The 57,671-nt window shown below is 48.8% G+C and carries 52 protein-coding genes and 1 tRNA gene (2 of these 53 only partly in view); 28 read left to right on the top strand and 25 right to left on the bottom strand.

From position 1 onward, the window contains the following. From galE to modE, 3 genes are all read right to left on the bottom strand, one after another. Positions 1–237 carry the start of a UDP-glucose 4-epimerase GalE gene (gene galE / locus GC128_RS12165; RefSeq protein WP_151994515.1) on the bottom strand. The gene continues 780 nt to the left of window position 1, outside the view, so the window shows 237 of its 1,017 coding nt (coding positions 1–237); the start codon lies at positions 235–237; its stop codon lies off the left edge, out of view. A 235-nt stretch (positions 238–472) separates the two neighbouring features. After that, positions 473–1,942: a molybdate ABC transporter ATP-binding protein ModF gene (gene modF, locus GC128_RS12160; protein ID WP_151994514.1), complete on the bottom strand. Its 1,470-nt coding sequence runs from the start codon at positions 1,940–1,942 to the stop codon at positions 473–475. 76 nt (positions 1,943–2,018) lie between these two features. Next, a complete protein-coding gene (gene modE, locus GC128_RS12155) occupies positions 2,019–2,810 on the bottom strand; it encodes a molybdenum-dependent transcriptional regulator (RefSeq protein WP_151994513.1) in 792 nt (263 codons plus the stop codon). A 128-nt stretch (positions 2,811–2,938) separates the two neighbouring features. Here modE and GC128_RS12150 point away from each other — a divergent pair, with 128 nt between their 5' ends. Continuing rightward, positions 2,939–3,088: an AcrZ family multidrug efflux pump-associated protein gene (locus GC128_RS12150; RefSeq protein WP_064512573.1), complete on the top strand. Its 150-nt coding sequence runs from the start codon at positions 2,939–2,941 to the stop codon at positions 3,086–3,088. 32 nt (positions 3,089–3,120) lie between these two features. Here GC128_RS12150 and GC128_RS12145 read toward each other — a convergent pair whose 3' ends face one another. Then, on the bottom strand, positions 3,121–4,401 hold the full coding sequence (locus tag GC128_RS12145; RefSeq protein ID WP_151994512.1) for a DUF445 domain-containing protein: 1,281 nt from the start codon (positions 4,399–4,401) through the stop codon (positions 3,121–3,123). A 247-nt stretch (positions 4,402–4,648) separates the two neighbouring features. On the opposite strand from GC128_RS12145, the gene umuD reads away from it, so the two are divergent. Both umuD and GC128_RS12135 read left to right on the top strand, forming a co-directional pair. Further along, positions 4,649–5,005, top strand: a complete 357-nt coding sequence (gene umuD, locus GC128_RS12140) for a translesion error-prone DNA polymerase V autoproteolytic subunit (RefSeq protein WP_151994511.1) — start codon at positions 4,649–4,651, stop codon at positions 5,003–5,005. Then, complete coding sequence (locus GC128_RS12135) at positions 5,005–6,270, top strand: Y-family DNA polymerase (RefSeq protein WP_151994534.1); 1,266 nt, start codon at positions 5,005–5,007, stop codon at positions 6,268–6,270. The genes umuD and GC128_RS12135 overlap by 1 nt, the downstream gene beginning before the upstream one ends. A gap of 91 nt (positions 6,271–6,361) precedes the next feature. On the opposite strand, the gene GC128_RS12130 is transcribed toward GC128_RS12135, so the two are convergent. The 3 genes from GC128_RS12130 to GC128_RS12120 form a co-directional block, all read right to left on the bottom strand. Further along, positions 6,362–6,438: transfer RNA gene (locus GC128_RS12130), tRNA-Pro, on the bottom strand. Positions 6,439–6,515: 77 nt separating this feature from the next. Next, positions 6,516–8,282: an LPS biosynthesis-modulating metalloenzyme YejM gene (gene yejM / locus GC128_RS12125; protein WP_151994510.1), complete on the bottom strand. Its 1,767-nt coding sequence runs from the start codon at positions 8,280–8,282 to the stop codon at positions 6,516–6,518. Positions 8,283–8,301: 19 nt separating this feature from the next. Further along, positions 8,302–8,529 (bottom strand): YejL family protein, encoded by a 228-nt coding sequence (locus tag GC128_RS12120; RefSeq protein WP_034458713.1) that lies wholly within the window; start codon positions 8,527–8,529, stop codon positions 8,302–8,304. Positions 8,530–8,729: 200 nt separating this feature from the next. Between GC128_RS12120 and yejK the strand changes: the two genes are divergently transcribed. Beyond that, a complete protein-coding gene (yejK, locus tag GC128_RS12115; protein ID WP_151994509.1) occupies positions 8,730–9,737 on the top strand; it encodes a nucleoid-associated protein YejK in 1,008 nt (335 codons plus the stop codon). 49 nt (positions 9,738–9,786) lie between these two features. Here yejK and rplY read toward each other — a convergent pair whose 3' ends face one another. Then, complete coding sequence (gene rplY, locus GC128_RS12110) at positions 9,787–10,071, bottom strand: 50S ribosomal protein L25 (RefSeq protein ID WP_034497069.1); 285 nt, start codon at positions 10,069–10,071, stop codon at positions 9,787–9,789. Between the two features lie 125 nt (positions 10,072–10,196). Continuing rightward, positions 10,197–11,957, bottom strand: a complete 1,761-nt coding sequence (locus GC128_RS12105) for a DEAD/DEAH box helicase (protein ID WP_151994508.1) — start codon at positions 11,955–11,957, stop codon at positions 10,197–10,199. A 185-nt stretch (positions 11,958–12,142) separates the two neighbouring features. Here GC128_RS12105 and rsuA point away from each other — a divergent pair, with 185 nt between their 5' ends. The 3 genes from rsuA to GC128_RS12090 all read left to right on the top strand — a co-directional run bounded on the left by rsuA (position 12,143) and on the right by GC128_RS12090 (position 14,755). Continuing rightward, positions 12,143–12,850 carry a 16S rRNA pseudouridine(516) synthase RsuA gene (gene rsuA, locus GC128_RS12100; protein WP_151994507.1) on the top strand — a complete coding sequence of 236 codons (708 nt, stop codon included), beginning with the start codon at positions 12,143–12,145 and terminating at the stop codon, positions 12,848–12,850. A 15-nt stretch (positions 12,851–12,865) separates the two neighbouring features. Continuing rightward, on the top strand, positions 12,866–14,062 hold the full coding sequence (locus tag GC128_RS12095; RefSeq protein ID WP_064512559.1) for a Bcr/CflA family multidrug efflux MFS transporter: 1,197 nt from the start codon (positions 12,866–12,868) through the stop codon (positions 14,060–14,062). 345 nt (positions 14,063–14,407) lie between these two features. Further along, complete coding sequence (locus tag GC128_RS12090) at positions 14,408–14,755, top strand: YejG family protein (RefSeq protein WP_064512557.1); 348 nt, start codon at positions 14,408–14,410, stop codon at positions 14,753–14,755. Between the two features lie 16 nt (positions 14,756–14,771). Here GC128_RS12090 and yejF read toward each other — a convergent pair whose 3' ends face one another. From yejF to GC128_RS12045, 9 genes are all read right to left on the bottom strand, one after another. Then, positions 14,772–16,361 carry a microcin C ABC transporter ATP-binding protein YejF gene (yejF, locus tag GC128_RS12085; protein ID WP_151994506.1) on the bottom strand — a complete coding sequence of 530 codons (1,590 nt, stop codon included), beginning with the start codon at positions 16,359–16,361 and terminating at the stop codon, positions 14,772–14,774. 1 nt (position 16,362) lies between these two features. Then, positions 16,363–17,388 (bottom strand): microcin C ABC transporter permease, encoded by a 1,026-nt coding sequence (locus tag GC128_RS12080; RefSeq protein ID WP_151994505.1) that lies wholly within the window; start codon positions 17,386–17,388, stop codon positions 16,363–16,365. After that, entirely contained in the window at positions 17,385–18,482 is a 1,098-nt protein-coding gene (locus GC128_RS12075; protein ID WP_151994504.1) for a microcin C ABC transporter permease YejB, read from the bottom strand. The genes GC128_RS12080 and GC128_RS12075 overlap by 4 nt, the downstream gene beginning before the upstream one ends. 8 nt (positions 18,483–18,490) lie before the next feature. Then, positions 18,491–20,299 (bottom strand): extracellular solute-binding protein, encoded by a 1,809-nt coding sequence (locus GC128_RS12070; RefSeq protein ID WP_151994503.1) that lies wholly within the window; start codon positions 20,297–20,299, stop codon positions 18,491–18,493. Between the two features lie 156 nt (positions 20,300–20,455). After that, the gene (locus tag GC128_RS12065; protein ID WP_151994502.1) at positions 20,456–22,033 is read right to left on the bottom strand and encodes a cyclic di-GMP phosphodiesterase; all 1,578 of its coding nucleotides are present in this window, start codon (positions 22,031–22,033) and stop codon (positions 20,456–20,458) included. A gap of 236 nt (positions 22,034–22,269) precedes the next feature. Beyond that, positions 22,270–22,836 (bottom strand): bifunctional murein DD-endopeptidase/murein LD-carboxypeptidase, encoded by a 567-nt coding sequence (mepS, locus tag GC128_RS12060; protein ID WP_151994501.1) that lies wholly within the window; start codon positions 22,834–22,836, stop codon positions 22,270–22,272. 421 nt (positions 22,837–23,257) lie between these two features. Then, the gene (locus GC128_RS12055; protein WP_151994500.1) at positions 23,258–23,965 is read right to left on the bottom strand and encodes a phosphatase PAP2 family protein; all 708 of its coding nucleotides are present in this window, start codon (positions 23,963–23,965) and stop codon (positions 23,258–23,260) included. 41 nt (positions 23,966–24,006) lie between these two features. Then, positions 24,007–24,987 (bottom strand): CobW family GTP-binding protein, encoded by a 981-nt coding sequence (locus GC128_RS12050; RefSeq protein ID WP_151994499.1) that lies wholly within the window; start codon positions 24,985–24,987, stop codon positions 24,007–24,009. A 133-nt stretch (positions 24,988–25,120) separates the two neighbouring features. Next, positions 25,121–26,584, bottom strand: coding sequence for a mannitol dehydrogenase family protein (locus tag GC128_RS12045; RefSeq protein ID WP_151994498.1), 1,464 nt, complete (start codon positions 26,582–26,584; stop codon positions 25,121–25,123). 211 nt (positions 26,585–26,795) lie between these two features. On the opposite strand from GC128_RS12045, the gene uxuA reads away from it, so the two are divergent. After that, a complete protein-coding gene (gene uxuA / locus GC128_RS12040; RefSeq protein WP_151994497.1) occupies positions 26,796–27,989 on the top strand; it encodes a mannonate dehydratase in 1,194 nt (397 codons plus the stop codon). A gap of 76 nt (positions 27,990–28,065) precedes the next feature. On the opposite strand, the gene GC128_RS12035 is transcribed toward uxuA, so the two are convergent. Then, the gene (locus GC128_RS12035; RefSeq protein ID WP_151994496.1) at positions 28,066–28,488 is read right to left on the bottom strand and encodes a DUF2000 domain-containing protein; all 423 of its coding nucleotides are present in this window, start codon (positions 28,486–28,488) and stop codon (positions 28,066–28,068) included. Between the two features lie 164 nt (positions 28,489–28,652). Here GC128_RS12035 and GC128_RS12030 point away from each other — a divergent pair, with 164 nt between their 5' ends. After that, positions 28,653–29,117: an Lrp/AsnC family transcriptional regulator gene (locus tag GC128_RS12030; protein ID WP_151994495.1), complete on the top strand. Its 465-nt coding sequence runs from the start codon at positions 28,653–28,655 to the stop codon at positions 29,115–29,117. A gap of 75 nt (positions 29,118–29,192) precedes the next feature. Here GC128_RS12030 and yeiP read toward each other — a convergent pair whose 3' ends face one another. Next, positions 29,193–29,765: an elongation factor P-like protein YeiP gene (gene yeiP, locus GC128_RS12025; protein ID WP_064512540.1), complete on the bottom strand. Its 573-nt coding sequence runs from the start codon at positions 29,763–29,765 to the stop codon at positions 29,193–29,195. 167 nt (positions 29,766–29,932) lie between these two features. Between yeiP and GC128_RS12020 the strand changes: the two genes are divergently transcribed. Then, entirely contained in the window at positions 29,933–30,187 is a 255-nt protein-coding gene (locus GC128_RS12020; RefSeq protein WP_074391982.1) for a YkgJ family cysteine cluster protein, read from the top strand. Here GC128_RS12020 and setB read toward each other — a convergent pair. Then, on the bottom strand, positions 30,184–31,365 hold the full coding sequence (setB, locus tag GC128_RS12015) for a sugar efflux transporter SetB (protein WP_151994494.1): 1,182 nt from the start codon (positions 31,363–31,365) through the stop codon (positions 30,184–30,186). The genes GC128_RS12020 and setB overlap by 4 nt on opposite strands. A 371-nt stretch (positions 31,366–31,736) precedes the next feature. On the opposite strand from setB, the gene fruB reads away from it, so the two are divergent. From fruB to GC128_RS11985, 6 genes are all read left to right on the top strand, one after another. Continuing rightward, complete coding sequence (fruB, locus tag GC128_RS12010) at positions 31,737–32,870, top strand: fused PTS fructose transporter subunit IIA/HPr protein (protein ID WP_151994493.1); 1,134 nt, start codon at positions 31,737–31,739, stop codon at positions 32,868–32,870. Then, positions 32,867–33,805: a 1-phosphofructokinase gene (gene fruK / locus GC128_RS12005; RefSeq protein ID WP_064554903.1), complete on the top strand. Its 939-nt coding sequence runs from the start codon at positions 32,867–32,869 to the stop codon at positions 33,803–33,805. Before fruB ends, fruK begins: the two co-directional genes overlap by 4 nt. A 16-nt stretch (positions 33,806–33,821) precedes the next feature. Beyond that, positions 33,822–35,513, top strand: a complete 1,692-nt coding sequence (gene fruA / locus GC128_RS12000; protein ID WP_151994492.1) for a PTS fructose transporter subunit IIBC — start codon at positions 33,822–33,824, stop codon at positions 35,511–35,513. Between the two features lie 287 nt (positions 35,514–35,800). Next, on the top strand, positions 35,801–36,742 hold the full coding sequence (locus GC128_RS11995; RefSeq protein ID WP_151994491.1) for a pseudouridine kinase: 942 nt from the start codon (positions 35,801–35,803) through the stop codon (positions 36,740–36,742). After that, a complete protein-coding gene (locus GC128_RS11990) occupies positions 36,730–37,665 on the top strand; it encodes a pseudouridine-5'-phosphate glycosidase (protein ID WP_151994490.1) in 936 nt (311 codons plus the stop codon). Before GC128_RS11995 ends, GC128_RS11990 begins: the two co-directional genes overlap by 13 nt. Before the next feature lie 94 nt (positions 37,666–37,759). Next, positions 37,760–39,010: a NupC/NupG family nucleoside CNT transporter gene (locus GC128_RS11985; RefSeq protein ID WP_151994489.1), complete on the top strand. Its 1,251-nt coding sequence runs from the start codon at positions 37,760–37,762 to the stop codon at positions 39,008–39,010. A 35-nt stretch (positions 39,011–39,045) separates the two neighbouring features. Here GC128_RS11985 and GC128_RS11980 read toward each other — a convergent pair whose 3' ends face one another. The 3 genes from GC128_RS11980 to GC128_RS11970 form a co-directional block, all read right to left on the bottom strand. Beyond that, entirely contained in the window at positions 39,046–40,140 is a 1,095-nt protein-coding gene (locus GC128_RS11980) for a sugar kinase (protein ID WP_064512524.1), read from the bottom strand. A gap of 2 nt (positions 40,141–40,142) precedes the next feature. Further along, positions 40,143–41,000 (bottom strand): deoxyribonuclease IV, encoded by an 858-nt coding sequence (nfo, locus tag GC128_RS11975; RefSeq protein ID WP_151994533.1) that lies wholly within the window; start codon positions 40,998–41,000, stop codon positions 40,143–40,145. Positions 41,001–41,077: 77 nt separating this feature from the next. Beyond that, positions 41,078–42,127 carry a YeiH family protein gene (locus GC128_RS11970; protein ID WP_151994488.1) on the bottom strand — a complete coding sequence of 350 codons (1,050 nt, stop codon included), beginning with the start codon at positions 42,125–42,127 and terminating at the stop codon, positions 41,078–41,080. A gap of 229 nt (positions 42,128–42,356) precedes the next feature. Here GC128_RS11970 and yieE point away from each other — a divergent pair, with 229 nt between their 5' ends. From yieE to cirA, 5 genes are all read left to right on the top strand, one after another. After that, positions 42,357–43,223, top strand: coding sequence for a DNA-binding transcriptional regulator YeiE (yieE, locus tag GC128_RS11965; RefSeq protein ID WP_134185229.1), 867 nt, complete (start codon positions 42,357–42,359; stop codon positions 43,221–43,223). Between the two features lie 70 nt (positions 43,224–43,293). After that, a complete protein-coding gene (locus tag GC128_RS11960; protein WP_151994487.1) occupies positions 43,294–43,845 on the top strand; it encodes a hypothetical protein in 552 nt (183 codons plus the stop codon). A 239-nt stretch (positions 43,846–44,084) separates the two neighbouring features. Continuing rightward, the gene (locus tag GC128_RS11955) at positions 44,085–45,194 is read left to right on the top strand and encodes an SDR family oxidoreductase (RefSeq protein ID WP_151994486.1); all 1,110 of its coding nucleotides are present in this window, start codon (positions 44,085–44,087) and stop codon (positions 45,192–45,194) included. Positions 45,195–45,401: 207 nt separating this feature from the next. After that, positions 45,402–46,871 carry an amino acid permease gene (locus GC128_RS11950; protein ID WP_151994485.1) on the top strand — a complete coding sequence of 490 codons (1,470 nt, stop codon included), beginning with the start codon at positions 45,402–45,404 and terminating at the stop codon, positions 46,869–46,871. Between the two features lie 257 nt (positions 46,872–47,128). Next, positions 47,129–49,099, top strand: a complete 1,971-nt coding sequence (gene cirA, locus GC128_RS11945; RefSeq protein ID WP_151994484.1) for a catecholate siderophore receptor CirA — start codon at positions 47,129–47,131, stop codon at positions 49,097–49,099. Between the two features lie 106 nt (positions 49,100–49,205). Here cirA and fghA read toward each other — a convergent pair whose 3' ends face one another. After that, positions 49,206–50,036 carry an S-formylglutathione hydrolase gene (gene fghA, locus GC128_RS11940; protein ID WP_151994483.1) on the bottom strand — a complete coding sequence of 277 codons (831 nt, stop codon included), beginning with the start codon at positions 50,034–50,036 and terminating at the stop codon, positions 49,206–49,208. Between the two features lie 107 nt (positions 50,037–50,143). On the opposite strand from fghA, the gene GC128_RS11935 reads away from it, so the two are divergent. From GC128_RS11935 to mglC, 7 genes are all read left to right on the top strand, one after another. After that, the gene (locus tag GC128_RS11935; RefSeq protein WP_151994532.1) at positions 50,144–51,268 is read left to right on the top strand and encodes a YbfB/YjiJ family MFS transporter; all 1,125 of its coding nucleotides are present in this window, start codon (positions 50,144–50,146) and stop codon (positions 51,266–51,268) included. Between the two features lie 125 nt (positions 51,269–51,393). Then, a complete protein-coding gene (gene folE / locus GC128_RS11930) occupies positions 51,394–52,059 on the top strand; it encodes a GTP cyclohydrolase I FolE (protein WP_064512467.1) in 666 nt (221 codons plus the stop codon). A 19-nt stretch (positions 52,060–52,078) separates the two neighbouring features. Then, positions 52,079–53,236, top strand: a complete 1,158-nt coding sequence (gene yeiB / locus GC128_RS11925; protein WP_151994482.1) for a DUF418 domain-containing protein YeiB — start codon at positions 52,079–52,081, stop codon at positions 53,234–53,236. A gap of 155 nt (positions 53,237–53,391) precedes the next feature. After that, a complete protein-coding gene (galS, locus tag GC128_RS11920) occupies positions 53,392–54,414 on the top strand; it encodes an HTH-type transcriptional regulator GalS (RefSeq protein ID WP_064512461.1) in 1,023 nt (340 codons plus the stop codon). Between the two features lie 292 nt (positions 54,415–54,706). Continuing rightward, positions 54,707–55,705, top strand: coding sequence for a galactose/glucose ABC transporter substrate-binding protein MglB (gene mglB / locus GC128_RS11915; RefSeq protein ID WP_151994481.1), 999 nt, complete (start codon positions 54,707–54,709; stop codon positions 55,703–55,705). An 81-nt stretch (positions 55,706–55,786) separates the two neighbouring features. After that, on the top strand, positions 55,787–57,307 hold the full coding sequence (gene mglA, locus GC128_RS11910) for a galactose/methyl galactoside ABC transporter ATP-binding protein MglA (RefSeq protein ID WP_151994480.1): 1,521 nt from the start codon (positions 55,787–55,789) through the stop codon (positions 57,305–57,307). Between the two features lie 20 nt (positions 57,308–57,327). After that, positions 57,328–57,671: the beginning of a galactose/methyl galactoside ABC transporter permease MglC gene (gene mglC, locus GC128_RS11905; protein ID WP_064512455.1), read on the top strand. The gene runs 667 nt beyond the window's last position; the window shows 344 of its 1,011 coding nt (coding positions 1–344); the start codon lies at positions 57,328–57,330; the stop codon falls past the right edge of the window.

Raw genomic sequence — 57,671 nt, 5'->3', positions numbered from 1 at the left:
ATGGATTACGGCATCAATTTGGTGATCGTGGAAAATTTCAGCCAGCAATGCTTCATCACGGATATCACCGTCAATGAACAGAGGGTGTTTGCCGCCAAGACGTTCAATGACTGGCAGCACACTACGTTTGCTATTGCACAAATTGTCCAGAATCACGACATCATGACCATTTTGCAGTAACTGCACGCAGGTATGACTGCCTATGTAACCGCTACCACCTGTTACCAATACTCTCATTTTGCTCTCCATTACGCGTATGGTATGTATTAAACATAGCATAACAGAGATGGCAAAAGTGTGACATGGGATAAATTAGTGGAATCGTTTACACTAGTATTTCAACAGCGACCTTTAGTAGTAAAAATGATTATAAAACAAATGGTAGCTACGAGGATGTTGCGGGTTGTCTGAAAGTAGGATGGCTAAACGAAAACCTAGCCATCCCGGCGGAAAGGGATTTATCGTTCAGGCGCTATAAATCTTCAAACTCGTAACGATAAGCATCGTCACTGGCAACGAAAGTCAGCCGCTTAGTGATGCATTCAGGCGCGTCTTCGGCATGGTGAGAGACAAACAGTAATTGCGTTTCACCTTCACCAATCAAAATATCAATGAAACGACGCACTAACTGACGGTTTAAAGGGTCGAGTCCTTGTAGTGGTTCATCCAGAATCAATATCGTTGGGTGTTTAACCAACGCACGGGCAATCAACGCAAGGCGCTGCTGGCCCCATGACAGACTGTGGAATGGCGCATCAGCGATAGCGTTATCCATGCCGAGCATATTCAGCCATTCGCGGGCAAGTTTATGCTGGCGGTCCGAAACAGCCTGATAAATGCCAATCGAATCAAAATATCCCGAAAGAACCACGTTTCTTACTGTGGTGCTCACGCGATAATCCAGATGTAAGTTACTGCTGACGTAGCCAATATGCTTTTTGATATCCCAGATGGTTTCGCCACTGCCACGCCGACGGCCAAACAGCGTCAGATCGTTGCTGTATCCCTGGGGATGATCTCCCGTGACCAGGCTTAATAATGTCGATTTTCCTGCACCGTTCGGGCCGACAATCTGCCAGTGTTCCCCTGGATTTACCGTCCAGGAAAGCTTGTGCAGGATAGGGCGGTCATTATATTCCACCACACCATCACGCAAAACAATGCGCGGCTGATCGGCAGGCAGAGTGTAACGAGCACTTGGGTCATCAGCTTCCGGCAGCGCAACGCCTGCTAGTTTTTCGCTGCGGGCAAGCTGCGCGATTAACGCTTGTTCCAGCAGTTTTTGTTTTTCGCCCACTTCAATCAGCGCACAATCTGCCAGCACGCCAGCATGTTGTACAAAATCAGGGATTTCATCAAAGCGGTTAAGCACCAGCACCACGGTGTAACCCTGTGTGCTTAGTTCACCCAACAGTCCTGCCAGTTGTTCACGGGACTGCACATCCAGCCCGTCAAACGGTTCGTCGAGAATAAGCAAATCAGGCTGCGACATCAGCGCCTGGCAGAGCAGCGTTTTGCGCGTCTCTCCGGTTGAAAGGTATTTAAAACGGCGAGTCAGTAACGGTGTAATGCCAAAAAGCTGGGCAAGTTTCTGGCAGCGGTTTTCATCTTTGACTTCATCCTGAATAATTTCCGCCGTCGTGCGTCCAGTATCGTCTTCGTCCGGGCTTAACAGGTCAGTGTTATTGCGCTGCCATTCATCGCTGACTAATTTTTGCAGTTGTTCAAAGGAAAGATGAGCAATACGAGAAAACGAGCACTGGCGCTCGCCTTTCTGTACGGGCAGGGAACCCGCAAGTGCGCGGGCGAGGGCTGATTTCCCACTACCGTTAGCACCCACAAACGCCCAGCTTTCACCGGCGTTAATGGTTAAATCATTGAGGGCCAGAGTTCGGGTATCGCTAAGGTGAAAGACCCCTTGCGAAATTTGCAACGTCGACATAGAACATCCCATTTTTTGCAGTCATTAAACTCAGATTTACGGATTGCCTGTCTTGTTGTCAATTCGCCAGGTTTTTTTAGCACAGAGTGGCGATAATCACGCGATCGGCATTAAAAAATGCTATGACTTCAGCACCTTCTACCAGCTTCTGGATTTCCACCACATTATTTGGCACGGTAGCGCACAGCGTTTGCCCGTCAGGTAATTGCACCAGAACTTCACTTTGTTCCGCACCTTGCTGAATATTGCTGACAATGCCGGCGAGCTGGTTGTCTGCGCCGCTGGCACGTTTTGCATCGGTGGTGATTTCCACCCACGGCGCTTTAATCAAAACAAGGACTTCTTTGCCTTCGCTCAAACCCAGGCGTTCTGCGCTTTGACGCGTAATTGCTGCTTGCAAACGTGTGGTGCCATCAGCCAGTAAGATATCGACGTGCTGTTGTACTTGCTCGCTGTTGCGATGCAGAACAGTGCCAAAAAGCTGATTACGGGCGCTGGTTTGCAATGAGAATCGTGAAATTGCAGCGAGTAGACTATCGAGTGGTAGCGCGTCATCACGCAGCACATCAAAGGCTTTTTGTTGGATTTGCGCGAGCAGTTCATACAGTTGTATAAGACGTTCACCATAACGTGTAAGTATCGCGCCGCCACCGCCTTTACCGCCTGTTGCTCGTTCAACTAATGTCTCATCGCTTAACTGATTCATCTCATTGATGGCATCCCAGGCACTTTTGTAGCTGATGCCCGCAAGCTTCGCACCCTGGCTAATTGAGCCGGTATGTTGTATTTGTTTAAGTAGCGCGATACGACGTGGATCGGCGAACAGCCGCTGCTGGAGTTTCAGCGTCAGGAGAATTTCAGCTTGCATAACCGCTCCGTAATAAGGAAAACGCCATTTTCCCCTATTGCGTGGGGTTGGGCAAATCGCACAAAAGGAGAGTGCGTTTTTCTGTCAGGTCGTTAGAATAGCCGCTCTCACTTTTGTTGGAGGCATCCATGTTAGAGTTATTGAAAAGCTTGGTGTTTGCCGTGGTCATGGTGCCAATCGTTATGGCGGTGATCCTCGGACTTATCTATGGATTGGGTGAAGTCTTTAACGTCTTCTCAAAAGTCGGTCACAACGACCAACCGAAACAAAACCATTGATTCTCTAACGCCCGCTGATGCGGGCGTTTTCTTTAGAAGTTTAGCAACGGTAGTACCGCCGGTATCTGCGATAGCAGGTACAACACCAGCCCGATTGATCCCCCAACTAGCGTGCCGTTAATGCGGATAAACTGTAAATCCTTGCCGATATTCAGCTCGATTTGCCGCGACATATCCTGCGCATCCCAGCTTTTCACCGTATCGCTAATATGGCGAGTCAGGAACGTAGCAAACTCAGGGGCAATCTTTTGTACTGCCTGCTCCAGATGCTCGTTTAATGAAGCGCGTAACGCGCTGTCAGCAACTAGCGTTTCCCCAAGCCATTGTCCAGCCTCAGCAATTCGCTGTTTCACACGCGAGTCCTCAGCATTAACATCAACTTTCAGCCATTGCCGCAAATCGCCCCAAAGTTCGCCCAGATAGCGGTTAAACGCCTCATCCTCTTTCAAATAACTCTTGATGCTGTCTGCTTTTTCCGCCATCTGCGGCGAGTGCTTAAGATTCTCGATAAGCTTTAATGTAGCGCGGTCGAATGCCTGGCGAATCTGATGGCCCTGATCGTGGCTGACATCATCGAGAAACGAGTTCACCGCATTGGAAACCAACTGGGCGCTATGTTCCCCCAGCCATTCTGTCGGCAGAATGCTGGCTTTACGTGGGTGCTCCGTTTCCAGCCAGCGCACAATCTGGTGGGCAATAAACGCCCGCGTACTGTCACGCTTAATCAGCGTGAGCATTTGAGCAATCACGGCGTCGAGCAATTCCTGATGGCGGTTATTTTTGGTCAGACTTTCCAGCAGCAGAGCACTTGAATGCGTTAAATCGACTTTATCAATTGCCTTATGTACCGCCTGGCGGATTAAACGCTGAATACGCGCATCGTCTGTTAAGTCCAAAAACGCGCTCATCACTTGCAGCAAATGCTGCCCAACGCGCTGCGCATTGTCGGGTTTGCTGAACCACTGGCCAATCATATGCGTCGGTTCATGGCGGCGAATCAGCGCTATGAGTGATTGAGTATCAAGAAACTTTTCCTGCACAAAGATGCCCAGGTTTTCACCAATGCGGTCTTTGTTACGAGGAATAATTGCCGTATGGCGGGAAATAAAAGGAATCGGCACGCGATGAAACAACGCGGTAACGGCAAACCAGTCAGCGAGTGCACCGACCATAGCGGCTTCAGCAATCGCTTTTAAGCCGCTAACCCAGAATCCCGGTGGCAAAAAGAGGGTTATCACAAAAGTCACAGCCGCAATCAGCAGCAAGGAAAGCGCAAGGCGCTTGGTGCGTTTCAGTTCAGTCATTTTCTCCATCAACTAAGCATAGAACGGTGAGGACTGAAGCGGTAGGGCAAATTTGGGGTGAGATTCATCTCGATCGATTTCGATTAACTAAATTTCCCACCTCCTCAAATTGTTATAAAAATCTTTTTGCAAGCGACTTGCCTGGTGCGCTCATTTAGCGATACTGTATATATATACAGTTATTCTTGTTGGGGGATTATATGGCAGCGCTGACTCTTTTTGTTTTTGGTTTATCAGCAAGTGATGGAGCATAACCATGGGCGCCTTTCCATCACCGGCGCAGGATTATGCCGAGCAGAGCATTAATCTTCATGACTTGCTGGTTAAACACCCTACAGCCACGTATTTTGTGCGGGCTTCGGATGATTCGATGATCAACGGTGGAATCGGTAAGGATGATTTACTGGTGGTCGATAGCGCTAAAACGGCGGTGCATAACAATATTGTGATTGCAGCAATCAATGGCGAATTTATTGTCAGGCAGTTACAGCTTCGGCCGGTGATTCAGTTAATGCCACTCAATCGTGCCTACAAACCTACCTTTATCGGAACCGATGAAGCGCTAGAGATATTTGGCGTCGTCACTTTCATTGTGAAATCGGCGAGTGAATGATGTTTGCTCTGGTGGACGTGAATAGTTTTTACGCGAGCTGTGAAGCCATCTTTCGGCCCGATCTGAAAGGCAAGCCAGTGGTTGTGCTAAGTAATAACGATGGCTGCATTATTGCGCGTAATGCCGAGGCTAAAAACTGTGGTGTGCAAATGGGAGGGCCGTATTTCAAGCAGAAGGATCTTTTCCGGCAAAAAGGTGTCGTTGCCTTCAGCAGTAATTACGAACTCTACGCTGATATGTCTTATCGGGTGATGACGACGCTGGAGGAAATATGCCCGCGTGTTGAGGTTTACTCCATTGATGAAGCTTTTTGCGATCTTTCTGGGGTGCGAAATTGTCGCAATCTGAAAGAATTTGGCCGTGAGATTCGTGACGTTCTTTTGCAACGCACGCATTTAACAGTGGGCGTGGGAATAGCCCAGACAAAAACTTTGGCGAAGCTTGCGAACCACGCAGCGAAAAAGTGGCCGCTAGAATCGGGTGGTGTTGTTGATCTGTCTGGTCGCGAGCGGCAACGCCAATTAATGGCGGCGTTTCCGGTTAGTGAAGTCTGGGGAATTGGTCGCCGAATCAGTAAAAAGCTTGATGCCATGGGTATTAAAACCACACTACAGCTGGCGGATGCGGATATTCGTTTTATTCGTAAACACTTTACTGTTGTGCTGGAGCGTACGGTACGTGAACTGCGCGGTGAATCTTGCCTGGGGTTTGAAGAGTTTGCGCCGACAAAACAGGAAATTATTTGCTCTCGCTCCTTTGGCGAGCGGCTTACCGAGTACGAACATATGCGTCAGGCTATTTGTAGTTATGCGGCACGCGCCGCAGAAAAACTCAGAGCTGAGCACCAGTATTGCCGACATATTTCTGCCTTCGTCAAAACATCAGCTTTCTCTGCGAATGAACCCTACTATGGCAACCAGGCGATGGTGAAATTGCTGACGCCTACGCAGGATACCCGAGATATTATCGCTGCCGCCACGCGCTGCCTGGAAGCTATCTGGAGAAGTGGCCAGCATTATCAAAAAGGCGGGGTTATGCTGGGCGATTTTTTTAGCCAGGGCATCGCGCAACTTAATCTGTTTGATGAAAACCCACCACGGGCCAACAGCGAAATGCTGATGCAGGTGATAGACGGCATTAATCAGAAGAAAGGTAAAGGGACTATCTATTTTGCAGGGCAGGGGATTGAGCAGCCATGGCAGATGAAAAGAGCGATGTTGTCACCGCGTTATACGACTCGAGCTTCAGATGTATTGAGGGTGTAATAAAGGGCGAGAAAGTGGCTGGACAGTTTCCCTTAGCTCAAAATACAGACATAAAAAAGCAGCCATAACAGGCTGCTTTCTAAGAGGTTGCTGGTCGGCACGGAGAGATTCGAACTCTCGACCCTCGCCACCCCATGACGATGCGCTACCAGGCTGCGCTACGTGCCGAAGCATAAAAAATAATACTACTTATCTGGCGATCATTTGCAAGACGGCTTATTGCTAACTGTTTCATAAATATACAATCAGTTGGCAATAAAGCGCTTCTCATCAGTTAGCACTTGCAGCAATAACCCAAGTTGAGGCTTGGTTTCTTTGATGCTTTCGCCTTTCAAATCGTACATCCGGTAGTTGCCATTGTTATCAAGCACCAGCGTCATGGTCGGCAAAGTAATCGCAAGACTGTTGTTATCAGCACCAACTACCCAGTTATTACGGCGTGTTGCGGCAAACAAGTCTTCACCTTGTGAATACTCATTCGCTGGGTTTTTGACATGAAGCAGGCGCTGCATCAGCGTTGTCATGACATCCTGGTGATCGGTGAGCTTCGTAATGGTCTGTGCAGGTGTGCCCGGCCAATGGATAACCAGTGGCACCTGAATTCGCGAACGTGACCATGCGAAGGAGTCTTGCTGCTCTTTGCCAAGAGGCACACCGTGGCCTGCGGTAATAATCACAACTGTATTCTGGAGCTTGCCTGAGGCTTCCAGCGCATCAAGCACACGTTTGATTTGTTCATCAACGTTACCCGCTGCGCGCGCATAGCGGCGAGCAAAGGCTTGCTGATTAGTATCTGCCGTGATGCTGGTGCCGTTAAAGGCAACCCACGAAAACCAACGGTTGTCATCAGATGCGTACTGCGTCAGCCAGTTAATCCATTGTGAGGCTGTTTGTCCGTCAGATTGGCTCTGCGCTGAAGGTAAAGAGAAGTCAGACAACAGGGCCTGGCGGTACATCGACGAGTCAAAACCATCGGAAGCGAAAAGCCCCAATTGATAACCTTGTTGGTTCAAGGCAGTAATTAATGCTGCTGGGATTCGGGCTGATAAAACACCGTCCATATACGCAGGCGAAATCCCATAGAACAGGCCAAAAATACCGCTGTCGGTACCGTTACCTGCACTCATATGTTGCTTGAAGTTAATGTTGCTGGCGGCAAATTCGTTGAGATTTGGCAAGTTTTTCGGGGCGTATTCAGCGTTCAGACCATCGACGGTAATCAGCAATACATTGTGGCCCGCGCCCATATCACGGAATTGCAGATCGCTAAGTGGGTACTGTACTGATACAGCTTCAGGATTACCCTGTTCCACCAGTCGACGTTGGTACTCCTTCGCATCCAGCAGGCCATGTTTTTCGAGGAAACGACGGGCTGTCATTGGATAGGAGAGCGGCAAGTTGGCACGCTGCATGGTAATCGGGCGATAGAAATTCGCATCAGCCCAGATATACATAATATGGCTGCTGAAGAATGCGACGAAGAACAGCACAACAACAGGTTTTGCATAATGTTTACGACGCCCCAGGCTGCGCAGTTTCTGCCAGCTCCAGGTCGCAAACAGCATTTCAATCAATAAAATTACCGGTACGCTGATAAACATCAGCTGCCAATCTCGCGCCATTTCACTCTGGTCGGGGTTAATCACCAGTTCCCAGACAATCGGATTAAGATGGAGATGGAAGCGAGTAAAGACTTCGCTGTCGATAAGCAGAAGTGTCATGCCTGCGGTAGCAAGCGCTGCCGAGATAAAGCGCATCAGGCGCTGTGACATAACAACGAAGGTCAGCGGGAAGAGAATCAGAAGGTAAGTGGCGAAAACCACAAAACTAAAATGACCGATAACACTCAACCAGGAATAAATACGACCCGTGAGTGTTGCCGGCCAGTCAGCGACAAATAGATAGCGGCTACCCAGCAGCGTTGCCAGCAGGATATTGAACAGGGCGAACCAATGTCCCCAACTGACCATCTGGGAAATTTTTTCGCGGTAGCGCTGACGATTAGTCACCATAACGTGTAACTACAATCCCTTAATGAGCTTTGTCTTCGCTCACGGAGGCTTGCAGTGCCTCTGCGAAAGAGCGAGCTAGAGAGCGGCGTTGAGCAGAAGCTACGCTGGTATTAATCAGGTTGGTGACCATATTTCCCAGCACCATCAGGGAAAGATCGGTTGGCGTTTGGTGCTTTTCCAGCACGCTAGCCAGTTCACTCAACAGTTCTTCGACGCGTTCGTCACTATAACGGGATATTTGTGGCATAAATTAACAATCAATTAGATTCAGGAAAGGGCGTTATCTTACCGTAGAAGGACCTGTTTTTCTGCTTTTTTATCTTTCCCCTTCATACTTCAAGCTGCACGTGCGTTGGCTGCCTTCTTGCCGCCCGAATTATTTAGGGGAGGTTGCACAAGGCTTCTGGCAATGGTTGAATACCGCCGAGTTTAAAAGGAGAGTTTATCATGAGTCTGGATATCAACCAGATTGCCTTACACCAGTTGATCAAACGCGGCGAACAGACACTTGAAGTCGTGCTGCGTGATTCTCTGTTGGCAACGAACGGCGCCGTAGAAGAAATGATGGCCGAATTGCACCGCGTATATAGTGCAAAAAATAAAGCATATGGTCTGTTCAGCGAAGAGAGTGAATTAGCGCAAGCGCTGCGTTCACAGCGTAAAGGTGACGAGGATTTCCTCGCCTTCAGCCGTGCTGCGACCGGACGTTTGCGTGATGAGCTGGCAAAATATCCATTTGCTGATGGCGGCATTGTGCTGTTTTGCGAATACCGCTACCTAGCGGTGGAATATTTACTGGTAGCGGTGCTGAACAATTTAAGCAGTATGCGCGTCAACGAAGAGCTGGATATCAGTTCCACGCACCATCTGGACATCAACCACGCCGATATCGTGGCGCGTATTGATCTGACCGAATGGGAAACCAACCCGGAATCTACGCGTTACCTGACTTTCCTTAAAGGGCGAGTGGGGCGCAAAGTGTCCGATTTCTTTATGGATTTCCTCGGTGCCAGCGAAGGTTTAAACGCCAAAGCGCAAAACAAAGGTTTGTTGCAAGCGCTGGATGATTTCACCAACGAAGCGCAACTGGATAAAAACGAACGTCAGGCCGCACGTCAGCAGGTTTATGCCTACTGTAACGAGCAACTCCAGGCGGGAGAAGAGATCGAACTTTCTTCCCTTGCAGACGAGTTACCCTGGGCTGTTGACGACAAAAACTTCCAGCAGTTCACCGCTGATAAAGGCTATGAACTTGAAGAAAGTTTCCCAGCTGACCGTGGAACATTGCGCCAGTTAACCAAATTCGCCGGTAGCGGTGGTGGGTTAACGATTAGTTTTGATGCGATGCTACTTGGTGAGCGTATTTACTGGGATCCAGCGACTGACACGCTGACCATTAAGGGCACGCCACCGAATCTGCGCGACCAGTTACAACGTCGCAGTTCTGGAAAATAGCCATAAAAAAACCCGCCGAAGCGGGTTTTTTTTCGAACTAAATTCGCGATTAAGCGCGAACGAAGTCGATGTGGCTCAGTTTTGGCTTGAACGGGTGACGCTGAACAGCCTGAACTTTAACCTTAACTTCTTTACCGTCTACAACCAGAGTCAGAACTTCTTCGTAGAAACCTGGTTTAGCTTGCAGGTTCATTACGTTGTCGTGATCCAGTTCGATAGAGATCGCAGCTTCGGAACCACCATAGATGATTGCCGGGAATTTGTTAGCTGCACGCAGGCGGCGGCTCGCACCCTTGCCCTGCTCTTTGCGTTCTACTGCATTGATAGTAAACATTAACTGTTTCTCTCTTAAATAATCCTGTTACAGGCGACCCAGCAACAGGTAAGTGATCTGCTTTGCGGATGCAAAAGCGGGCGCATTATAGCCATTCCACGCGACATCAGCAATTAAAAGAACCTTTAGCCACGTAATTCATTTGCCCGGCGGAAGCGTCCTTCGTAATCAAATACCTTTTCCCGCACATTCCAGAAGTTGCCGTTCTTGCGTGCGACGACAAAATCCGGGTGGCGAAGTGCTGATTGCTGAGCCACAACATCAGCGGCGTTTATCCAACGTAGCGGCACGCCTGGTGCACGGTTGTGTGGCCGAATAAATAGCTGCTCGAAAGCCATACGTTGGGCGGGTGTTTGCAGGCGGAAGCGCTCACTGACATCTGCGCCATCTTCATCAAAATAGGTAATCTTCAGCCAGTCACCTTTTTCGTCGCCACCGTGTTGCAGCGTCATTCCGCCACAGCGCAGCACCAGGGCATCTTTCAATTTCAGCGCGGCTTTTAACATATCGTCGGGATCGACCAGAACATGGTCACACTGGTGGCAGCGACGGGCGGCAATATCGTTCTCTGCATTACATTGCGGACAATTTTTGAAACGGAAGCGGTAATCACATTGTTCGCGTGCGCCGTCGTCATCTTCAAACCAGCCCTGGCAGCGGCGGCCAAAGTGTTCAATTAACTTGCCGTCGCTGGTGGTCTTGCCCCAGAACGTGTTGGCAAAACCGCATGAAGGGCAGAAAACCTGCACGGGCACGTTATCGCTTTTACCTTTCGCCGCGCCGACTTCTGGAGTGAATAGATCATGGGGATTTCCGGCGTAATCCAGTATCAAGCAATCTTTTTTACCGGGAGCCAGGCGCAAACCACGACCAACAATTTGTTGATAAAGGCTGACAGACTCTGTCGGGCGCAAAATAGCAATCAAATCGACATGCGGTGCGTCAAAGCCGGTGGTGAGCACGGAAACGTTAACCAGGAAACGGAATTGCTGGTTTTTAAATGCTTCGATTAATGTATCGCGGGCAGGGCTTGGGGTATCTGCGGTAATCAGAGCCGCATCGTTTTTAGGCAGCAGCGCGGTGACTTCTTTGGCGTGCTCAACGGTTGAGGCAAAAACCATCACGCCGCGCCTGTCGGCGGCAAACTCAACAATCTGGCTGACGATATGTGGGGTAATACGCTTTTGCTGTTTCAGTTCACGGTTAAGGTCGGCTTCGCTGAATAAACCGTTCGATTGTGCCTGCAAGCGGCTAAAATCGTACTGCACCACGGGCATATCGAGGCGCTCGGGTGGCGTTAAATAGCCGTGCTTAATCATGTAACGCAGCGGTAATTCGTAAATGCAGTCACGGAACAGGGCTTTTTCATTGCCGCGAACCATGCCGTGATAGTGAAAATGGTAGATCCAGCCTTTCCCGAGCCGATAGGGTGTTGCGGTCAGGCCAAGCAGACGCAGTTTAGGATTTGCCGTGCGTAAATGTGCGAGGATTTGCTGGTACTGGCTATCGTCGGCATCACCAATGCGGTGGCATTCATCGACAATCAGCAACGAAAACTCGCCGTGGAATTGCTCAAGATTGCGGGCTACGGATTGCACGCTGCCGAAAACGACTTTTCCATTGCTCTCTTTGCGTTGTAGACCGGCAGCGAATATATCGGCTTCCAGGCCAAGCGCGCAATATTTTGCATGGTTTTGCGCGACCAGCTCTTTAACGTGTGCAAGTACTAACACTCGTCCTCGCGCCACACGGGCAAGTTCGGCAATCACCAGACTTTTTCCCGCGCCCGTAGGCAGCACAATCACCGCAGGGGTGATGTTTTTACGGAAGTAGTGCAGCGTGGCGTCTACTGCTTCTTGTTGGTAGGGGCGTAAGGTAAAGGACATTATTGATCAGGTCTGTGAAACATCAGCGGCGATTATGCCATGAAACAGGGTTTTAGCTTGAGAGACTTTTCTATCTCGCTATACTGGCAAACTAATTAACAGGCAAACGAATTTTACCCATATAAACGGGCTGATGCCCGGCCAGCGGTTTTGTCCTGGTACCTCTTAGAAACAGGCAATATTTAATGCGACTCGATAAATTTATCTCTCAGCAGCTCGGTGTGAGCCGTGCTATCTCTGGCCGTGAAATCCGCGCAAGCCGTGTCACGATTGACGGTGAAGTGGTGCGTGACGCTTCTTTTAAACTGAACCCTGAGCACCAGGTGGAGTTTGATGGTCGTTCACTGACTCAGCAAGTCGGCCCTCGCTACTTTATGCTTAATAAGCCGCAGGGTTATGTTTGTTCGACAGAAGACCCAGATCATCCAACCGTGCTGTATTTCCTTGATGAGCCAATGGCGCACAAACTGCATGCAGCAGGGCGTCTGGATATCGACACTACCGGTCTGGTATTGATGACCGATGATGGTCAGTGGTCGCACCGCATTACTTCTCCGCGTCATCATTGTGAGAAAACCTATCTGGTGACACTTGAGAATCCGATCTCCGATGACACAGCAGAACAATTTGCAGCTGGCGTTCAACTGCATAATGAAAAAGATCTTACGCTGCCAGCCACACTTGAAGTGATTACTCCGCTTGAAGTGCGTTTGACCATCAGCGAAGGCCGTTACCACCAGGTAAAACGCATGTTTGCGGCGGTAGGCAACCATGTGGTTGGCTTGCATCGTGAACGTATTGGCGCAATTGCTATGGATGCAGATCTCGCACCCGGCGAATACCGCACATTAACCGAAGAAGAAGTTACCAGTGTTGGCATGCCACCACGTTAATTCCAGGAGGAAGTGTTGAGTAGCAAGCAAAACTCGTCTATTGGCATTGTGGTGATACTTGGCCTGCTGGCCATGTTAATGCCGTTATCAATAGATATGTATTTACCGGCCCTGCCGGTCATTGCCTCAGAGTTTGGCGTGCCAGCAGGCAGCGCGCAAATGACGTTAAGTACCTATATTCTTGGTTTTGCTATCGGTCAGCTATTTTATGGCCCGATGGCGGACAGCATCGGCCGTAAGCCAGTGGTGCTGGGCGGTACGCTTGTCTTTGCTGCGGCGGCAATTGCTTGCGCGCTCTCACAAACGATTGATCACCTGATTGCAATGCGTTTTCTGCATGGCCTTTCTGCTGCTGCGGCAAGCGTGGTAATCAATGCCCTGATGCGCGATATTTATCCAAAAGAAGAGTTCTCGCGCATGATGTCGTTCGTCATGCTGATAACCACTATTGCACCTCTTGTAGCACCGATGGTAGGTGGGGCAGTGCTGGTATGGTTTAGTTGGCATGCAATCTTCTGGATCCTGGCATTGGCAGCACTTCTGGCATCAGCGATGATTTTCTTCCTGATCCACGAAACGCTACCCGTGGAACGTCGGCAGAAGTTTCACTTACGCACAACGATAGGTAACTTCGCTACGTTATTCCGTCATAAGCGTGTGTTGAGCTATATGTTGGCGAGCGGTTTTAGCTTTGCAGCAATGTTCTCATTTTTGAGCGCTGGCCCGTTTGTTTACATTGAACTCAATCACGTTGCGCCACAGCATTTTGGTTACTACTTCGCGCTTAACATCTTGTTCTTGATTGTGATGACGCTAATTAATAGCCGCTTCGTACGTCGTTTCGGCCCGCTGGCGATGTTCCGCTTTGGGTTGTTTGTCCAGTTTGCTATGGCTATCTGGCTGGTACTTAGTACGATGCTGGGGTTCGGTTTTTGGTCGATGGTGTTGGGTGTGGCGGCATTTGTTGGGTGCGTTTCAATGGTGTCGTCAAACGCGATGGCGGTAATTCTTGATGAGTTTCCACATATGGCGGGAACAGCTTCTTCGCTGGCTGGCACGTTTCGTTTCGGTATCGGCGCATTAACCGGCGCGCTGCTATCCTTTGCGACTTTTAATTCTGCGTGGCCGATGATTTGGTCGATTGCCGTGTGCGCGACTTGCTCCATTGTGTTCTATCTCTACGCCAGCCGCCCGCGCTTAACCACTAAATAATCCTAAAGTATGTAAACGGGTATCGCCAGGTGCCCGTTCTTTAATCCAAATCAACGAAATCCTCTCACAAACGCCTACAATTTGTTTCTCAAATGTAAACGTATCAACAACAAAAAGTCACATTCTTGTAGTTAAAAAGGTTGAGTTACATCGCAGAAAGCGTTACATATAGCGCCGAAATGTGTGCGGCACCACAAAAATAAAACACTAAATATGAAATGGTAGACAAATAATTACAACGGATGTAAGCGGTTTCTAGGTTGTTTACACACAAAGCATCAACATTGTGTTAACCTTTATGTAAACTGTTTGTGAAATAATTTTGGATTTTTTGGGGACACCACAGTGAATACTTTACAGCTTTCCATTGTTCATCGCTTACCACATAGATATCGTTGGTTGGCGGGTTTTGCAGGTTCCAGAGTTGAACCGATTCCGCAAAATGGTCAGAACGCTGAAAATTGTCTGATTGGCCTGAAATTACTAAGCGATAACAATAGTGATTCTGCCTGGCCGACCATGCACAAATTAAGCCTGGCGCTGAGAGATATCGAAGTGGATTCTGCCGTCGTGGAATGTGAAGGTCAGCCATGCCTGTTTGTTAATCGTCAGGATGAGCAAACTGCAACGTGCAGACTTAAGAACTTCGGCGTGGCTATTGCTGAATCTTTCTCCAGCACGAATCCCTTTTGATTCTTAAGCTTGCAAATCAAGCAAGCGCGAGTAACTGGCGTGTGTATTCCGCCTGAGGTGCTGCAAAAATTTGCTGGCATGCTCCTTGTTCAACTACTTCTCCCTGCCTCAGTACAACGACCTGATGGCATAACGACTTCACTACTCGCAAGTCATGGCTGATAAAAATGTAGGCCAACTGATGCTTTTCTTGTAACGACTTCAGCAACGCGAGTATTTGTGCTTGTACGGAGCGGTCGAGCGAAGAAGTCGGTTCATCAAGAATGATTAGCTCAGGTTGTAAAATCAGCGCTCTGGCAATGGCGATACGCTGTCTTTGTCCGCCAGAAAATTCTGCCGTATAACGATGCATTGTTTGCGGATCTAACCCCACCTCCTGCATAGCCACTATGACTCTTTGCTCACGTTCTGCCGCAGTTAACGCAGGCTGATGCACGCGTAAACCTTCTTCAATTATCTGCAAAACATCCAGACGTGGGTTCAACGATGAATTTGGATCCTGGAAAACGACCTGAATACGTCGACGCAGTGGTAGCAGCTTTTTGCGATTAAGCTCATGCAGTGGCTTGCCATCAAACCATATCTCACCGTTGGAATTAATTAGGCGTAGCAACGCAAGCCCAGTGGTACTTTTACCTGATCCTGACTCCCCAACCAGACCGATGCTTTCACCGGCACGCAGCGTAAAACTTAGGTCTTTTATTCCGTAGTTATAACCGATGGTTTTCTTAAGCAACCCGCGGCGAATAGGGAAGGCGACCTGCAAACCTTGAACGGTCAATAGCGGCTTGCTGCTCTCATCTACGGGACGTGGGCTACCCGTGGGCTCGGCGTCCAGCAGTTGTTGCGTGTAAGGATGCTGCGGTGCAGATAACAGTTTAGTTGCGGAGTTTTGTTCAACACATTTACCGTTGCGCATGACAGCAACGTTATCCGCCAGCTTTTTGACGATATTCAGATTATGGGTAATGAACAACAACCCCATATTCAGCTCTTGTTTGAGCTCTTTGAGTAATTGCAGAATTTGCGCCTGCACCGTGACATCCAGAGCAGTTGTCGGCTCGTCGGCAATAAGTAATTCTGGGCGAGTCAGCAGCGCCATGGCAATCATCACGCGCTGTCGCTCGCCACCAGAAAGCTGGTGGGGGAAATCAGTTAAGCGGTTTGCCGCATTACGAATGCCAACCCGGTCCAGGCACGTTAGCATTTCAGCACGAGCGGCTTCACGGCGCATTCCACGATGCAGCGATAACACTTCATAAAGCTGCTTTTCAATATTGTGCAGCGGGTTTAGTGAAACCATCGGCTCTTGAAAAATCATGGCGATTTTGTTGCCACGTACGCTTCGAAGCGTCTGTTCTGGAGCATGTAATAACTCCTGCCCTTTAAAGAAGATCTCACCCGACGGATAAACAACTGGCGGTGCCGGTAACAGACGCAGCACCGATAACGCCGTGACGCTTTTCCCTGAGCCTGATTCACCGACTAACGCGAGTGTTTCACCGGCATTCACCTCGAGCGATAAATCGTCCACAACTTGCGCAATGGTGTCGCCGCTTCGGAAAGCCACGGATAAATTCTTTATGGACAGCAGTGGAGTAGTCATATCAGTGCGCCTTGCTCGGATCGAAGGCGTCGCGCACTGCTTCGCCGATAAAAATAAGTAACGTCAGCAATAGTGCCAGCGAGAGAAATGCGGTGATGCCAAGCCACGGAGCCTGAAGGTTATTTTTGCCTTGCAGCAACAGCTCACCGAGGGATGGGGAACCAAGAGGCAAACCGAAGCCCAGGAAATCCAGTGAGGTGAGGGTAGTAATGGAACCGCAAAGAATAAACGGTAAGAAAGTCAGGGTGGCGACCATGGCGTTGGGCAGCATATGGCGTGTAATTATCGACCTGTCGCTGACACCCATTGCCTGTGCCGCGCGAATGTAATCGAAGTTCCGGGTGCGCAGAAACTCTGCACGAACCACTCCCACCAGACTCATCCAGCCAAACAGCACCGTAATCCCCAACAGCCACCAGAAATTAGGCTGGATGACGCTTGAAAGCAGGATTATCAGGAACAGTGTCGGCATTCCGGACCACACTTCGATAAATCTCTGCCCCCATAAATCTACTCGCCCGCCGTAATAGCCCTGAACCGCACCAGCAACTATCCCAATCACGCTGGAAAAGAGTGTCAGCATCAGCCCGAAAAGAATAGAAATGCGCGTGCCGTAGAGAATGCGTGCCAGTACATCGCCACCGTTGGCGTCAGTCCCTAGCCAGTTTTGAGAACTTGGCGGTGAAGGGAAGGGAACAGTGGTAGCAAAGTTAATAGCACTAGAGCCAAAGCGAATCGGTGCCCAGATTACCCAACCTTTTTGGTTCAGGCGTTCTGCAAGCCACGGGTCCTGATAATCAGCAGGGGTTGCTAGAGGCCCGCCGAAATCACTTTCACTATAATTGGCAATACATGGGAAATAGAGACGTTCCTGGTAGTGAACGACCAATGGACGATCGTTAGCAATAAGCTCTGAACCGAGACTAAGCACAAACAGAACAGCGAATATCCACAACGACCAGTAGCCGCGTTTATTTTGACAAAACCGAGCCCAACGGGCCTGAGTCACAGGACTTAAACGACTCATCCACGCCCCTCAAAATCAATACGCGGATCGACCAGCGTGTAAGTGATGTCGCTCAAAATGTTCAGTAGCAAACCAATGAGCGTAAATATGTATAGTGTGCCAAACATCACCGGGTAATCGCGTGAAATGGTTGAGTCATAGCCCAATAAACCCAGGCCATTTAGCGAGAACATCACTTCGATTAGCAGTGAACCGGTAAAAAACATACCGATGAACGTGGCAGGAAAGCCAGCAATCACTAAAAGCATGGCGTTGCGGAAAACATGGCGATAGAGGATTTTCTTTTCACTCAGCCCTTTAGCGCGGGCTGTAACCACATATTGTTTACGAATTTCATCAAGAAACGAGTTCTTCGTCAGCATGGTTAAGGTCGCAAAGCCTCCGACCACTGTTGCCAGCACCGGCAAGGTGATGTGCCAGAGGTAGTCAATAATTTTCCCGTACCACGGTAAGGTATCGAAATTGGTCGACACCAACCCGCGTAGTGGGAACCAGTCCAGATAACTGCCACCGGCAAACAATACAATCAGCAAAATTGCGAATAAGAATGCGGGAATGGCGTAGCCAATGATAATAAAAGTGCTACTCCAGATATCAAAACTGCTGCCATTACTGACGGCTTTTCGTATGCCGAGTGGGATCGACACGATATAGATAATCAGCGTGCTCCATAGGCCAATTGAGATAGAAACCGGCAGGCTTTCTTTAATCAGATGGATAACGGATGCGCTGCGAAACAGGCTTTCACCGAAGTCAAAACGCAAATAATCGCCAAGCATTTTGAAGTAGCGTTCATGGATCGGTTTATCAAAACCATAGCGATGAGTGATTTCAGCAATCACTTCCGGGTCGAGACCGCGAGCTCCTCGGTACTGGCTGTCACCAACGTTACCCACGCCAACACGCGCATGGCCGCTGCCCATAGTGTCAGTACTCATACCCGGCATTCCCGAACCATGGCCAAACTGAATTGCTGCAATAGCCTGATCTACAGGGCCGCCAGGTGCTATCTGTACGATGAAAAAATTGATGGTGATAATTGCCCACAACGTGGGGATTATCAGCAACAAGCGACGTAACAGATAACTTCCCATATATTCCCTTAACGCCTGTTGGCTGGTAATTGTGCGGCTTTATTGACGTCGTACCACCAGGTATCAAACCCGGTTGCGTATAACGGATGAATAGCCGGCTTTGAAAACTTGTTCCACCAGGCGAAACGATCTGCGGCCATGTACCACATCGGGATCATGTAGTAATTCCATGTCAGTACGCGATCCAGAGCCCTGCCTAAGGGAAGCAGTTTTTGTTTATCGCCTTGATTAGCAACAATCTGAGAAATCAGTTCGTCAACCACCGGGCTTTTCACTCCGGGGGCGTTGTATGTGGAATCAACGTATTCCGAAGCCCATGCGATTTGCACGTCAGCACTGGGATATGGCATGGCGCTATAAAGCGTTGGGATCATATCGTAATCCCTCTTGCGCATGCGGTTAGTAAGCTGCGAGTTGTCGACCTGGCGAATCTCCATCGTGATCCCCAACCGTTGTAAATTATGCTGGAACGGCAAAACCCATTGTGTATTACCGGTAGCCCCTATCAGCAATTCGAAGGTGAAGGGTTTACCTGTTTCAACATTGATGAGTTTCTGGTCTTTCAGCTCCCATCCAGCCTCTTTTAACAACGTCATGGCTTTGAGCAGGTTTTCTCGGTCAAAACCATTGCCGCTCGATTCTGGCGGGTTGTAGATGCTGGTGAATACTTCTGGCGGTAAATCCTTTTTCATGGGCGCCAGGAGGATGAGCTCATCCGCATGTGGGTAATCACGAGCGGCATATTCTGTATTCTGGAAATAACTGTTTGCTCGACTGTAAGCGCCATAGAAAAGCGCTTTGTTCATCCACTCAAAATCAAAGGCCAGGCCAATCGCTTCGCGTACTTTCCGGTTTTCAAAAATTGGACGCTGAATGTTAAATGCCAGCCAGCGTGCATCTTGCGCCGCATCGTTGGACTGTTCTTCTTTTACGATGAAATGGTTAGCGAAATTTTTTCCAATGTAGCGCGTGGCCCAGTTTTTGGCTGAAACTTCGTTACGAAAATCGAACGCTCCGGCTTTGAAAGCTTCGAAAGCGACGTTGTCGTCGAGGTAATAGTCGTACCGAATGGAGTCAAAATTCCAGCGCCCGCGGTTAACTGGCAAATTGGCGGCCCAGTAATCCCTGACACGTGAGTAGGTGATGTATTGCCCCATACGCCAGGCCGTTATTTTGTAGGGACCACTTGCCAGAGGGGGAGCAGACAGAGGATCGCTGAGTTTATGATTCTTCCAGAATTTTTCAGGGAGCACAGGTAGTGAGAACAAACCTAACATTCGTTCTTTACTGGGTGTTGCCAGTTCAATGCGTACCGTTAAAGGGGCAATTGCTCTCACTTTTGCGCCCTTATAAACCAGACGAAATTGCGGTACGCCTTCGGTCATAAATTTATTGAAGGTAAAGGCTACATCGCTGGCTTTTATGGGCGTCCCATCATGAAAACGTGCCTGCGGATTAATTTCGATTTCAGCCCACGCAAAGTTATCTGGGTAGCGCGCCATCTCAGCGACCAGCGGGTAGTAGCTTCCCGGCTCGTCATCGGCGTTGGCAAAAAGCGTGTCATATAGGGTTTCGGTGCTTACACCCGGATTGCCGCGCAGAGCATAGCGGTTGAAGTTATCAAAGGTGCCAATTGCCGAGAGCGTGATATCCCCGCCTTTCGGAGCTGCAGGGTTAACATAATCAAAATGGGTGAAGTTGATGGCGTATTTAGGTTCCCCTAAAACGGCAAAGGAGTAGCTTTCCTTGATGTTCTCAGCAAGGCCTGGGGCTGCAATCAGGCAAAGACTCAGCAGGGTGAAAATACGGGCAAACATCGTATAGATCAATCCTTGTTGGGGAGGAGCTTACCTAATTATTTCATCCCGAAACAATATCAGTGTCCAGGCAACGCCCCGCCGCGTTATAACGCCATGATGATAAATCATAAGTTATAGCCGCCATACTTCAAGCAGCATCGGCGTTGGCTGGGCTCAAGCAAGTTCATCGTAGGTTTTTTGCTGACCGCCCCATGACTGCAATTGTTCAAGAGTGAGTGGGCGGGCGAAATAGTAGCCTTGTAAATAATTCACCCCTCGATCGATTAACCATTTGGCTTGCTCAGGTGTTTCCACACCTTCTGCAACTGTCGTCATGCTTAGCTTGCGAGCAAGGGTTAATACGGCATCAAGTACTGGGGATGTTACAGTTTCTAAACCTATAGAATTAACAAAGCCGCGATCGATCTTCAGATAATCCAGCTTAAAGCGTTCAAGATAGATAAGTGCGCTGTGCCCCGTGCCAAAATCATCGACTGCAGTTTGAAATCCTTGCTCATTCATCCATGTAAACAGGCAGCTGGCTTCATTTTCTTTCACCATATCTCGTTCAGTGATTTCGAAAATTAACTGGAAATGATGAAGGGGCAATGAGGCGGCAAAGGCTTGAATATCTTCTTTAAAGGTTGGTGAGTGTAAATGGCTAGGAGCCAGATTAACGCCGAGGCGCGCACCAGCCGGTAAGATGTGCTGGAGCTTTTTGGCATCGCGTGCAATCAATTCAAACAAATGGCGGGTGAGGGGAACGATCAATTGCTGTGCTTCGGCGAATGCAATAAATGCATCGGGAGGAATAGGCCCTGCAATTGGGTGGTTCCAGCGCATCAATACTTCTACGCCTGACATTTTTAACTCTTTGGCATCAACTACCGGCTGATATACAACATAAAATTGCCCGCGTTTAATACCCATCAAAATCTCTTTACCGGAACGTAGGCGCACCGTCAGGAAATAGGCGCATAGCGCACCACCCAGGATGCCGAATACGAGCCCGGTCAGAATCGAGATTTGAATGTCTTCTACAGGCCAGGTTTTGCCATACAACGCTATCTTGATGGGGAAGTCTTCCATGACTATCACGCGCGTAGGATGCTTCGGTAGGCTCGCAGCATTCATCACATTGCTGGATATTGTGGTTAGCGCTTTATCGCCAGCGATGATCGCCATCGACACCATGTCGCTCTGGCGAGTAGTGAACAATAGATACGGTGTAAGATTTACGTTCAGGGTGGCGAAAACCCCACGCCCCTCAATTACCGGATTTTTAAACCATGCGGCAATAGTCGGCTTACCGGGCATCATTGGGGTACCGAGCATGATAACCAAATCGATATTTTTATTGATATCGATATCCGGGGAAAGCTGATGCATCTCCATCAACATGCTGCCTGTAGCCGAGGAACAGTAGGCATTGCCGTTACGAACTAATGCAAAGGCGCGAACGTTAGCGTTAAAGGCTGCGCGCGCGGTTAATTCGCCGGAGACTTGATGGCAGTCTGAAAGGGTTAACGGTTGAATGCCGCTGATAGTCGATTGGAGGTCCTGGAAAAAGGTGCTGAGATATTCACGCATATCTTCAGTTAGTGTGTCGTAGCTGGCTTCACGCTTGCTGTGCAATGTCAGGCTAGTTATTCCGCCAATCAATAGCGCGGCAAGCACGCCGGCCAAAATACTGAAGGCGGCTATTTGCCGGACAGAGGTAAAGTAACGTGAGAAAATATTTTTAGAAAACATGTATGAATGGTTCCTGCAGGCGCAAGAGACTGATTGTTTATTTGCGTTTTTTTGGACTATAACGCAAAAACGATCAATGCGTCATAAAGTTTCGAACGAAAACCATCATCATTTTAGAATTATTTAACTGGATGAATTTCAGGCAATAAAAAACGCTGCATAAGCAGCGTTGTTTTGTCTCGTCATATTGTTGTCTTGCAGAACAGCCAAGGGAGTAACTGTCTGCAAGGAGCGCATTAACTACGGCTCAATACACGTCGCGCTTCGTTGTAACGCTTTTTCCAGTAAGGCTCATCCATGCTTGAAATCGTCACACCACTGCTGGTGGAAGCATGTACAAACTGGTTGTTACCGATATAGATTCCAACATGTCGACCCGTTGAACCCGCACGGAACAGAACTAAATCGCCAGTACGTAATTTACTACGTGAAATCGATTTACCTGAATCCTGCTGTTCAGAAGTTGAACGAGGCAACTCTAAACCAAATTGTTCACGGAATGTGCGCTGCACAAATGCAGAACAATCAATGCCGCTTCTATTACTGCCACCGAGGCGATAACGAACGCCTTTCCAACTTGCATATTGATCCATAAGACGTGATTTCACATCTACATTACGGACCATCTCTTCGAATTCATCCTGAGAAGCTTGCAGTAAAAAACCATCTTTATTGCCGACTGCATGCGTCTCAGAATGCATATTTGCGGTGTTTGTCGAACTACATGCTGACAGCAATACTGCCACAGCAACGGCGGGAATTACCCGCAAGATATATCTCAAAATAGGCTGAGACTTGACCATTATGTTTGTTATCCCTTGATGTCCTTTACGATAAATATCGTTATACAAAATACCAACGTGACGAGACTAATTACCTGCGCGCCATGAGACAAATGCTAATGAACAAAACTGTGGTTTGTCGCACAAAATTATTCACATAACAAATGAATTGGGCTTCAGCGCAAAACGTATTCGAGGTTACCTCATCAAATCAGGCATGGCGAGCGGTTTTCTCTGAAATTTTATAAGAAATTGTGATGTTAAAAGGTAAAAAGTAATATTGCATAGTTGTTAACCAGAACTGTTGCTTATCTGTGCAGGTACTTCATTTATCTAATGAAGATGGCAGGTTAAATATTAGTCGCTCCATGTGAGTGACTAAAAAACAGACAGCAATCATTTCTGGTTTCTGATGATTGCTGAAAATAATGTTTATTTGTTGTTATTGAATTGTTCTTTTTTTGACGGGTAAATAACGATCCAGGAGATTAATTAACCCATCGCTTAATGGGGTTAATAGAGCCCAGGGCAACCCAACGAGAGCAATAGATAACGAGCCGACGAAGATATCAGTGAACCAATGTGCGCCAATCATCATGCGCGGCATGATGAAAATAAGGAAAATAATTACAGCAATAGCAAACGCTTTTTTACCGAAATATCGCAGCATGAAGCCGGTGAAAATCAGCAGCATTAATCCATGATCACCAGGGAAACTATCCTTAGACGCATCTTTAGTTGGGAAATGCAGCAATTCGCTGACACGGTGAATATCCGTGAAATAGAGCGTTGGGCTGACGTGAGATTCGGGAATCAAATGGCCAAGTTGATTGATAATAATTGCGCAAAATAACATCACAATACCCATGATGAACATGCGTCGGCGGCCTGTCGCTGACTCTTTGCGCCAGTAACAGAAAAACAGTGAACCCATCGCTAATAGCGAAATGCCATCAAACACCCGATTATTGGTCACGGCAACAAACACAAGGAAGGCGTGACTCTTCACCAGCTCGCGGTTAAAGAAATGGAAGATCCCGGAGTCCAGGGTAAACCAAAAACCATGCCCCTCGGGCAGGTACCAACTAAAAAATAGTGCTAACCCAAGTGCATTAAGCATCAGGATGAGAGGTAATCGAATATTATTCATACGAAATCATTAGATATTTTAACAAAGACGAAAGGGTAGGCTCACAAACTTAAACGTAGCTTCAACAATGTAGTTTGTAGCGCATTCCAGTCAACGTCACCGCTATGTATTAACTCTATGCGGCTGTCAGGTGGTGCGGCATTCTGCGTTTCAATATGGAAATCAAGGCCCTGACGGTTGATCCGTACTAAACCTTCCGCAATACGCAGCACACCTTTGACGCGGTCGACAGGAGCAAGTCTAGCCCATTCCAGAACACCTACTGTGTCAAATAGTGTGTCGGCATCAAAAATCCATCCGCAGCCCACATAGCCCTGGCCACTATTGATGCTGCGCCGCCAGCGTTGATGTTCAGGCAAACTTAATGCCGCTAGCCCACGTGTTGCTGCATGACTGTGGTTATGATCCGGACTGGATGGTATCTCGCGCAGGTTTTGGCGTGGTTTATCAAGAAGGCTAATATCGATATGACCATTTTGCGCGGTGATCATTTCCCGCCCAGCACCCTCACGCAGCCACCACTCGTTAAGAGCCGCGCGGCTTTCATCGCTGGCACGGTCTTCTTTATTTGCAATGACGATATCAGCAGCAGCAAGTTGATCGCGGAAATTGTCATTATTGACTGCCCGTTCATCAAGCAACTGGCGTGGGTCAAGCAGACACAGAGTGGCGTTGAGTTCGATCCAGGGTTGGTAAACTTCGGCGGTCAACATATCGAGGATTTGTTTTGGGTGACCAAGCCCGGTCGGTTCAATGAGCAGACGGTCAGGTTTGCCCTGGCGAAGCAAAGTATTGAGCCCTACCTGCATCGGCAGTCCATTTACACAACACATACAGCCGCCGGGAATTTCTTTCAGCAAAGCACCGCTGTCGGCTAATAACGCGCCGTCGATTCCGACTTCACCGAATTCGTTGACCAGCACAGCCCATTTTTCATGCTCGGGCTTATTGGCAAGTAAATGCAGAATGGTAGTGGTTTTGCCGCTACCGAGGAAACCGGTAATCAGGTTGGTTTTAGTCACAAGTGCTCCGGACAGGTTGAGTGGACCTTACGTGATGTTCAATTATCACTATCCTGAACAACAATTACCAAAAAATGAAGCCCGGACGGCTCCACATCCTTGTGAAGCGGGTTTAAAGGCATTGATTGTTAAATTAACCGATAAGGTTTGCGACCGTTGCTCGCGCACCTTTGCTGCATAACTCATTCCATGCAGCGGTAATACGCGCGACGAATTGTTCATCAGCAGGCAGGTCGCTGCCAAAGATTTCATGCAGGCTGAGTACGGCATTAACGCGTTCATTAACAGGGCTGTTTGCGACCAGTGTTTTAATTTTTTCAGCTAACGGATCGCGAATATCAATTTCGTTACCCGCGTCGTCAATACCGCTGACATAGCGCATCCAGGCGGCAACGCCTAATGCCAGGCATGGCCACTCATCGCCTTGTTGCAGATGCCAGCGCACACTTTCTAGCATCCGTTGCGGCAGTTTTTGGCTACCGTCCATCGCAATTTGCCATGTGCGGTGCTTCAGCGCCGGGTTGTCAAAACGCTCGAGCAGGTTATGGGCATACTGCTGTAGATTTACGCCCGTAACGCGCAGTGTTGGCGCTTGTTCGCGCATCATCAAACGGTGCCCCGCCTTGCGGAAATTCTCATCTGCCATGCAATCATTTATATGCTGATAGCCTGCGAGATAGCCGAGATAGGCGAGGAATGAGTGGCTGCCGTTCAACATGCGTAACTTCATTTGTTCCCATGGCATCACGTCGTTAACCATTTCGACGCCAACTTCTTCCCATGCCGGGCGGCCTGCAACAAAGTTATCTTCAATGACCCACTGGATAAACGGCTCGCCAGAAATCGCGCATGGGTCTTCAACACCCAGTGTGTCAGTGATTTCTTGCAGTGATTCAGGCGTGGCAGCAGGTACGATTCTGTCGACCATGGTGCTTGGGAAGGTGACATGTTCGCGGATCCAGTCGGCTAATTCCTGGCTGCGCGTTTCCGCCATGCCAATCACGGCGTTACGCACCACATGGCCGTTGTCGGGAATGTTGTCGCAAGAAAGTACGGTAAATGGGTGCAGTCCACGTTCGCGGCGACGATTAAGTGCCTCCACCAAAATGCCCGGAGCCGAATGTGGTTCTTCAGGGTTTTGTAGGTCGTGAATAATACGCTCGTTACTGCTATCCAGTTTCCCGGTCGCCGGGTCGATGCAATAGCCCTTTTCAGTCACAGTAAGGGAGACAATCGCAACTTGTGGCTCGCAGAACTTTTCAATAATGGTACCCAGTCCATCGAGTTTTGCATTCAGGCATTCGTTAACCGCGCCGACAATAATCGCCTGATTACCTTCACGACCTTTTTCCAATACGGTATACAAATGGTCCTGTGCACGCAGCGCACTCATTAGTTTGTCGCCGCTAAACAGACTAATTTCACAAATGCCCCAGTCTCCCCCCAATTTATTGAGTACCCGGTCGGTCAGCAGCGCTTGGTGTGCGCGGTGAAACGCACCAAAACCAAAGTGGACGATGCGAGTTTTTAACGCCCGGCGGTCATAATTAGGCTGTTGAATATCGGCAGGTAACGTGACTGAAGCAATTGTGTTCATAAAATGCAAATCCTGATTAACCAATTGGTAACATGGCTCAGTCTAAAGTTATATGACAGCAAATTGAATTGGTCTGCTGTCTTTATCCCTTTAATGTGAGCTGGATCAACCAATATCATTGCAAAATTTGACCGTAAGCGAGAATCCGGTATGGTAGTAGTCAATACAGCATTCTAGAATTGGTATGACAACTTAAACTGAGGAACTGTCGATGGAACAAACATGGCGTTGGTACGGCCCAAAAGACCCGGTATCTCTGGATGATGTGCGTCAGGCGGGCGCGACCGGTGTCGTTACTGCTTTGCATCACATCCCAAATGGTGAAGTTTGGCCGGTTGCTGACATCAAAGAGCGCCTGGCTGTATTGGCGGAAAAAGGTCTGACCTGGTCTGTAGTAGAAAGTATTCCGGTGCACGAAGAAATTAAAACTCACTCCGGCGACTTCGATAAGCATATCGCAAACTACCAGCAAAGCATTCGTAACCTGGCAGAATGTGGCATCGACACCGTGTGCTACAACTTCATGCCGATTCTGGACTGGACACGTACTGATCTGGAATATGAATTGCCAGATGGTTCACGCGCTCTGCGTTTTGACCAGATTGCATTTGCAGCATTTGAGCTGCACATCCTCAAGCGCGAAGGCGCTGAAGCTGACTACAGCGAAGAAGAGCAGCGCCAGGCGCTGGGCTACTTCAACAATATGTCTGATGCCGAAAAAGAAAAACTGACCCGCAATATCATTGCTGGTTTACCAGGTGCGGAAGAGGGTTACACTCTTGACCAGTTCCGTGCACGTCTTGCTGAATATGACGGCATCAGTAAAGAACAGCTGCGCGAAAATATGGCGTACTTCCTGCGTGCAATTGTTGCGGTAGCGGAAGAAGTTGGCGTTCGTCTTGCAGTTCACCCGGATGATCCACCGCGACCAATCCTGGGCCTGCCGCGCATCGTTTCTACCATTGAAGATATGCAATGGCTGAAAGAAACGGTCGATAGCATTTATAACGGCTTCACCATGTGTACCGGTTCTTATGGCGTTCGCGCTGACAACGACCTGGTTCGCATGATTGAAACCTTCGGCGATCGCATTCACTTTACTCATCTGCGTGCAACTTGCCGCGAAGATAACCCGAAAACCTTCCATGAAGGCGCGCACCTGCAAGGTGATGTGAACATGGTTGCAGTGGTGAAAGCGATTCTGGCTGAAGAACAACGTCGTAAAAACGCCGGCGATCTGCGCCCGATCCCGATGCGTCCGGATCACGGCCACCAGATGCTTGACGATCTGCACAAGAAAACTAACCCAGGTTATTCAGCGATTGGTCGTCTGAAAGGTCTGGCTGAAGTTCGCGGTGTGGAACTGGCACTGAAACAAACAATGTTCCCTGACTTGCTGAAGTAAGCTGAACATTATTGATGTAAAAAATTGATGTAAAAAACGCGCCTCCTGGCGCGTTTTTTATGGCTGCAACATATGCCTATTTATACAGACCCAGGTTACCCGTGAGCCTGGTGATTTTTTTCTTCGGCCCAATTAACCCTATTGCTACCAGTTCAATATGATTGCTGGATACAGCAGAAATACGTTCCCCATATTCATCGTAGGTCTTACATGACTGCGCCAAGGCGCTGAAGGGCATCGTATAAATTTCTTCGTCTGTTTCAGCAATGCTGAGCAGCTCCTGTATATAAGCGCCAGGTGCCAGGAGAATCGGCAAAGGGGCATAAATAACGCCAGGATAATTGACGGCATCTGCACTTTGCATGTCAGGACCCACCAGGTTTTCCACCGTATGGCCGAAACTCATACCAATAACGCTGGCTGCGTTGATGGCAAGCCCAGGGCTCAGGTCTTTATCAATAATAATCGTGCTTCGATGTTGGCTGGCGTCAAACTTCATATTTTATCCTCGCAGGGGAATCTGAAATGGCTCATGGAGTCGCTCTTTGTGAACAATATAATGCAGGAAGCTAGCGGGAAATTGCTGCCTAAATAGCTTGAAAAATGCACAAAATAAGGCAGGATTGACCCGTTTATTATCTAAAATTAAAAGGATCTGACCTGATGACCATAAGCACAACAGACGTAAAGATTCTGACTCTTTTACAAAACGATGCGCGCATGACGAACCAGTCTGTAGCCGATTCAATTGGGTTGTCAGCATCACCTTGCTGGCGAAAAATACGCAAGCTTGAAGAAGACGAAGTGATTCAGGGTTACCGCGCAGTACTTAACCGTCGCAAGATAGGCCTGGCAGTAATGGTGTTCGTTCGTGTAACCATAGACAGCCACAGTGAATCAGAAGCGAAGAAGTTTGAAGAAGAAGTCGCGGCACTTGAGGATGTGGTTGCGTGCTACAGCATCGGTGGTGATGCCGATTTCTTATTGCAGGTCGTCGCGCGCGATCTGGATTCTTATGCGGACTTTGCTATGTCAGTGGTACGTCGTTTGCCGGGGATTAAAGAAATGCAGAGTATGTTTGTGCTAAAGGAGATCAAACCGCTGGTAAGCTATCCCATTAAGAAATAGCACAAATATTTCTCCCAAAATAAAAACCCGCCGAAGCGGGTTTGGATGTCTGTCGGTTAAACTGCAAAACACGTATTAGTCTGCGCGACCCATAGAACGCTTTTCAGCAATATGGATGCGGATTTTCTCACCGGTCACCATATATTCTGGAACCTGAATAACCAGGCCAGTAGACATTGTTGCAGGCTTAGTACGGGAGCTTGCTGACGCGCCTTTTATGCCTGGTGCGGTTTCAACAATTTCCAGGTCCACAGTTTGTGGCAGTTCAAGCGCCAGCAACTGGCCATCCCAGGTCAGAACTTGCATGTCTGGCATGCCGCCTTCCGGAATGAATTGCAGCTCTTCTTCAATCTGATCTTTGGTAAAGATATACGGCGTGTAATCTTCTTTATCCATGAACACGTATTCGTTGCCGTCAATGTAAGAGAAGTCAACGTAACGGCGGGTCAGAGTGATGGTGTCGACAATATCATCACCTTTGAAGCGCTCTTCAACTTTCTGACCAGAACGGACATCAGAAAAACGCATTTTATAAAGCGTTGCTGCGCCACGGGCGCTAGGTGCCTGGATATCGATATCTTTAACAATCAGCAGCTTGCCGTTGTAATTAAGTACCATACCCTTTTTGATTTCATTAGCTCTTGGCATCGGTGTTTCCTGTAAAAAATTGAGGAGCGAAAATATTGCGTCAAATTACTCGGGAGGCGTCTTTCAGGCAAGCGGATTTCATTGCAGATAGTGCATAAATCTACGTAGTAAAGCCGCACTGCTACTGCTAGAGTCCTGATCCTTGTCAGCCCACTGGAGTATTGTTGATGGACTGTCGTCCCGATTGCGGCGCGTGTTGTACCGCGCCTTCTGTATCAAGTCCTATTCCTGGCATGCCAGATGGCAAGCCCGCTGATACTCCATGTGTTCAGCTTGGCGCAGATATGCGCTGTAAAATCTTTCTTTCACCGCTAAGACCAAAGGTTTGCGCAAACTTGCAACCGTCGCGGGAAATGTGCGGTACAACGCGCAAGCAAGCCATGGATTACCTGATCTATCTGGAAGCTGCGACTGCACCCTAGATATCTTTAATTTTCATCATGCAATAAGCGGTGATGGCTATCATTCCCAGCGCGATATAAAACACTGTGTGGTAGTTCCAGATTTCTGCAACTACACCGGCCATCGAGCCTGCAATAATCCAACCGACACGCGTCGTATTGGTATATAGCGTGGTAGCCGCTCCCGCCTGTCCTGGCATTAAATCCTGAAAATACAACATCCCAATACCCGCCAAAATGCCGATGAAAATAGCGTTCAGCAGTTGCAGGCCCAGCAGCATGAATTCGTTATGTAACGTCAACATACCAATATAGAACAGCAGACCTGCGACTCCCGCAATACGCATTAGAAAACGCTTACCAAAACGTTTGGCGTAATAGCCTGCGATAAGCATTGTTGGGATCTCAAGCCCGGCAGCTGTCCCCATCATCACTCCCGCCAGCTTCTCCGGCAGATGTAATTCATTAATGATGTAAAGGGGCATATTAATAATGTAGAGACTGTTACAGCCCCACATCATGGTGCAGGCGACGAATAGCAGTAGGGCATCACGACGGTTACGGCGCGGAGCTTCAAGCGTGGCGGATTTAGTTACCACCTCTTTACGCATTGATGGCAGGAGCAGCCGTACCATCACGCTGCAAACCACAAATGCAAAGGCCGCGCTCAGATACATGGTGGTAAAACCAAAACCTAAAGCCAGCGCGTAGGCGATAGGCGGGCCAATAACCCATGCAAGGGAGACCTGTGCACGTAAAATAGAGCTAAACATCACCGCTTCACGGCCCGTACGGTCAGCGTGTTCGCGCGCAAGGGCAAACATCTGCGGGTTGGCAGTGGAGCCAAAGCTGCTGAGGAAAACACCGACAAACAGCAACACAAAATAGTTACGGTTCCAGGCAAATAGCACGCAGGCTAATGCACCCAACAAGCAGCAAACAAAAATAAGCGATTTGCGATCGCCTTTCCTATCAGAACGCCCCGCAAGAAACTGGCTGACCAAAATACCTATGATGGCGCTGCCGGTGAAAAAGAAACCTACCATCGCAGGACGAACATGGACTTCTTCCGTCAAAAACAGGCTCAGCGTTGGGGTTTGTAATGCCCCCGCAATTCCGGTTAAAAAAGCTACAATCAAAAAGGCTGAAGAAGTTAAGTCAAGGGGCTTGCGTGTTGCTGCTATGGGGGAGTTTTGCATGCTCTCAGTGTCGGCTGGTCAATGAACGCGCGGAGTTTACGCGCCTTGCCTGGAAATAAACAGTTGTTCAAATCAAAAGCAACACGAAAAGTTAAAACGCTGTTCCTGGCTATGTTCAGCAAAAGCTGATGCTTATAAATTGTGTGCTGAACGTACCGTGATACTGCTCACTTTTTCGGCTTAGATGGGAGTGAAAATGTGCGTAACCTCTAAATTCTGGTAACGAAAATACAACATATCTTGCCTGAATCGTGGAGGATCTCCACACTACTTGAAACGTTTCAGCGTCGTCTTATTTAGTTTCAGGAGTGGGATGGCGCATTTTTTCTCATTGCAGCTGAATCGTTTCAATTCAGCAGGAGAGGAGAACCATGTTCCAGTTATCTGTGCAGGATATTCATCCGGGCGTTAGTGCCGGAAATAAAGAAGAAGCCATACGTCTGGTTGCCACTGCGCTCGCGCAGGCAGGCAACGTCAGTATTGGCTATGTAGAAGGTATGCTGGCTCGCGAGCTGCAAACCTCCACTTACTTAGGTAACGGTATTGCTATCCCACATGGCACTACTGATACCCGTGATCTGGTATTGAAAACCGGCGTTAAGGTGTTCCAGTTTCCACAAGGAATAGAATGGGGCGAGGGCCAGAAAGCTTACATTGTAATTGGCATTGCAGCTCGTTCTGACGAACACCTTGGTTTACTGCGTCAGCTGACACATGTGCTCAGTGATGACGAAGTTGCTGAACAACTCAAAACCGCGACTTCAGCAGAAGAGCTTCGCGCATTGCTAATGGGCGAAAAACAATCTGCATCTTTGCTGTTTGATAACTCATTATTGGCGTTAGATGTTACCGCCACCGACCTGATGACGCTTCAGGCATTAAATGCCGGTCGCATTAAACAGGCGGGTGCTGCCAACTCTGCTTTTGTAAGCCACGTAGTTTCCAGCAAACCACTCTATCTTGGACAGGGTATCTGGCTTAACGACAGCACCGAAGGCAACCTCGCGAGTGCTGTGGCAATCAGCCGCCCAGCATCAGTTTTTGAAGCAGACGGCCAACCGGTATCGCTGTTGATGACGGTTGCAGTGGCCGACGACCAACCCTTACAAGTTCTCAATCGCCTGAGCGATATGTTGATAAACAACAATGCTGACCGTTTGCTGAACGCAGATGCACCTGGGTTGCTGACGTTGCTGACCACTGATGTCCCAGCTGAACAAAATAGCCTGAGTGCAGATTTCCAGATTCGCAATGAACATGGTCTACACGCCCGTCCTGGTACGGTGCTGGTGAATACCATTAAACAATTTAATAGCGAGATTACCGTGACAAACCTTGATGGAACCGGGAAGCCAGCCAATGGTCGCAGCCTGATGAAAGTCGTCGCTCTGGGCGTGAAAAAAGGCCACCACCTGCGCTTTACGGCCGTAGGTGAGGATGCTGAACTTGCGCTGAAAGCCATTGGTGAAGCGGTTGCTGCCGGTCTTGGTGAGGGGGCAGCATGAGTCGTCGTGTCGCAACAATTACGTTAAATCCGGCTTACGACCTGGTCGGTTACACCCCTGAAGTTGAACGTGGTGAAGTTAACCTTGTGCGCACTACGGGTCTGCATGCCGCCGGTAAAGGGATTAACGTTGCTAAAGTTCTTAAAGACCTTGGCATCGATGTCACGGTAGGTGGATTCCTGGGTAAAGATAACCAGGATGGTTTTCAGCAACTGTTCAGTGAGTTGGGTATTGCCAACCGTTTTCAGGTGGTGCAAGGCCGTACCCGCATCAACGTAAAACTGACTGAGAAAGATGGCGAAGTTACCGACTTCAATTTCTCAGGCTTTGATGTAACTCCTGCAGATTGGGAGCGTTTTGTTGCTGATTCCCTGAGCTGGCTTGGCCAGTTTGACATGGTGTGTGTTAGTGGCAGCTTGCCTGCGGGCGTTTCACCTGATGCTTTCACTGACTGGATGAAGCGGCTACGTAGCCAGTGCCCATGCATCATTTTCGACAGCAGCCGTGAAGCCTTAGTCGCAGGTCTGAAAGCTGCACCGTGGTTGGTTAAACCAAACCGCCGCGAGCTGGAAATCTGGGCTGGTCGAAAATTGCCAGAAATGAAAGATGTGATTGAAGCAGCCCATGCGCTACGTGAGCAAGGAATTGCGCATGTGGTGATTTCGCTGGGCGCCGAAGGTGCTCTTTGGGTTAACGCATCGGGTGAGTGGATAGCGAAACCGCCAGTATGCGAAGTCGTCAGTACCGTAGGTGCGGGGGATTCTATGGTCGGCGGGCTTATCTACGGCCTGTTAATGCGTGAATCCAGCGAACATACCCTGCGTTTAGCGACGGCAGTGGCTGCGCTGGCGGTAAGTCAGAGCAATGTCGGAATTACAGATCGTACTCAACTGGCGGCTATGATGGCCCGTGTTGATCTGAAACCATTTAACTGACAGCAGGAGAGGAACTATGAAAACGCTGCTGATTATTGAACCAGGTCTTGGGCAAGCTCGTGCGTACCTCGCGAAAACATTGCTGGGTTCAGCCGCGCAAAAAGCGCGTTTGCAGATTATCGACAATCCAAACGATGCTGAAATGGCAATCGTTGTAGGGACCGCCATTCCTGCCGATAGCTCGCTGAATGGCAAAAAGGTATATCTGGGTGATATCGACCGTGCAGTTCAGCACCCGGAACTGTTTTTAGGTGAAGCGAAAGATAAAGCGAAGCCTTATACCGCTCCAGCGAGTGTTGCACCGGTCGAGCTGGCTAAAGGGCCAAAACGCATTGTTGCAGTAACAGCTTGCCCAACGGGCGTCGCGCATACCTTTATGGCTGCTGAAGCCATTGAAACCGAAGCGAAAAAACGTGGCTGGTGGGTAAAGGTTGAAACACGCGGCTCGGTTGGCGCAGGTAATGCAATTACCCCTGAAGAAGTAGCTGAGGCCGATTTAGTCATTGTTGCGGCCGATATCGAAGTTGACCTGGCAAAATTTGCGGGCAAACCGATGTATCGCACCTCAACAGGTCTGGCACTGAAGAAAACGGCACAAGAGCTTGATAAAGCTGTTGTTGAGGCTAAGCCTTTTTCAGCGACAGGGCAGAGTGCAGCCAGCGCGAATGAAGGAAAAAAAGAGTCGGTAGGTGCTTATCGCCATCTGTTAACCGGTGTTTCCTTCATGCTACCGATGGTGGTCGCGGGCGGTCTATGTATCGCGCTGTCGTTCGCTTTTGGTATCGAAGCATTTAAAGAACCAGGTACATTGGCTGCGGCACTGATGCAAATCGGTGGTGGTTCAGCCTTTGCGCTGATGGTGCCGGTTCTGGCGGGTTACATTGCGTTTTCTATCGCTGACCGACCAGGCCTGACGCCGGGTCTTATCGGCGGTATGTTAGCCGTTAGCACCGGTTCTGGTTTTATCGGCGGGATTATTGCGGGCTTCCTCGCAGGCTACGTTGCTAAGATGATTAGCACCAAGCTGAAACTGCCACCAAGCATGGAAGCATTGAAACCAATCCTTATCATTCCACTGTTCTCAAGCCTGATTGTGGGTCTGGCGATGATTTATCTGATCGGTACGCCGGTTTCGAAAATCCTCGAAGGTCTGACTCACTGGCTGCAAACTATGGGCACCGCGAATGCGGTACTGTTGGGCGCAATCCTTGGCGGTATGATGTGTACTGATATGGGTGGGCCGGTTAACAAAGCGGCTTACGCATTTGGTGTCGGGTTACTCAGCACCCAAACTTACGCACCGATGGCCGCCATTATGGCAGCAGGTATGGTGCCACCGCTGGCTATGGGTCTGGCAACATTTATTGCGCGTCGTAAATTCGACAAAGCTCAGCAAGAAGGCGGCAAAGCGGCGATGGTTCTGGGTCTGTGCTTTATCACCGAAGGGGCTATCCCGTTTGCAGCACGTGATCCAATGCGTGTTCTTCCATGCTGTATCGTTGGTGGTGCGGTGACTGGTGCAATCTCCATGGCAGTAGGCGCTAAACTGATGGCTCCACATGGCGGCTTGTTTGTTCTGTTAATCCCAGGTGCGATTACCCCGGTTGTGGGTTATCTGATTGCGATAATTGCAGGAACGTTGCTGGCGGGTCTGTCTTATGCCTTCCTGAAACGTCCGGAAGCAGAAGTTGTCGCAAAAGCTGCATAAGTAAACGAGTCTAATCGGGGCAGAGAATTCTCTGCCCTTTTTTTATGCCCATATTTTGTATCCCACCTCTCAAATCTCCCCCTGCCTTGCAAACTGTACCTACAAAAAATTGTGACTTTGTTCATATCTATTCATTTTAGATCTGGATGATGTATTTACTTTGCTCAAAACACGCCTACTATAAACACATGTTTGAATATGAACATGTGCTCTAATAAGTAAACTCATGGTGGTTTATCTACCTGGTAAACTCATTTTTATGGCAGTTTATTGCCAGAGGACGAGCTATGCGTGAAAAGGAATACATAGTAATTGTTGGCTCGGCCAATATGGATGTTGCCGGGTATTCAAATGCATCTTTAAATTATGCTGACTCAAATCCAGGCAAAATAAAATTTACGCCAGGCGGCGTTGGTCGAAATATTTCTCATAATTTGGCACTTCTTGGTAAAAATGCATGGTTATTGACTGCTGTGGGCGGTGATTTTTATGGTCAGTCATTGCTGGCACAAACAAATAAATCTGGAGTGCATGTCGATAAATGCCTTGTCGTGCCAGGGGAAAATACATCAAGTTATTTATCACTCCTTGATAATACCGGTGAGATGCTCGTTGCCATTAATGACATGAGTATTACCAATCATATTTCTGCAGAATTTTTAACACAACATGCTGATTTTATTGGTGGAGCAAAAGTGATCGTCGTTGATTGTAATCTCAGCGAAGAAACACTGGCTTGGGTATTGGAACATGTACACGATGTACCGGTGTTTGTTGACCCGGTTTCAGCCTGGAAGTGCGTCAAAATTCGCGAGCGGCTCAATCAAATCCACACCCTGAAGCCCAATCGACTTGAGGCGGAAACCCTCAGTGGGATTACGCTTTCCAGCCGGGACGATGTAGGAAAAGTTGCCTCCTGGTTTCATCAGCATGGCTTAAACCGTCTGGTGCTCAGTATGGGGGGAGACGGTGTTTATTACAGCGATATCAATGGGGAAAGCGGCTGGTCTGCGCCCGTTAAAACTAAAGTCATTAATGTTACCGGCGCCGGTGACGCCATGATGGCAGGGCTTGTTTCCTGCTGGATGGATGGTTTGCCATTTATAGATTCAGTTCGATTTGCGCAGGGTTGTTCATCGATGGCACTTGCCTGTGAATATACCAATAACCCTGATTTATCTGTTGCGAATGTTACATCGTTAGTGGAGAACACAGAATGTCTGAATTAAATATCTCATCCGAATTATTGCAAATTTCACCAGAAGTACAGGAAGCATTAAATAGTCAAAAACCGATTGTTGCACTGGAATCAACGATTATTTCTCATGGCATGCCTTTCCCTCAGAATGCACAGACAGCAATTGAAGTAGAAGAGACTATTCGTAAGCACGGAGCCGTCCCAGCCACAATCGCTATTATTAGTGGAGTAATGAAAGTCGGCTTAAGTAAAGATGAAATTGAATTATTGGGCCGTGAAGGTCATAGCGTGACAAAAGTCAGTCGTCGTGATTTACCTTTTGTTGTCGCAGCCGGGAAAAATGGTGCCACGACAGTTGCCTCCACTATGATTATTGCTGCTCTTGCCGGAATTAAAGTCTTTGCGACTGGTGGGATTGGTGGTGTACATCGTGGAGCAGAACATTCATTTGATATTTCTGCTGATTTACAAGAACTGGCAAATACTAATGTCGCGGTTGTTTGTGCAGGTGCGAAATCTATTCTCGACCTCGGGTTAACGACTGAATATTTAGAGACATTTGGTGTTCCATTAATTGGTTATCAGACCAAAGCTCTGCCAGCATTTTTCTGCCGCACCAGTTCATTTGACGTCAGTATTCGTCTGGATAGCTCGCAAGAAATAGCTCGCGCAATGGCGGTGAAATGGAAAACTGGCCTGAGCGGTGGCCTGGTTATCGCGAATCCGATTCCAGAGGAGTTTGCGATGGCGGAGGAGAAAATTAACGCAGCAATCGACCGGGCGGTAAGGGAGGCTGAAGAGCAGGGCGTGGTAGGAAAAGAGAGCACGCCATTCCTGCTGGCACGTGTGGCGGAACTCACCGGTGGCGATAGCCTGAAATCCAACATTCAGTTGGTGTTTAACAACGCCGTACTAGCCTGCGAGATTGCCAAAGAATATCAGCGGCTCGCCTGATAAAAAACCATGGGCACAGCGGTCGCCCGCGAATATCAAACATACCAAAACCTGGCGTTAACGTCGGGTTTCCTGGCATGAAGGGATAATCATTATGGATATAATGAGAAGTATTCTGGGTATGGCGGTATTACTGGCAATCGCATTTCTGCTGTCAGTAAATAAAAAACGTATCAGCCTGCGTACCGTTGGCGCGGCGTTATTACTGCAAATCGCCATTGGCGGCATCATGCTATATTTTCCTCCTGGAAAATGGCTTGTTGAACAGGCAGCACTCGGTGTGCACAAAGTGATGTCATACAGTGATGCCGGTAGCGCATTTATCTTTGGTTCACTGGTGGGGCCGAAAATGGATGTACTGTTTGACGGCGCCGGATTTATCTTTGCCTTCCGTGTATTGCCTGCCATCATTTTTGTTACCGCGCTTATCAGTTTGCTCTACTACATTGGCGTGATGGGGCTGCTTATCCGTGTGCTTGGCGGTATTTTTCAAAAAGCGTTGAACATCAGTAAGATCGAATCATTCGTTGCCGTCACCACCATCTTCCTCGGGCAAAATGAGATCCCGGCGATCGTGAAACCCTTTATTGATCGCCTTAACCGTAATGAACTGTTTACCGCAATTTGCAGCGGGATGGCCTCTATTGCTGGCTCAATGATGATTGGCTATGCCGGAATGGGCGTGCCAATCGATTATCTGCTGGCGGCATCTCTGATGGCTATCCCAGGCGGCATACTGTTCGCCAGAATGCTTAGCCCGGCCACAGAAGCATCTCAGGTAACCTTTGAGAACCTGTCATTCACCGAAACACCGCCAAAAAGCATTATTGAAGCCGCGGCAAGTGGGGCGATGACCGGGCTGAAAATCGCAGCAGGTGTGGCGACGGTTGTCATGGCTTTTGTTGCGATTATTGCGATGATTAATGGCATTATCGGCGGCATTGGCGGCTGGTTTGGCTATGGGCATGCCACACTTGAAGGGATCTTTGGCTATCTTCTTGCCCCGCTGGCCTGGCTCATGGGCGTTGACTGGAGTGAAGCGACGTTGGCTGGCAGCCTGATTGGCCAGAAGCTGGCCATTAACGAGTTTGTTGCGTATCTCAACTTCTCTCCGTATCTGCAAACTGCCGGGACGCTGGATGTGAAGACAATCGCAATCATCTCGTTTGCGCTATGTGGCTTTGCAAACTTCGGCTCTATCGGTGTGGTGGTTGGTGCGTTTTCTGCCATTGCACCAAAGCGTGCGCCAGAAATTGCGCAGCTGGGAGTGAGGGCGCTGGCCGCAGCTACGCTATCTAATCTGATGAGCGCCACCATTGCCGGTTTCTTTATTGGTTTGGCATGACATTGATGCGTGCCAGCGGCGACTGGCACGCTACTTCATGCTTTCGTGGTTTGTAACAGGTAAAGCGCGTTATCGGCGGAAAGTGTTGGGTTATTTATGCTAATGCTGGCGCGTGATAATGCCGCACAGGCCATCGCAAAATTTGCGCTATCGCGAAAATCACTCCCTTCCAGAAAACTGTAAATCAGACCTGCCATAAAGCCGTCATCGGCACCAAAGCTGTCAACCACCGGATGTGCAGGACGGGAAAGTAAGAATTGCTCACCGTTGTGCTCACTACAAAAGACAGACTCATCTTCCAGGCAAACAAAGATCTGCTGCACACCTTGCTGATGCAGGGCATTCACCGCCTGTAGGCGGTCTGCGTCGGAATTTATTGGCTGGCCCCACAGAATCTCCAGCTCTTTTTGCGTGGTTTTCAGGGTATGAATACGCGAATACCAGGTCTTGATTTTTGCCGCTTTGAACTCAGAAACGGTATCGATAAAGACAGGAATATTATCAGCGATGGTAAAGACCCACTCAATGGCTTCCGGCGTCAGGTTGCAATCCGCAAGCACTACACCTGAGTGGCGAATCAGATCTCGTGAGCTATTAAGCAATTGCGGCGTGAGCTGTTGCAGAATGTGGGTATCGTTAATCGCCAGTACCGTTTTTTCTTGCTGATTGGCGATGGACAGATAGGTTGAGGTGTTATGCCCATGCAGGCGGATACAACTGGAGACATTGACACCCGCCTGGCGTGTCTGTTCCAGCAGCGTTTCGCCGTAAAAATCGCTGCCTACTGCTGAGATCAAATGCACATCGCGACCCAGCAACGCCAGGTTATGTGCAATATTGCGGCCCACGCCACCTGCCGAGCAGTGAATGCTGCCAGGGTTGGAGGCCGCCTGCGGATAATGAATATCCGCAACACCACGAATATCCATATTGATCGCGCCGACGACCACGCAATACGCTTGCTCGGTAAGGATGTAGCCCTTGCCTTTAATCATCCCTTTACGCATCAAATCCATAATGTGGGCTGCAACACGTGAACGGCTGATTTGCAAAATATCAGCAATTTCATTTTGCTGAATAAGAGGATTGCGACGCAGAATTTTGAGTATCTGCTTTTCCCTGTCGTTCATGGTTATGCAACCGCCTGTTCAGTTTGTTGAGCTTTCAACCAGGCTATCTCTTCAGCCCAGATATCCGGGTTCGTCGTCTCCAGAATTAGCGGAATCCCATCGAAACGGTTATCACGCATGATCCAGGCAAACGGCGTGTGACCAATATTGCCTTCACCCAGACTGTTATGGCGGTCGACACGGCTCCCAAAAGCACTTTTCGCGTCGTTAAGGTGCATGCCACATAAATACTCGAACCCAACAATTCTCTCGAATTCAGCGAAAGTATTTTCGCAGTCTTCTTCGGTGCGCAGGTCATAACCCGCTGCAAAGGCGTGGCAGGTATCAATACACACGCCGACTCGGGATTTGTCTTCTACACCATCAATAATTGCGGCCAAATGCTCGAAACGAAAACCGAGATTGCTGCCCTGGCCCGCTGTGTTTTCAATCACCGCAGTCACGCCTTCGGTTTTATCCAGCGCGATGTTTATCGACTGGGCAATGCGTGCAAGGCACTCTTCTTCAGGGATTTGCATCAGGTGGCTGCCTGGGTGGAAGTTCAGTAGCGTTAAACCCAGTTGCATGCAACGTTCCATCTCATCAATGAAGGCTTCACGGGATTTTTCCAGCGCTTCCTCAACCGGATGGCCAAGGTTAATGAGATAGCTGTCGTGAGGGAGGATTTGTCCCGGCCCGTAATGATACTTTTCACAGGCTCGTTTGAAATTGCTGATAACTTCGTCAGTGAGCGGAGCTGCACGCCACTGGCGTTGGTTTTTGGTGAACAGGGCAAAAGCAGTGGCTTCGAGTTCGTGCGCGCGAATTGCGGCATTTTCCAGACCACCTGCAGCACTGACATGTGCGCCAATAAACTTCATCATTCTTACTCCTGTCAAAACCCGCTATCGGGAAACGGACAATGATAGCGGGTTAGACAGGAATTTTCCGTACCTCTTTATGCCATCAGGTGATGGATACCAAGGTTAATTGCGCCACCGCCAACGATCAGCCAGATAAATAGCACCAGAGCCATCAGCAGCGGGCGTACACCGGCTTTTTTCAGCGCGCTAAAGTGAGTGGTTAAACCCAGAGCCGCCATCGCCATTGCTAGCAAGAAAGTATCCAGTGTTATCAATGCATTGACCGCCCAGGCTGGCAGTAAGTGCAGTGAGTTAAACATCGCAACCACAATAAACAGCACCGCAAACCATGGAATGGTGATTTTGCTTTTCTGCGCCTGGCCCAACGGAGCCAGTTGTTTGACGCGAGCTGCCAGGAAAATCAGGAATGGAGCCAGCATCATTACGCGCAGCATTTTCGCAATGACCGCCGCGTTTTCAGTTTCAGGGCTGATTGCATGCCCCGCAGCCACTACTTGTGCAACTTCATGCATGGTTGAACCGGTGTAGATACCAAAGGCTTCCGGTGTGAACCATTGTGTGACATATGGATAAATCATTGGATAAATGAAGATCGCAAGCGTACCAAAAATCACCACCGTTGCGACCGCTACGGTTACTTTGCTGGCTTCGGCTTTCACAACCGGCTCGGTTGCCAGAATCGCCGCAGCACCGCAAATACTGCTACCGGCACCAATTAACCAACTGGTTTGTTTATCCAGGCCAAACACTTTCTGACCCAGCCAGCAGGCGAGGGCGAAGGTGCTGGTTAATGTCAGAACATCAATAATGACGCCGCTGGCGCCGACATCCGCAATCTGCGAAAAAGTCAGTCGAAAACCATATAAAATGATCCCAAGACGCAACAGATGTTGCTTGGCAAACAGTACACCGCCATCACAGTGTTGCCAGATTTTCGGGTAAAGCGTGTTGCCAATCACCATCCCGCACAGAATCGCGAGCGTTAATGCACCGAGTCCGAGACCTGCCACGGAGGGAATATTCCCCAACCAAAGCGCAAGTGCAGTAATTGCACCTGCAAGCAGCAGTCCTGGCAGGAAATGCCACAATGTATGTCGATGAGTGGGAATTGATAACGTAGCCATAACCTTCTCCTTTGTGTAGCCGTCATACTTCAAGCTGTAGGTGCGTTGGCTGCACGCGCTCACCCGAATCACTTACCGGCGTAAGCTCATCGGGGTTCTCGCGCTTGCCGCCTTCCTACAACTCGAATTATTTTGGCTTTATTGACAAAAGAGTAAGTCCTGGTGGCTTAAAAATAAAATTGATTATATATTTATAATCAATCTGAATAAGTGTTAAGGCGTGTCCACTATGCATATCACACTGCGGCAACTTGAAGTCTTCGCTGAAGTCCTCAAAAGCGGCTCTACTACTCAGGCTTCGCAAATGCTGGCGTTGTCTCAGTCTGCGGTCAGTGCAGCGCTGTCCGATCTCGAAGGGCAGTTAGGCGTGCAATTGTTCGATAGGGTAGGCAAACGCCTGGTTGTCAATGAACATGGCCGTTTGCTGTATCCGCGCGTGGTGGGTTTGCTCGAGCAGGCAATAGAAGTCGAACAACTGTTTAAAGAGGATAACGGTGCCATTCGCGTTTATGCCAGCAGCACGATAGGCAATTATATTCTGCCGGAAATGATTGCTCATTATCGCCGCGACTTTCCAAATCTCCCGCTGGAAATGAGCGTTGGCAACAGTCAGGATGTGATTAACGCAGTTGCCGACTTCCGGGTTGATATTGGTCTGATTGAAGGGCCGAGCCATATGACCGAATTGGTGACCGAGCCCTGGCTGGAAGATGAGCTCGTCGTATTTGCGCCACCAAGCGCACCTTTATTGCAGCAGCCGGTTACTCTGGAAAGTCTTGCACAGCAGCAGTGGATCCTGCGCGAAAAAGGTTCTGGTACACGTGAAATTGTCGATTACTTGCTACTTTCTCATCTGCCACAATTTCATCTCGGTATGGAATTGGGAAATTCGGAAGCCATTAAACATGCGGTGCGCCATGGTCTTGGCATCAGTTGCCTGTCGAGAAGGGTGATTGCGGAACAACTGGAAACAGGCTCGCTGGTGGAAGTGCCAGTACCATTGCCACGCCTGGTGCGTACCTTGTATCGGATTCACCATCGACAGAAACATATTTCTAATGCCTTACAGCGTTTTTTGAAATATTGCGATGAGTAGCAGAATAGCTTGATTTAGTGGTGTTGTTTACAGGGCGGCCTTGTTTAAAATCAATTAAGACTTTGCTGTTTTGGGTATCCTGCTGCGCAGCAAACAGGCTGTTACCAGCCTTGTAAACGTCAGAGATTATGAATCAATGGATGTAAAAGAAACTGCACCCGATCGCTATACCGACAACCTGAACCTTTATCGACTTTGTGCAAACTGTGCCGCAATTTTAACCATCGTTGTTGGCACGGGATTTTTACTGCTTGATATCGTTACATTACACGGTATTGCAATGCAGTGGGTGATGTTGGGGGCCGCAGTAGGCACGACAATTTTATTGATTGGGAGGCGTTACTTTCCTCGATTTTGTTCAGCCTGTTTGCTGGCAAAGTTTCACTTTTCTAATGCCTATTTTGCCTGGAAAGGGCTTGATATCAGCCCTTGGTTGACGCTAATCAGCTCCACCTTTTTCTGCATGGGTTGTGTTGAATCGGTGCAGTCTATGCGGATTAAAAAGGGGCTGAATTCATTTTGGTTTGCGCAGCCACGTGTACTACCAACCATGCTAATTATTTTGACTGGCACTCTTTTGGCTATGATTTCTAGTGGTTACATATATAAACTCATTTTTTAATAAAATAAATTATACAATTGTTGTTAATTTAAAGTTGCCTGCTTGGTCTCGCAAGACATTAATAAATTATAAAATCAATATACCGTATTTAAACGGAGTTAATTTGTGATTTTATAAATTAATCATGAATACAGTAAGTTACAAATAAAATTCAACCCTGCTTTTTGTTATTGTTTTTATTTATGTGCTGTTTATAAATCGCCACTTAGTATGGCGTTTTTAAATCCAGAGTTTCTAAAATGAGCAACTTATTGATTACCGGAGCCACAGGTTTTCTGGGTGGTGCTGTATTAGCTCGCGCGCTTTCTGATTCTTCAATTAACTCATACTTGTTATTAGTTAGGGCGAACTCGCCTAAAGAAGGTGTCGTTAGGGTCAGGAATAACCTTGCTAAGTTTGGATGCAGTGAAGCCTTACTTAATAAAATTAATGAAGAAAACATATTACTCGGTGATTTAGCTGCTTCAGAAGATTTTTTGGATGATGCCAGGCTCTCTTTTGTAACCCACGTGATCAACTCCGCTGCTGTCGCTTCATTTGGCGATAATGCGCTGATCTGGAAAGTGAACGTTGAAGGTACGCTTAAATTCGTCAAACGGATGGCGGATGTGTCGGGTTTGGTCCGTTTTGTACATGTGGGAACCGCGATGTCATGTGTACCGGATGCGGGGACGCTGGTAACAGAAAGCATGGCGCGCAAGCCTGAAGAAGAGCATTTGGTTCAATATACGTGGTCTAAATCCACCATTGAACAATTGATGGTAGAACATTGCCCGAAACTGCCTTTAGTTATTGCTCGCCCTTCAATTGTGGTAGGGCACAGTGAAGAAGGTTGCCGTCCATCCAGCAGCATTTTCTGGGTATTCCGCATGGCGCTGATGCTTGGGAAGTTCATGTGTTCAATGGAAGATAAAATCGATGTTATTCCTGTGGATTACTGTGCTGAGGCACTTTTGTTATTAACAAAACGCTCAAAGCTAAGCGAAAAGGTTTATCACATATCAGCGGGTGACACAGGTAGCACGCAGTTTGTCGAAATAGATAAAGCGATGGCCGCGGCACTCAATCAAAAACCTATTTATTCTACTTATCAGCAAGTTGATTACAGCGAGTTGGTAAAAGAACGCAGAGATTTCAAAACTATTTACGGCCCCTGTAATGAAAGACTGATGCTAAGAGCAATGCGTTTATATGGTGAATTTTCTAGGCTGAATGTGCGTTTCTCGAATAAGAAACTGTTGGATTTAGGTATGTCACCGCCGCCGCGTTTTGTCGATTACATCAACCGCTGCGTTGAAACGACACGTGATGTCACTATCCCCGAATTAATGAAGGTCGATTTTAAATAGCAGTAACTTCTATTACCTGCAGGGGAAGGGATTCCCGCATTTCATTCAAATGTCGAAAAAAACCTCTCACCGACTCATTGGTATAAGTGCGTTACTTATAATCCGCCGCCGATTATGAAGCTCTCTTATAACAGCGTATTTCTACTATAAGTCTCACTCTGGTTTGCTACAATCTCGCCTCATTTTTTGGACGGACCGCAATTTTCTATGGTTTCTCAAGATAAAACAACACAAGCGCCTGGCTTACGCCGTGAGTTAAAAGCGCGCCACTTAACGATGATCGCCATCGGCGGTTCCATCGGTACTGGGCTATTTGTTGCCTCTGGTGCAACCATTTCTCAAGCGGGCCCTGGCGGCGCGTTGCTCTCCTATATGCTGATTGGTCTGATGGTGTACTTCCTGATGACAAGCCTGGGTGAACTTGCGGCATATATGCCGGTTTCGGGCTCTTTTGCCACCTACGGGCAACAATACGTTGAAGAAGGCTTCGGTTTCGCACTGGGCTGGAACTACTGGTACAACTGGGCGGTAACTATCGCTGTTGACCTGGTCGCATCACAACTGGTGATGAACTACTGGTTCCCTGATACCCCGGGCTGGATCTGGAGTGCACTGTTCCTCGGCATCATGTTCTTGCTGAACTACATCTCCGTAAAAGGCTTTGGTGAAGCAGAATACTGGTTCTCACTGATTAAAGTTGTCACCGTTGTCATCTTTATCATTGTCGGTGTGATGATGATCCTCGGCATCTTTAAAGGTGCGCAACCTGCTGGCTGGAGCAACTGGGCAATTGGTGATGCACCGTTTGCTGGTGGCTTCTCCGCGATGATTGGTGTCGCGATGATAGTCGGCTTCTCGTTCCAGGGGACTGAGCTTATCGGTGTGGCTGCGGGCGAATCTGAAGACCCAGGCAAGAACATTCCACGCGCTGTGCGTCAGGTGTTCTGGCGTATCCTGCTGTTCTATGTGTTCGCGATTCTGATTATCAGCCTGATCATTCCTTATACCGATCCGAGCCTGCTGCGTAACGATGTTAAAGATATCGGTGTTAGCCCGTTCACACTGGTTTTCGAGCATGCTGGCCTGCTGTCTGCAGCAGCGGTAATGAACGCCGTTATTCTGACTGCGGTACTGTCTGCAGGTAACTCAGGGATGTATGCTTCAACGCGTATGCTGTACACCCTGGCTTGCGACGGCAAAGCACCACGTATTTTCTCTAAGCTCTCCCGTGGCGGTGTGCCACGTAACGCGCTGTACGCAACCACTGTTGTAGCGGGTCTGTGCTTCCTGACTTCTATGTTCGGTAACCAGACAGTTTACCTGTGGCTTTTGAACACATCAGGCATGACCGGCTTTATCGCCTGGTTGGGTATTGCGATTAGCCACTACCGTTTCCGTCGTGGTTATGTGAAGCAAGGGCTTGATCTTAAAGATTTGCCATATGTTTCTGGCTTCTTCCCGCTGGGGCCAATCTTTGCCTTCGTGCTGTGTCTGATTATTACGCTTGGCCAGAACTACGAAGCGTTCCTTGCCGATAAAATCGATTGGGCAGGCGTAACGGCTACCTATATTGGTATCCCGCTGTTCCTGGCAATCTGGTGGGGCTATAAGATTACGAGAGGTACTCGTTTCGTGAAATATAGCGAAATGACATTCCCGGAAACCTTTAAAAAGTAACTCTGAAGGGCGCGATTATCGCGCCCTTTTTATCCACTCTCACATTAGCCCTCCGCATTATCCCCTTTCGATACATTACAAACCTTAACAATTTGATTGATAACCATTCTCGTTTAATTTATGGTATCGCCACGCTTTACCTCGGCTGGATGTCGGAGAGTACCGCGCGCAGTTGTTTGCCAAAGTAGCCAGCAACGCATTAAGGAATGTGAGCGCAATCCATCGTTTAGTTTGCCATTCACCTCATGGAGAAAGGAATGTTAAGGTTGAATCCCATCGTCCGGGGAGGACTTTGTGCGTCGATAATCAGTGCTGCGTTTCCGGTTTTTGCCGAAGAACGTGAAGACACTATGGTTGTTACTGCTTCTGCTACCGAGCAAAATCTCAAAGATGCCCCTGCCAGTATTAGCGTTATCACTCAAGAAGATCTGAAAAAGAAACCGATCCAGAACCTGAAAGATGTGTTGCAGGAAGTTCCTGGTGTGCAGCTCACCAATGAAGGGGATAACCGCCAGGGCGTCAGTATTCGTGGCCTGAGTAGCAGCTACACGCTGATTCTGGTGGATGGCAAGCGGGTGAACTCGCGCAATGCGGTATTCCGCCACAATGATTTTGACCTTAACTGGATTCCGGTTGATGCCATCGAGCGTATCGAAGTGGTGCGCGGGCCTATGTCTTCGCTCTACGGTTCGGATGCGTTGGGTGGTGTGGTGAATATTATTACGCGCAAAGTTGGCAAAGCCTGGCATGGCACCGTAACGGCGGATACCACCATTCAGGAAAAACGCGATCGCGGTGATTCCTATAACAGCAATTTCTTTGCCAGTGGCCCCATTATCGACGACTTGCTTGGGGTGAAAGTTTACGGCAACCTCGGCAAGCGTGAGAAAGATAAACAAGAGGCTTCCAGCACCAGCGCAACAGGTGAAACGCCGCGTATTGAAGGTTTTACAACCCGTAGCGGCAGCGCTGAATTTGCCCTGACGCCAACAGAAAATCAGGACATGAGCTTTGGTTATGGTTTTGACCGCCAGGACCGTGATTCGGACTCGCTGAATAAAAACCGCATGGAGCGCCAGGATTACTCCATTTCTCACAATGGACGTTGGGATTACGGCAATACCGAACTGCGTTTTTATGGCGATAAGATTGATAACCTCAATCCAGGCAATAGCTCGCCAATCACCTCGCGCAATAACAGCCTGGACGGCAAACTGGTTCTGCCATTGGGCGAAATTAACCAGTTACTGACCTTCGGTGGGGAATGGCGACACGATAAGCTGTCAGACCCGGTAAACCTCACTGGCGGCAACAGTTCCGAAACGTCTGCCAGCCAGTACGCACTGTTCTTAGAAGATGAGTGGCGGATTTTTGAACCGCTGGCGCTGACTACCGGCGTGCGTATGGACGACCACGAAACCTACGGCGACCACTGGAGCCCACGCGCATACCTCGTGTACAGCGCGACAGATACCATCACCATGAAAGGTGGCTGGGCGACGGCATTTAAAGCGCCATCGTTACTGCAACTTAGCCCGGACTGGACCAGCAACTCTTGTCGCGGCTCTTGTAAGATTGTCGGCAGCCCAGATCTGAAACCTGAAACCAGCGAAAGCTTCGAGTTAGGTTTGTACTACGCGGGTGATGAAGGGTTGCTGGACGGGGTTTCAGGCAGCATCACTACCTTCCAGAACAACCTCGACGATATGATTGATATCAATCGTACTTCGAGTATCAGCCAGGCACCGTCATATCCAAACTTTGTTGGTTTTGACAGCGCGGGCCGCCCTATCTTCAAATACTACAACGTCAACAAAGCGCGTATTCGTGGTGTTGAAACTGAGTTGAAAGTGCCGTTCAGCGAGCAGTGGAAACTCACTCTGAACTACACCTATAACGATGGCCGAGATTTGAGCGGTGGCGGCAACAAACCATTAGCCTCACTACCATTCCATACCGCGAACGGTACGGTGGATTGGGCGCCATTGGATGATTGGTCATTCTATGTTTCCGCAAACTACACCGGTGAGCAACGCGCAACAACCGATGGCTCGCCAACGCCTGGCGGTTATGTAGTGTGGAACACGGGAGCGGCATGGAAAGCGACAAAAGCTATCAAACTTCGTGCGGGCGTCATGAACCTGGGTGATAAAGATCTGAGTCGTGACGATTACAGTTACAACGAAGATGGCCGTCGTTACTTTATGGCGGTGGATTACACGTTCTGATTTGAGCTTTTGCCCTTTTGCCCTCACCCTAGCCCTCTCCCACGGGAGAGGGGACATCCGGCTTTCTCCCTCTACTGGGGGAGAGGGCCGGGGTGAGGGCAATGAATTACGCCAAATGCTCCGCATGAAAACGCAGGTGGTCTTCTATAAACGAAGCAATAAAGTAATAGCTATGGTCGTAACCCGGCTGCACGCGCAGGGTCAGCGGCCAGCTTTTTTGCCGGGCAACCTCAGCGAATTGTGCCGGTTGTAGCTGGTCTGCTAGGAACTGATCGGCATCACCTTGATCGATAAGCACAGGAATAGCATGGGTAGTATCGGCCTGCATCAGCAACCAGCAGCTATCCCACTCGCGCCATTTCCCTTCGTCAGCACCTAAATAAGCATTAAAGGCTTTTTGCCCCCACGGCACGCGGGTTGGGTTCACAATCGGCGCAAAAGCAGAAACAGAGCAGTAACGGCCCGGGTTTTTCAACGCGATGCTAAGCGCACCGTGGCCGCCCATAGAGTGCCCGAAAATAGAGGCTTTCTCACTGATGCTGAAGTTATCAGCAATCAACGCTGGCAACTCATCATTAATGTAGTCGTACATACGGAAATGGTCGGCCCACGGCTGTTCGGTGGCGTTCAGGTAAAAACTTGCACCCTGGCCGAGATCGTAACTTTCATTATTAGGCACATTTTCGCCACGCGGGCTGGTGTCAGGCATGACCAAAACAATTCCCAGCTCAGAAGCGACTCGTTGCGCGCCCGCTTTGGTGGTGAAGTTTTCGTCATTACAGGTCAAACCGGAGAGCCAATAGAGCACCGGTGGGGGAGTCGTACGTGGCGTTGGCAGAAAAATACTGAACGTCATTGGGCATTTCAGTACCGCGGAATCATGGCGCCAGCGCTGCTGCCAGCCTTCAAAGCATCGGTGTTCTTCAAGCAGTTCCATCCAGAGGTTCCTCAAATATATTCAATATCAATGAATAACTTTCACTTCACCCCAGTCTAGCCATGCGGCATCATGCTGGCAACGAAATCGCAACATTTGGGGTGATAGTGGCGGCACGTATCGCGTTGACTGGGTTTCTGGTGTTGGTGGTTGCAATGGGCATTGGCCGTTTTGCGTTTACGCCGCAGGTCCCGTTGATGATAGCAGAAGGGCAACTTACCTTAACCAGCGCGGGTTTGGTAGCAGCGATTAATTACCTCGGCTATCTGGTTGGCGCGTGGGATGCCATGCGGGCGCACCGGCGTGTCGAGCTGCGATTAATGGCGGGCGTCTGGGGGGCGGTGCTGTTAACGCTGCTTTCAGCAACCGTAGATTCCGCACTGTGGCACGCATTAATTCGTTTTCTGATTGGTTGTGCCAGCGGCTGGGCGATGGTGTTAATCGCCGCCTGGAGCAATGAGCAGCTGGCACATTTAGGCAAGCCAGGGTTAAGTGCGGCGGTGTTCGCAGGGCCGGGGGCGGGAATATTTGTCAGCGGGTTGTTGGCGGTGGCAATCCACAGTTACGGGTTGTCAGCAAGCAGTGCCTGGCTGGTTTATGGCGCTCTGGCGCTGCTGTTTATCCTGTTAATCGCCCGAAATTTGCCACGCAAAGGGGAGTTGCACCGCCCGGAAACGGCACCCGAGCCGCTGGTGTTAACGCCACAACTCAAACGCCTGGTGTGGAGCTATAGCCTGGCCGGGTTTGGTTATATTCTGCCCGCCACATTTTTATCGCAGATGGCGAGCGCACGCTTTCCTGGTAGCGCGTTTGCGCAGTTCGTCTGGCCGATATTTGGCGGAGCGGCAGTGTGCGGCATTTTGCTCGGCATTGCCGCGCGTCAAAAGCTGCAAAGCTATCAACGCCTGGCGCTGGTTTTGTGGTTGCAAGCACTTGGGGTATTCGCCTCAGATATGATTCCCGGTATGGTCGGGCTGGTTTTAGGTTCGTTGCTGGTGGGAGGTGGCTTCTTATGTGCGGTGCAATTATCGTTGCAATATGGACGCGAACTGGCGCCAAAGCATACCCGTTACATGGCAGGATTACTCACTACCGGTTATGCCATGGGGCAACTGGTGGGGCCGATGCTGTCAGCATTATCGACTTCGCTTACCGGGCAACTTGAGCCTGCGTTATACGTAGCCGGCGTAGCATTATTGATTGGCGGCGGCCTCGTCTGGCGTAAAGAGTAAAGGTATTGACGATTTCAATAATTATCGTTCGCACTACTGGATTATGCGACCGTGCTCACGCACAATGAGCGCACACTTTGCCCCATGTAGGGCCGAGGTCAGTCACACCTGCAGGAGAAAACAACATGTCATCACTAAGTCCAGAAGCCGCATTGGTTCACGAAGCATTGGTTGCACGCGGCCTGGAAACGCCACTGCGCCCACAATTGCGTGAGCTCGATAACGAAACCCGCAAACGCGAGATTGCCGGGCATATGACGGAAATCATGCAGTTGCTGAATCTTGATCTCAGCGACGATAGCTTGATGGAAACCCCACATCGCATCGCTAAAATGTATGTCGATGAGATTTTCTCCGGCCTTGATTATGCCAACTTCCCAAAAATCACCGTCATTGAGAATAAGATGAAGGTTGATGAGATGGTCACCGTGCGCAACATTACGCTCACCAGCACTTGTGAACACCATTTCGTGACTATCGACGGTAAAGCGACAGTGTCTTATCTGCCGAAAGATACCGTGATTGGCTTGTCGAAAATTAACCGCATTGTGCAGTTCTTTGCGCAGCGCCCGCAGGTTCAGGAACGCTTAACCCAGCAAATCCTGATTGCACTGCAAACCTTACTTGGCACCAACAATGTGGCGGTGTCTATTGATGCAGTCCATTATTGTGTGAAAGCACGTGGCGTGCAGGATGCGACTAGTGCGACGACAACCACATCTTTGGGTGGATTGTTTAAATCCAGCCAAAATACACGCCAGGAATTCCTGCGCGCAGTGCGTCATAACTAACATTAATTAGGTAGGGTGTATGAGTAGAAACGTTACGCTGGATTTTGTCCGTGGCGTCGCTATTCTCGGCATCCTGCTGCTTAATATCGTGGCCTTCGGTTTGCCGAAGGCTGCGTATCTCAATCCAGCCTGGTCCGGTTCCGCTACTGGTCACGATGCCTGGACGTGGGCGATTTTAGATCTCTTTGCTCAGGTAAAATTCCTCACCTTATTTGCTCTGTTATTTGGCGCGGGCTTGCAGATGTTGTTACATCGCGGCAAACGCTGGATTCAGTCACGTCTGACGTTATTAGTTCTGCTCGGTTTTATGCACGCTATTTTCCTTTGGGATGGCGATATTTTGCTGGCCTACGGTTTAGTGGGGTTGGTGTGCTGGCGTCTGATTCGTGATGCACCGGGTAATCGTTCATTGTTTAATACTGGCGTTATCTTGTATCTCACCGGTATTGGCGTGCTGCTATTGCTAGGTTTTATTTCCGGCGATGCACCGAACCGCTCGTGGATCCCTGATGCTGCAAATTTGCAGTACGAACAGTGGTGGAAGCTTAACGGCGGGACGGAGGCCATTAGCAATCGCATCGATTTGCTCTCATCAAACCTTGTAGCTCTGGGCGCACAATACGGTTGGCAACTGGCGGGGATGATGCTGATTGGCGCGTCATTAATGCGCAGTGGCTGGCTGCGAGGGGAGTTTAGTCTGCATCATTATCGCCGCATTGGCGTGTGGCTGATTGTGGTTGGGTTGCTAATTAACATTCCTGCGATTTATGCCCAGTGGCATCTTGGCTGGATGTATCGCTGGTGTGCTTTCTTGCTGCAAGCGCCGCGTGAACTGAGTGCACCGTTTCAAACTATTGGCTATGCAGCACTCGCATTTGGCTACTGGCCGCAGTTGTCGCGCTTGCGTCTGGTGAATGCGATAGCGCATGTCGGGCGAATGGCATTGTCGAACTATCTACTGCAAACAGTGATTTGCACTACCTTTTTCTTCCGCATGGGCTGGTTCATGAAGTTTGACCGCCTGAGCCTGTTGGGAATTGTGCCTTTTGTCTGGGCAATCAATATATTATTCTCTATGCTCTGGCTGCGTTACTTCCGTCAGGGGCCTGTTGAGTGGCTCTGGAGACAACTAACCGCACGTGCTGCAGGGGTATCACTGAAGCATCCAGCAAGATAATGATATACATCACAAACGTTAACGATATGTATGTAACCGTTTTCATTGGTGTGATCATCCTCACGTAGTCATTCCCAAGTCGCTGCCAGAATAGCCACCTTGCCATATACAGGGTGCATTCATGAGACTAATTCCTCCTTCGCCTGGTGATAAATATGATCACCATTCGTGACGTTGCCCGAATCGCCGGCGTCTCCGTGGCGACCGTATCCCGTGTACTCAATAACAGCGCGCTGGTTAGCGCTGATACCCGTGAAAGTGTGATGCAGGCGGTGGCGCAATTGGGCTATCGCCCGAATGCTAACGCCCAGGCTCTGGCAACGCAGGTCAGCGATACAATTGGTGTAGTGGTGATGGATGTGTCCGATCCATTTTTTGGCGCATTGGTCAAAGCGGTGGATGTTGTGGCGCAAGAGCACAACAAATATGTGCTCATTGGCAACAGCTACCATCAGGAAGAAAAAGAGCGTCATGCCATTGAGGTATTGATTCGTCAGCGCTGTAACGCATTGATTGTTCATGCTAAAGCACTCTGTGATAAAGAGTTGGCCGAGTTCCTCGATCACATTCCTGGCATGGTGCTGGTTAACCGTATTGTGCCCGGGTACGAGCATCGATGTGTCGGACTTGATAATGTCAGTGGCGCTTTGATGGCGACCAGAATGCTGTTTAATCAAGGTCATCAGCGCATCGGATATCTGGCATCGAGCCATGCAATTGAAGACAACGCGCAGCGCCGGGAAGGATGGCTGCGTGGCATGAGTGAACAAGGGATTGTACCGCCCGAAAGCTGGGTGGGCGTGGGTTCACCCGATATGCAGGGTGGTGAAGCGGCAATGGTCGAGTTGTTAGGCCGCAATCTGCAACTCAGTGCGGTATTTGCCTATAACGACAGCATGGCAGCAGGTGCGTTAACTGCTTTGAAAGACAATGGCATTGTCGTGCCACATCATGTCTCAGTGATTGGATTTGATGATATTCCGATCGCGCGTTACACCGATCCACAACTCACAACGGTGCGTTACCCCATTGTTTCAATGGCACGCCTGGCGACCGAACTGGCGTTACAAGGGGCGGCAGGAACGCTCGATAATGGTGCAACACACTGTTTTATGCCGACTTTAGTTCGTCGCCATTCTGTTGCTCCACGGCAAATTGCGGCACCGATCACTCTCTGAAAAAAGTCTTTTATGTAACCGGTTTCAATTTGTGAGTAAATTCACAGTTAATTAACAATGCGATGACTATGATGTCAGCGTCTTATCAGCTGAAACTATATGTAACGGTGACTAATCAGTTTACTTATAGGTATTCGGCAAAAAACTACCAATAAAAGCTGTTATGGAATGTTATTGAACACGGAAGAGTTTTTTAGAACAGAAAAATTTTCGGCATTCAGTAACGTTTTTGTAACAACGCTGCCTGCCTGAATACCCCTAAGAACTACCCTGCAAAAAAACCGGAGATACCATGAATAAGAAGGTTTTGACCCTGTCCGCCGTTATGTCTTGCATGTTGTTTGGTGCAGCCGCTCATGCAGCTGATACCCGTATTGGCGTGACCATTTACAAATACGACGATAACTTTATGTCAGTGGTTCGCAAAGCGATTGAGAAAGACGCAAAAGCTTCGCCAGACGTAGAACTGCTGATGAACGACTCACAGAATGACCAGTCCAAGCAGAACGATCAGATTGACGTACTGTTGGCAAAAGGCGTGAAAGCACTGGCAATCAACCTGGTTGACCCGGCTGCTGCTGGCACCGTTATCGAAAAAGCGCGCGGCCAGAACATTCCAATCGTGTTCTACAACAAAGAACCTTCTCGCAAAGCGCTGGATAGCTACGACAAAGCTTACTACGTCGGTACTGACTCTAAAGAATCAGGCATCATTCAGGGCGACCTGATTGCAAAACACTGGGCGGCTAACCCGGCGTGGGATCTTAACAAAGATGGTCAGGTACAGTTCGTACTGCTGAAAGGCGAACCAGGTCACCCGGATGCTGAAGCGCGTACGACCTACGTTATCAAAGAGTTGAACAATAAAGGTCTGAAAACCCAACAGCTGCAGTTAGATACTGCAATGTGGGACACCGCTCAGGCGAAAGATAAGATGGACGCATGGATGTCTGGCCCGAACGCTAACAAAATCGAAGTGGTTATTGCCAACAACGATGCGATGGCAATGGGTGCAGTTGAAGCACTGAAAGCGCACAACAAATCTTCTATTCCAGTATTTGGTGTGGATGCCCTGCCAGAAGCGCTGGCACTGGTTAAATCAGGCGCAATGGCCGGTACCGTTCTGAACGATGCTAATAACCAGGCAAAAGCAACCTTCGACCTGGCTAAAAACCTGGCCGCTGGTAAGCCTGCCGCTGATGGCACTAAGTGGAAAATCGAAGACAAAATCGTTCGTATCCCTTATGTAGGTGTTGATCAGAGCAATCTGGCTGAATTTACTGGTAAATAAGTAATGTAGTTGGTTTATACCGGGCGTATTTATACGCCCGGTTCAAAACTTACGCTCAGTGACACTATTGGAACCGTAATTATGGTCGACAATATTACAAATCAGTCGTCGGAATATTTGTTGGAAATGACCAACATTAATAAATCATTCCCCGGCGTTAAGGCACTGGATAATGTTAATTTAAAAGTCCGTCCTCATTCTATTCACGCATTAATGGGTGAAAACGGGGCTGGTAAATCAACGTTATTAAAATGTCTTTTTGGGATCTACAGCAAAGATTCCGGCAGCATTCTATTTCAGGGGCAAGAAGTAAATTTTTCCAGCACTAAAGAAGCGCTGGAAAACGGTATCTCGATGGTACATCAGGAGTTAAACCTGGTATTACAACGTACTGTTATGGATAACATGTGGCTGGGGCGTTACCCAACCAAAGGTATGTTTGTCGATCAAGACAAAATGTACCGTGATACCAAACATATCTTTGATGAGCTAGATATTGATATTGACCCTAAAGCACGCGTGGGCACTTTATCGGTATCACAAATGCAGATGATCGAAATCGCTAAAGCGTTCTCTTACAATGCCAAAATTGTCATTATGGATGAGCCAACATCCTCATTGACAGAAAAGGAAGTTAACCACCTTTTCAAAATCATTCGTAAATTAAAAGAGCGTGGTTGCGGCATTGTTTATATTTCTCACAAAATGGAAGAGATCTTCCAGCTGTGTGATGAGATAACCATCTTACGTGACGGACAATGGATTGCCACCCAGCCATTAGAAGGGCTGGACATGGATAAAATCATCTCCATGATGGTAGGACGCTCTCTGAACCAACGCTTCCCGACAAAAGAGAACGTGCCGGGTGACGTGATTTTGGAAGTGCGTAATTTGACTTCGTTGCGTCAGCCTTCAATTCGTGATGTCTCCTTCGATTTACATAAAGGGGAAATCCTCGGTATTGCCGGTCTGGTCGGTGCGAAGCGTACTGATATCGTTGAAACGTTATTTGGTATCCGCGAAAAATCTGCCGGAACCATTAATCTGCACGGTAAAAAAATTAATAACCATTCGGCCAATGAAGCGATTAACCATGGCTTTGCGTTAGTCACCGAAGAGCGTCGCTCAACAGGGATTTACGCCTATCTGGATATTGGTTTTAACTCGCTGATTTCTAATATTCGCAATTATAAAAACAAAGTTGGCTTATTAGATAATTCACGCATGAAAAGTGATACCCAATGGGTAATTGACTCAATGCGTGTAAAAACACCTGGTCACCGTACTTCTATTGGTTCGCTATCTGGTGGTAACCAACAGAAAGTTATTATCGGGCGTTGGTTGTTAACGCAGCCTGAGATCTTAATGCTGGATGAGCCAACTCGTGGGATCGATGTTGGTGCTAAGTTCGAAATTTATCAGCTGATTGCTGAACTTGCTAAGAAAGGGAAAGGAATCATTATTATTTCGTCCGAAATGCCGGAGTTGTTAGGGATTACAGACCGTATTCTGGTGATGAGCAATGGTCTTGTTGCCGGAATTGTAGACACTAAAACAACCACGCAGAACGAAATCTTACGTCTTGCGTCAGTGCATCTTTGATAATTTAGGGGCTATTGAAAATGAGTGCGTTAAATAAGAAAAGTTTTCTAACTTATCTGAAAGAAGGCGGCATTTATGTCGTTTTGCTGGTGCTACTGGCGATTATTATTTTCCAGGATCCGACGTTTTTAAGTTTACTCAACTTAAGTAACATCCTGACCCAATCCTCGGTGCGTATTATTATTGCATTGGGTGTGGCGGGGCTGATTGTGACCCAGGGTACTGACCTTTCTGCTGGTCGTCAGGTGGGGCTTGCGGCGGTAATCGCGGCTACACTTCTGCAATCAATGGACAACGTCAATAAAGTTTTCCCTGAGATGCACAGCCTGCCTATCCCGGTGGTACTGCTTATCGTGTGCTCTAT

It is taken from the genome of Buttiauxella massiliensis, from assembly GCF_902500225.1.
GTDB classification, from domain to species: domain Bacteria; phylum Pseudomonadota; class Gammaproteobacteria; order Enterobacterales; family Enterobacteriaceae; genus Buttiauxella; species Buttiauxella massiliensis.
Note: the sequence above shows the minus strand (reverse complement) of the source record. Positions and strands in the feature narration are given on the sequence as shown.

What these genes read in the sequence shown, in the direction of transcription:
- modF (WP_151994514.1), bottom strand. Translation starts at nt 1,942, where the DNA reads ATGTCGACGTTGCAAATTTCGCAAGGGGTCTTTCACCTTAGCGATACC.
- modE (WP_151994513.1), bottom strand. Translation starts at nt 2,810, where the DNA reads ATGCAAGCTGAAATTCTCCTGACGCTGAAACTCCAGCAGCGGCTGTTC.
- GC128_RS12150 (WP_064512573.1), top strand. Translation starts at nt 2,939, where the DNA reads ATGTTAGAGTTATTGAAAAGCTTGGTGTTTGCCGTGGTCATGGTGCCA.
- GC128_RS12145 (WP_151994512.1), bottom strand. Translation starts at nt 4,401, where the DNA reads ATGGAGAAAATGACTGAACTGAAACGCACCAAGCGCCTTGCGCTTTCC.
- umuD (WP_151994511.1), top strand. Translation starts at nt 4,649, where the DNA reads ATGGGCGCCTTTCCATCACCGGCGCAGGATTATGCCGAGCAGAGCATT.
- GC128_RS12135 (WP_151994534.1), top strand. Translation starts at nt 5,005, where the DNA reads ATGTTTGCTCTGGTGGACGTGAATAGTTTTTACGCGAGCTGTGAAGCC.
- yejM (WP_151994510.1), bottom strand. Translation starts at nt 8,282, where the DNA reads ATGGTGACTAATCGTCAGCGCTACCGCGAAAAAATTTCCCAGATGGTC.
- GC128_RS12120 (WP_034458713.1), bottom strand. Translation starts at nt 8,529, where the DNA reads ATGCCACAAATATCCCGTTATAGTGACGAACGCGTCGAAGAACTGTTG.
- yejK (WP_151994509.1), top strand. Translation starts at nt 8,730, where the DNA reads ATGAGTCTGGATATCAACCAGATTGCCTTACACCAGTTGATCAAACGC.
- rplY (WP_034497069.1), bottom strand. Translation starts at nt 10,071, where the DNA reads ATGTTTACTATCAATGCAGTAGAACGCAAAGAGCAGGGCAAGGGTGCG.
- GC128_RS12105 (WP_151994508.1), bottom strand. Translation starts at nt 11,957, where the DNA reads ATGTCCTTTACCTTACGCCCCTACCAACAAGAAGCAGTAGACGCCACG.
- rsuA (WP_151994507.1), top strand. Translation starts at nt 12,143, where the DNA reads ATGCGACTCGATAAATTTATCTCTCAGCAGCTCGGTGTGAGCCGTGCT.
- yejF (WP_151994506.1), bottom strand. Translation starts at nt 16,361, where the DNA reads ATGACTACTCCACTGCTGTCCATAAAGAATTTATCCGTGGCTTTCCGA.
- GC128_RS12080 (WP_151994505.1), bottom strand. Translation starts at nt 17,388, where the DNA reads ATGAGTCGTTTAAGTCCTGTGACTCAGGCCCGTTGGGCTCGGTTTTGT.
- GC128_RS12075 (WP_151994504.1), bottom strand. Translation starts at nt 18,482, where the DNA reads ATGGGAAGTTATCTGTTACGTCGCTTGTTGCTGATAATCCCCACGTTG.
- GC128_RS12070 (WP_151994503.1), bottom strand. Translation starts at nt 20,299, where the DNA reads ATGTTTGCCCGTATTTTCACCCTGCTGAGTCTTTGCCTGATTGCAGCC.
- GC128_RS12065 (WP_151994502.1), bottom strand. Translation starts at nt 22,033, where the DNA reads ATGTTTTCTAAAAATATTTTCTCACGTTACTTTACCTCTGTCCGGCAA.
- mepS (WP_151994501.1), bottom strand. Translation starts at nt 22,836, where the DNA reads ATGGTCAAGTCTCAGCCTATTTTGAGATATATCTTGCGGGTAATTCCC.
- GC128_RS12055 (WP_151994500.1), bottom strand. Translation starts at nt 23,965, where the DNA reads ATGAATAATATTCGATTACCTCTCATCCTGATGCTTAATGCACTTGGG.
- GC128_RS12045 (WP_151994498.1), bottom strand. Translation starts at nt 26,584, where the DNA reads ATGAACACAATTGCTTCAGTCACGTTACCTGCCGATATTCAACAGCCT.
- uxuA (WP_151994497.1), top strand. Translation starts at nt 26,796, where the DNA reads ATGGAACAAACATGGCGTTGGTACGGCCCAAAAGACCCGGTATCTCTG.
- GC128_RS12035 (WP_151994496.1), bottom strand. Translation starts at nt 28,488, where the DNA reads ATGAAGTTTGACGCCAGCCAACATCGAAGCACGATTATTATTGATAAA.
- GC128_RS12030 (WP_151994495.1), top strand. Translation starts at nt 28,653, where the DNA reads ATGACCATAAGCACAACAGACGTAAAGATTCTGACTCTTTTACAAAAC.
- yeiP (WP_064512540.1), bottom strand. Translation starts at nt 29,765, where the DNA reads ATGCCAAGAGCTAATGAAATCAAAAAGGGTATGGTACTTAATTACAAC.
- GC128_RS12020 (WP_074391982.1), top strand. Translation starts at nt 29,933, where the DNA reads ATGGACTGTCGTCCCGATTGCGGCGCGTGTTGTACCGCGCCTTCTGTA.
- setB (WP_151994494.1), bottom strand. Translation starts at nt 31,365, where the DNA reads ATGCAAAACTCCCCCATAGCAGCAACACGCAAGCCCCTTGACTTAACT.
- fruB (WP_151994493.1), top strand. Translation starts at nt 31,737, where the DNA reads ATGTTCCAGTTATCTGTGCAGGATATTCATCCGGGCGTTAGTGCCGGA.
- fruK (WP_064554903.1), top strand. Translation starts at nt 32,867, where the DNA reads ATGAGTCGTCGTGTCGCAACAATTACGTTAAATCCGGCTTACGACCTG.
- fruA (WP_151994492.1), top strand. Translation starts at nt 33,822, where the DNA reads ATGAAAACGCTGCTGATTATTGAACCAGGTCTTGGGCAAGCTCGTGCG.
- GC128_RS11995 (WP_151994491.1), top strand. Translation starts at nt 35,801, where the DNA reads ATGCGTGAAAAGGAATACATAGTAATTGTTGGCTCGGCCAATATGGAT.
- GC128_RS11990 (WP_151994490.1), top strand. Translation starts at nt 36,730, where the DNA reads ATGTCTGAATTAAATATCTCATCCGAATTATTGCAAATTTCACCAGAA.
- GC128_RS11985 (WP_151994489.1), top strand. Translation starts at nt 37,760, where the DNA reads ATGGATATAATGAGAAGTATTCTGGGTATGGCGGTATTACTGGCAATC.
- GC128_RS11980 (WP_064512524.1), bottom strand. Translation starts at nt 40,140, where the DNA reads ATGAACGACAGGGAAAAGCAGATACTCAAAATTCTGCGTCGCAATCCT.
- nfo (WP_151994533.1), bottom strand. Translation starts at nt 41,000, where the DNA reads ATGAAGTTTATTGGCGCACATGTCAGTGCTGCAGGTGGTCTGGAAAAT.
- GC128_RS11970 (WP_151994488.1), bottom strand. Translation starts at nt 42,127, where the DNA reads ATGGCTACGTTATCAATTCCCACTCATCGACATACATTGTGGCATTTC.
- yieE (WP_134185229.1), top strand. Translation starts at nt 42,357, where the DNA reads ATGCATATCACACTGCGGCAACTTGAAGTCTTCGCTGAAGTCCTCAAA.
- GC128_RS11955 (WP_151994486.1), top strand. Translation starts at nt 44,085, where the DNA reads ATGAGCAACTTATTGATTACCGGAGCCACAGGTTTTCTGGGTGGTGCT.
- GC128_RS11950 (WP_151994485.1), top strand. Translation starts at nt 45,402, where the DNA reads ATGGTTTCTCAAGATAAAACAACACAAGCGCCTGGCTTACGCCGTGAG.
- cirA (WP_151994484.1), top strand. Translation starts at nt 47,129, where the DNA reads ATGTTAAGGTTGAATCCCATCGTCCGGGGAGGACTTTGTGCGTCGATA.
- fghA (WP_151994483.1), bottom strand. Translation starts at nt 50,036, where the DNA reads ATGGAACTGCTTGAAGAACACCGATGCTTTGAAGGCTGGCAGCAGCGC.
- folE (WP_064512467.1), top strand. Translation starts at nt 51,394, where the DNA reads ATGTCATCACTAAGTCCAGAAGCCGCATTGGTTCACGAAGCATTGGTT.
- yeiB (WP_151994482.1), top strand. Translation starts at nt 52,079, where the DNA reads ATGAGTAGAAACGTTACGCTGGATTTTGTCCGTGGCGTCGCTATTCTC.
- galS (WP_064512461.1), top strand. Translation starts at nt 53,392, where the DNA reads ATGATCACCATTCGTGACGTTGCCCGAATCGCCGGCGTCTCCGTGGCG.
- mglB (WP_151994481.1), top strand. Translation starts at nt 54,707, where the DNA reads ATGAATAAGAAGGTTTTGACCCTGTCCGCCGTTATGTCTTGCATGTTG.
- mglA (WP_151994480.1), top strand. Translation starts at nt 55,787, where the DNA reads ATGGTCGACAATATTACAAATCAGTCGTCGGAATATTTGTTGGAAATG.